The sequence below is a fragment of the Xenophilus azovorans DSM 13620 genome, from assembly GCF_000745855.1.
In the GTDB taxonomy this organism is placed as follows: Bacteria; Pseudomonadota; Gammaproteobacteria; order Burkholderiales; family Burkholderiaceae_C; genus Xenophilus; species Xenophilus azovorans.
The window spans coordinates 1-43363 of the sequence record NZ_JQKD01000043.1; the positions used below are offsets into that span (position 1 = coordinate 1).

Here is a 43363-nt window from a genome sequence, read left to right on the forward strand (position 1 = left end):
AAATACTGTTCAGATACGAAGCACCGGCACTGGCTGATGCCGCAAATGGAGCGCTGCGCCGCGATGCCGAACATTGAAGTTGCTCATCTTGCGCTTGACGCCGCGCGGGTTCAGGCGCCCACGACTGCTCACGCAGCGCCCGCGCGCGATCTCGGCCAGCAGGGCCTCGCGCCAGGCAGGCAAACGCTCAGGGGGAAACGGCCGCAGCTTGCGGCATCTTGCGCTTGATCACGCGCACGGCGTGCATGAAGCTCAGGCGATCCGGATCGAGTTCGCGCGCCCAGGCCGCCTGCGCCATCAACTGGCGAATCGCAAAGTGCGCCAGCAGCAGCCCCCACAGCTCCTGCTGCACCAGCTCGGGCGTCTTGCTGCGCAGCACCGTGCTGTTGGCGCGCAAATGCGTCTTGAACTCATCGAACACCCCCTCGATCTCCCAGCGCTCGTGGTACAGCGCGGCCAGCTCCAGGGCCGGCGCCGCATCGGGGTCCAGGAGGTTGGTCAGCAGCCGGTAGCTGCCCTGCGCCGGCGTGGCCGAGCCCTCGAGCGCGTAGTCGATCACACGCACCGTTTGCCCTGCGCGCCGCGCGCGGTCGTCGCTGTCGAACACGCGGCTCAGGTACGAGCCATCGGGCAACATCTGCTCTACCGGCAGCTTGAGGTTGGATTTGACCCGCCAGGCCAGCTTGGCGCCCGTAGCGCAGGCGGTCTGCCAGAGCTTGAAGCCGTAGAAGTTGCGGTCGGCCAGCACCAGCATCTCGGGCGTGAGCTTGGCGGGCAGCAACTGGGCGGCCATGACCTGCTCGCTGTGGCCGTAGGGTGCGATGCCGGCTGCCACCACCGCGTGCGTGCCGCATTCCACCAGGCCCAGAACGCGCGCCTGCGGGAAGGCGCTTTGGCCGCGCGAGGCGCCCGGGTAGCCGAAGAACTTGGCGTTGGCCGCCTCGTCGGCCACGTCCATGCAGCTGCCGTCCAGGGCCATCACGCGCAATCCCCGGTACCACGCCCCTGGCGCCCCCGGCGCGGCCAGCGGGCGCAGCACCCGATCGGCCAATTGGCGCATGACCTCGGGGCCCAGCCGGCTGCGCGCCTGCGAGATCGCGGACTTGCTGGCCTGCACCGCCTCAGTGTGGCCGCCGCCGAGCCATTGCAGGCCTTCGCACACCACGCGCAGCACTTCCTCCAGCGGCGCTTCGCGCCACAGCGCCAGCGCCATCACGTAATACACCACTGCCGGCGCGGGCAGCAGCCGCTCCCGCTGGCTGGCCTTGCCGGTCTCGGCCAACACTTCTTCGATCAACGTCCGTGGACACACGCTGGCCAGCACCCCGGCGCTGATCAAATGCGCAACGTCAACTCTCGACGGCAGCGTCTTGCGTGTTCTGGCCATCACCCTCATCCATTGAAGCTTCGATGGATGAGGATTATGGCTTTAAAAATACTATCTGAACAGTATTGGGGCAAGGAGTCGATCGCGTTGGAGATACGCACGCCGGCCGGGCGCGCGGTGCTGGAGCGGCTGATTTCAAAAGCCCAGGTGCTGGTGCACAATTTTCGCCCCGACTTTGCCGAGGCCCATGCGCTGAACTACGACGCGGTGCGGCGCATCAACCCGACGCTGGTGTATTACATGGTCAGCGCCTTCGGTGAGCAGAGCGACTACCGGCTCAGGCCCTCGGTCGACAGCGTGGTGCAGGGCATGACGGGGGCCTTTTATGCCAGTGGCGAGGCCGGGGACCCACCGGTCCGCATCGGCTTGCCGATCATCGATGTGGCGTCCGGCATGTGCGGCGCTTTGGGCGTGCTGGCCGCGGTGATGCACCGGCAGCAGACCGGCCTGGGGCAGCGCGTGGAGCTGTCGCTGGTGGACACCATGTTCAATTTCATGGCGAGCAAGGTGGGTGAATATGCGATTGAGCAGCGCGAGCCGATTCGCTCGGTGAACCTGCCGATTGCCGTGCCGAGCCGGCACTTTCGCGGCACCGACGGTGCCTGGTTCAGCGTGTCGGTGGTCAATGAAGCGGCGTTCAAGCGGTTTTGTGGCGTCATCGAGCGGCCCGAGTGGCTCACCGATCCGCGTTACCAGCGCAACGCCGCGCGCATTGCCAACCGGCCGGCGCTGCTGGCCGAACTGGAGTCGATTTTCATCACCCGTCCGGCGGCCACCTGGTTGGCCGCCTTCGCGACGGCCGACGTTCCCTGTGGCCCGGTGAACACGGTGTCCCAGGCCATGGCCGACCCGGTGCTGGCCGCCCGCTTTGTCGAGCATCCGGCGCTGCCGGGCCTGCCGCTGATCCCCTTTCCAGCGCAGCTCGCCGCGGGCATGCGCCGACCCGACGCCATGGCGCCACCGCCCAAGCTGGGCGAGCACAGCCGGAACATTCTCGGCGAGCTGGGTTACAGCCCGGCCGAGGTGGATCAATTCGTGAAAGACGGCGTGGTGGCACCCGAATTGAACCATCGTCATCAGTAGATCCCCCAACTTTTACAGGAGCGCCAGGCATGTCGGACCAGGAAGTCATTTACGAAGTCAAGAACTTCGTCGCCACCATCACCATCAACCGGCCCAAGACGCTCAATGCCTTCACCGGTGACACGATCAAGGACATGGAGCGGCTGCTGGCCCAGGCCGGCAACGACCCGAAGGTCGGCGTGATCGTGCTGACCGGCACCGGCGAGCGCGCCTTTTGCGTCGGCGGCGATGTCAACTGGGAAAAGGGCGAAGGCGGCAAGAGCGGCCTGCAGGACCTGGAGTTCAACTTCAACCGCCAGATCGCCGAATGCCCCAAGCCGGTGATCGCGCGGGTCAACGGCTATGCCATTGGCGCCGGCCACCACATCGCCTACTTTTGTGACTTCACGATTGCCGCCGAGCACGCGATCTTCGGTCAGAACGGGCCCCGCGTCGGCTCGCCGGCGGGTGGCTACATCGTCGCGCACGCGGCCAACGTGCTGGGCCACAAGCGGGCGCGCGAGCTGTGGATGCTGTGCCGCCGCTACAGCGCGCAGCAAGCCTTTGACTGGGGTCTGGCCAACGCGGTGGTGCCGATGGCTCAGCTCGACGCGGAGGTGCGGAAGTATTGCGACGAACTGCTGTCGCTCTCCCCCACCTGCCTGAAGATTGTCAAGCGTTCGTTCTACCACCACATGGCCCCGATCATGGGCCGGGACATGAACGACCTGATCCAGGAAGTGGCGCCCAACTATTTCAACACCGGCGAGCAACAGGAAGGGGCCAGCGCTTTTCTGGAAAAACGCAAGCCCGATTTCAGCAAATTCCGTTGAAGGATATGCGCACTCCAGCCGGCGCTGCCCGGCTGGATCTCTAGAGATTGAACATGACGAACCAAGAACGCCATCCCGAGTTGCGCCAGGCACTGCGCGATCTCTTCAAACGCTTCCCCGATGAGTATTTTCGCAAGATAGACGACGCCCGTGCCTACCCCGAGGCGTGTGTCGACGCGCTGACCCGGGCCGGCTGGCTGGCGGTGATGATTCCGCAGGAATACGGCGGCGCCGGCCTGGGTCTGGCCGAAGCCTCGGTGGTGATGGAAGAGGTCAACCGCTGCGGCGGCAACGCCGGCGCCTGCCACGGCCAGATGTACAACATGGGCACCTTGCTGCGCCACGGCTCGGAAGCACAAAAGCGCCTCTACCTGCCCAGAATCGCCAGCGGCGATCTGCGGCTGCAGTCCATGGGCGTGACCGAGCCGACCACGGGCACCGACACCACCAAGATCAAGACCACCGCCGTCAAGCGGGGCGACCGCTATGTGGTCAATGGCCAGAAAGTCTGGATCTCGCGCATCCAGCACTCCGACCTGATGATTTTGCTGGCGCGCACCACCCCGCTGGCCGAGGTCAAGCGCAAATCCGAAGGCATGTCGATCTTCATCGTTGACCTGCACCAGGCGATTGGCAAAGGCATGACGGTGAACCCAATCCGCAATATGGTCAACCACGAGACCAATGAGCTGTTTTTCGACAACCTCGAAATCCCGGCCGAGAACCTGATCGGCGAGGAGGGCAAAGGTTTCAAGTACATCCTGGACGGCCTCAACGCCGAGCGCACCCTGATCGCCGCCGAGTGCATCGGCGACGCCCGCTGGTTCGTCGAGCGCAGTGCCCGCTATGCCCGCGAGCGCCGCGTGTTTGACCGCCCGATCGGGCAGAACCAGGGCGTGCAGTTCCCGCTGGCCGAAGCCCACATCGAGACCGAAGCCGCCGACCTGATGCGCTGGCGTGCCTGCGAACTGTTCGACGCCCACCAACCCTGCGGGGCCGAGGCCAATATGGCCAAGTACCTGGCAGCCAAAGCCTCCTGGGAGGCGGCCAACACCGCCATTCAGACACACGGCGGTTTTGGCTTTGCCTGCGAATTTGACGTCGAGCGCAAGTTCCGCGAAACCCGGCTGTACCAGGTGGCGCCGATCTCCACCAACCTGATCCTGAGCTACGTGGCCGAGCACGTGCTCGGGCTGCCACGTTCATTCTGAAAGCCATGACCATGCGCCCATTGGAAGGAATGTTGATCGTCACGCTGGAGCACGCGATTGCCGCGCCGTTCTGCACCCGTCAGCTCGCGGACCTCGGCGCGCGGGTCATCAAGGTCGAGCGCCCGGGTGAAGGCGACTTCGCCCGCGCCTACGACACCCGGGCCCACGGCCTGGCCTCGCACTTCGTCTGGTGCAACCGCTCCAAGGAAAGCCTGACACTCGACCTCAAGCATCCCGGCGCCCGTGCCGTGTTGCAAAAGCTGGTCGAGCGGGCCGACGTGCTGGTGCAGAACCTGGCGCCCGGCGCCGCCACGCGCATGGGACTGGACCACGCCAGCCTGGCGCCGGTCCATCCGCGCATCGTGGTGTGCGACATTTCGGGCTACGGCGACGGCGGGCCCTACACCGAGAAAAAAGCCTACGACCTGCTGATCCAGAGCGAAGCCGGTTTCGTGTCGGTGACCGGCACGCCGGAGCAGCCGTCCAAGGCCGGCCTGTCGATTGCCGACATCGCCGCCGGCATGTACGCCTACAGCAGTGTTCTGGCCGCCCTGCTGGAGCGCGGCCGCACCGGTCGTGGCCAACGGCTCGAAATCTCCATGCTCGAAGCCATGTCCGAATGGATGGGCTTCCCGCTCTACTACACGCTGGACGGCCAGCCGCCGCCGCCGCGCGCTGGCGCCTCGCACGCCGCCATTTACCCCTACGGCCCCTTTACCTGCGGCGACGGCAAGCAGGTGGTGCTGGCGGTGCAGCACGACCGCGAATGGGCCACTTTCTGCAACCAGGTGCTGCAACTGCCCGATCTGGCCACCCGGTACCTGGGCAACGCCAAGCGACTGGCCCAACGCGAGACATTGCGCGGCATCATCGAAGGCGTGTGCACCACCTTGACGGCGGCGCAATTGGTCGAACGGCTCGATGCGGCGCAAATCGCCAATGGCCAGCTCAATGAGCTGGCTGACCTGTGGAAGCACCCGCAATTGGCGGCGCGCGGGCGCTGGACCGGGATTGACTCGCCCGGCGGCCCATTGCCGGCGCTGTACCCGCCACACCATCTCAGCCACGGCGAGCCACCGCCCATGGGGCCGGTGCCCGCCCTGGGAGAACACACCGAAGCCATCCTCACCGAACTCGGCTACGGCGCGCCCGACATCGCCCGGCTGCGAGCGGACAAGGCCATCTGAGAAGAGGTGTGAACGAATCATGACCCAAGACAAAACCCCGAGCGCGACGCTGGCCGCCTTTGCCGCCGGTCTGCAATTTGACGCGATCCCGACGCCGGTGCTGCGCCGCGCCGAAGACCTGTTCCTCGACTGGTACGCCTCGGCACTGGCCGGCAAGGGCGCGCGGCCGGTCGAGGCCATCGAGGCTTACGCCCGCGCCATGGGACCGGACTCGGGCCGCGCCGAAGTGTTGATCTCGCGCCGCGCCACCTCGCCCCATTTCGCCGCGATGGTCAACGCGGCCGCCTCGCACTTCGCCGAGCAGGACGACGTGCACAACGGCTCGGTGTTCCATCCCGCGGCCGTCGTGTTCCCGGCGGCGCTGGCCATGGCGCAAGACATCGGCGCGAGTGGCCGTGAGTTTCTGGCCGCCGTGGTGGCGGGCTATGAGGTCGGCATCCGCGTGGGCGAGTTCCTCGGCCGCTCGCACTACCGCATCTTTCACACCACCGCCACCGCAGGCACCCTGGCCGCCGCTGCGGCCGCCGGGCGGCTGCTCAGACTGGACGCGCCGACCATGCTGCATGCCTTCGGCAGCGCCGGCACACAAGCCGCCGGCCTGTGGGAGTTCCTGCGCGACGCGGCCGACTCCAAGCCACTGCACACCGCGCATGCGGCGTCCAGCGGTTTGGCCTGCGCCTGCCTGGCACGAAGTGGCTTGACCGGCGCGCGCCAGATTCTGGAAGGGCCGCAAGGCATGGCCGCGGGCATGTCCAGCGATGCCGATCCGGCGCGGCTCACCGACCGGCTGGGGCAGCGCTGGGCCACGGCGGATACCTCGTTCAAGTACCACGCCTCGTGCCGTCATACCCACCCCAGCGCCGACGCGCTGCTCGCGCTGATGCAAACGCATGGGCTCAAGGCCGACGATATCGCCGCGGTGACCACCCATGTGCATCAGGGCGCCATCGACGTGCTGGGCCGCGTCACCGTGCCCGCCACCGTGCACCAGGCCAAGTTTTCGATGGGCACGGTGCTTGCGCTGGCGGTCGAGTACGGCCACGCCGGGCTGAACGAATTCGAGCAGCATTTCCTCGCGCCGCGCGTGGCGGCCCTGCGCGATAGGGTCACGATGCAGCTGGACGCCGAGGTGGACCGGGCCTATCCGCAGCGCTGGATTGGCAAGGTGAGCGTGGCGACGCGCGATGGCCGCACGCTGAGCGCGCGCGTCGACGAGCCCAAGGGCGATCCCGGCAACACCCTGACACGCGGCGAACTGGAAGACAAGGCACAGCGCCTGGCGGCCTACGGCAAGGGCGCCACGCCGCAAGAAATGGAGGCGCTGATCGCGCGCGTCTGGACCGTGGCCGAGGCGCCGCGCATGGGCCGCTGGCTGGAAGCGCGCGCATGACAGCCAACACCGCCGCCCCGCGCGCCGTGCCACGCGCCTACCTCTTCGTGCCCGCCGATCGACCCGAGCGCCATGCCAAAGCCCGTGCCAGCGGAGCGGACGTGGTCATCGTCGATCTGGAAGACGCCGTGCCCCCCGAGGCCAAGGTGCGCGCGCGCGAGGCGCTGGCGGCGCAACTGGACGAAGCCACGCCGCTGGTGGTTCGCATCAATGCCGCTGGCACCCCCTGGTTTGAGGACGACCTCGAACTGTGTCGTCATCCTGGCGTGGCGGCGGTGATGCTGCCCAAGGCCGAGGGCATCGACGCCGCCTGCACCGTGGTCGAGGCCACCTACAAGGACGTGTTGCCGATCATCGAGTCGGCGCGCGGTCTGCAGGACATGCACAGCATTGCGCGCGTGCCGGGCGTGATTCGCCTGACTTTTGGAAGCGTCGATCTGGCGCTCGATCTGGGCATCGACTGCGCGCCCGATGGCGGGGAGACCGAGCTGCTGGCTTTCCGCTCCCAAATGGTGCTGGCTTCGCGGCTGGCCGGGCTGGCCGCGCCGGTCGATGGCGTCAGCACCGCGATCGACGACCTGCACCGCTTGCAGGCCGACACCGAACGCGCGCGGCGACTCGGCTTTGGCGCCAAGCTGTGCATCCACCCGAAGCAGGTGCTTGCCGTTCAGGCGGTGTTCACGCCCACCCCCGAGCGGCTGGACTGGGCGCGCCGCGTCTGCGAAGCATTTGCATCGGCTGGCGGCGCCGCCGTGGCCGTGGACGGCCAGATGGTGGACCTGCCGGTGGTCCAGCGCGCGCGCGCCGTGCTGCGCAGCGCCGGCTTGAAAGCCTGATTTTCATTGACCCGACTGGAGCCCCTCATGGCCCGCAAAAACAAGCCCATCCGCTCCGACATCGCCTGGAGCACCCCCGACCGCATCGAAGTGCACGGCAAGAGCCTGCCCGACGAGATCCTCGGCCATCTCAACCTGGGTGACATGGCCTTCCTGCAGATCCTCGGGCGCATGCCGACGCCGCAGGAATCAAACGTGTTCAACGCCATTGCGGTGACGCTGGTCGAGCACGGCATCACGCCGAGCGCATTGGCCGCGCGTCTGACCTACGCCGGTGCGCCCGAATCGCTGCAGGCGGCGGTGGCGGCCGGCTTGTGCGGCCTGGGCAGCGTGTTCGTCGGCAGCACCGAAGGCACCGCCAAAATGCTGTACGAGGCACTTCCGCCGGGCACCCAGGGCGCCGATCTGGAACGCATCGCCCGCGACACCGTGGCCGCCTTTCGTGCCCGCGGCCAGATCATTCCCGGGCTCGGCCATCCCTTGCACAAGCCGGTCGATCCGCGTGCCCCGCGCCTGTTCCAGATCGCCGCCGACAACGGCTTTTCTGGGGACTACATCCGGCTCGAACAACTGATCTGCGCCGAGGCCGAACGCGTCGCTGGCAAGTCGCTTCCCGTCAATGCGACCGGCGCCATCGGCGCCATCAGCTGCGAACTCGGGCTGCCATGGAAAATCGTGCGCGGCATCGGCGTCTTCGCGCGCGCCATCGGGCTGGTGGGCCATATCCTCGAAGAGAGCCACAACCCGATCGCGGTCGAGATCTGGCAACGTGTCGAAGACGAGGCCACCCAGCACATCAGGCCACAAGGCGCCTGAAGCGCCGCGGCTAGCGGCCGCGCTTGCCCTGCGTGGGGCGTACCACTGCATGCCACGGTCCAGCAAGATGGTCAGTGACTCTCGGGATTTGAATGCGGCGTTGTACTCGCTCCAGTTGGTGGTCTTGTCGTGGGGCTGGACTCGATTGGGCTGAAGTGACACTCAACCACAGATCAAGCGGATTCAACGTGGACGGTGTACCTGCCTTGGGCTGGGGATTTGTTCAACAAAACCCTTTCACAAAAAAAAGTTAGATCCCGGCCCGAACAGCGCGGCGATTCTGTCTCTGAACCAACGATGACGGGGGTCCTTGTCATAGCGACGGTGCCAATGTTGCTGGATCGGAAATTGAGGGATGTCGTAGGGCGGAGGGACGAGTTCAACCTGACCAAGCTTTGCAAAGTGTGCGCCGACTGCGGTCGGGACTGTCGCGACAAGATCCGTGGCGGCAACAATTGCTGGAAGTGTGAGATAGTGCGTGGTGCGCATGCGAATTCTCCGGACAACGCCGCGACGATCCAGAAAATTGTCCACGAGTTCCTGACTCCTGATCGGTGTATCGACCAGCACGTGGTCGAGTTCCGAGTACCTGGACTTGCTCATTTGTTGAGCCGCAGGATGTCCTTTGCGCAGCATGCATGAGAAGCCGTGCATCCTCAGCCGCTGCTTGAAAAAGCGGTTGCTTTTGAGGTCAGGAAAATAGCCGAGCGCAATGTCCACCTGCCCCGACTCCATAGCCTGTTCCAGACTTTGCGGATCGTACGAAGAGGTGCGCATTGAGGCATGAGGTGTTAGCTGCTGCAAGGCTTGGATGAGCCCTGGCGCAAAGATCATTTCGGCCACGTCTGGCATCGCTAGGCAAAACTCCGTGGTCGTCTCGGCCGGCGTGAATCGCGGGGCGTCCAGTACGTTCTCATAGACGCGCTGCAGGATGTGGCGAGCCTCCTTTGCTGCTGCCACACCGCGTGGAGTCGGCTGCATACCTTCCGGAGTGCGAACGAACATCGGGTCGTCGAAGTGCTTACGAAGGCGCCCGAGCGCCGTACTGAGGCCCGGCTGACTCATGCCTAAACGCAGCGCGGCGCGGGTAACGCTGCGGCAGTCGTCCAAAGCGACCAAAAGAGACAGCAGATTCAAGTCGAAGGTCTTGGTCATAAGCCCAGCAAAAGCATCCTCATCTGTAGAAACAATACTTGAAATTCTTCGTATTGTATTGGCGGATAAAGCAACGAATCCTACACTGCTTCCAATCAGCATGCGACAGACGCTGCAGATGCCAGGAGACTACGATGAGTACAACTGAAATGATGGCCAGACCCACTGCGCCCGGTAGCAGGTTCGACCTATTCAACCTGCCGGACGCGTATTACCGCGACCCGGCCCCGTTCTATAAAGCCTTGCGTGATAACGAACCGCTTCTCTGGAACAGCGATGGCTCGGTATTGCTGACGCGCTACGACGACGTCAAGGCGGTGTGGCGCGACCTGAGCGGTCGGGTGAACCGCGCCGAAGCCTATGCGAAGAAGTTCGGCGAGGGGCCGCTTCTTGAGCATCACACCTCGTCGATGCTGTTCCGCGACCCGCCCGATCACGACCGGTTGCGCGACATCGTCAATCCGTTCTTCACGCCGTCATCGATAGAGCGGCTGCGCACGGCGGTTCGAGAGATCGTCGAACGGCTCATCGAGGAGGTGCGCGAGAAGCGCGAGATCGACTTCGTCGCCGAGTTCTCGTCACGTATCCCGATCCAAGTGATCTGCGACATCTTCGGTGTGCCGCGCAGCGACGGCCCATTGATCCGGGACCTCGGCGCGCAGGTACTGTTTCCCCTCAATCCAGCCGTCAGCGCCGAAGCGATCGCCGCCGGCCACGAAGCGACTCGCAAGTTCAAAGACTACCTGTCCGAGCACTTTAACTATTGGCGCCGACAGCCAGTGGAAGACATGCCGACGAACATTATCAGTGCACTGGTCGCCGCCGAGAAGCGCGGCAACCCGCCAATCAGTGAAGTGGAAATGGCACACATGTGCATCCTCGTTCTCAATGGAGGGCACGAGACCACGACCAACCTGATCGGGCTTTCTACTCTGGCATTGATGAAGCATCCCGACCAAATGGCCCTGCTGGCCAAGGAGCCGTCCGTCATTGGCCCGGGGGTGGAGGAGTGCCTGCGCTACACCACGCCGCTGCAGTTGCAGGGGCGGCGCACGACGCAAGAGGTACAGGTGCCTTCTGGGACGATCCCTGCCGACACTGAAGTCATCTTCGCGCAAGTGTCCGCCAATCGCGACGAGCGTGTGTTCGCCGATCCGGACCGCCTGCAACTCACGCGGCAACCCAACGCCCACTTGGCCTTCGGTGCGGGTATCCATGTGTGCCTCGGCCGACCGCTCGCCCGCATGGAGGCGGCCGAGGCATTGCCGGCGCTCGCACGGCACTTCCCGAGCATGCAGCTCATCGATGAGCCCGTCTTCGCCCGAAGCGCGCGGTTCCGCGGCATCCAGTCGATGCGCGTGCGACTCTATTGACTGCGCCATGAGTGCCGGGATAGTGGTGGTGGGCGCAGGGCAGGCAGCCTGCCAGTTGATCGCATCGCTGCGGCAGCTGGGCCATGCCGAGCCGCTGACCCTCGTGGGGGCCGAGCCTTATTTGCCGTACCAGCGGCCGCCTTTGAGCAAGGACTGTTTGCGCCGCGGAGCGACCTTGGCGGATCTGTTGCTGCGGCCCACGTCCTTCTACGATTCGCAGCGGTGCCGGCAGATTCTCGGCCGCCGCGCTATCGAACTGGACCGCGCCGCGCGCGTTCTGCGACTCGACGATGGTCAGGCTATCGAATATGAGCACTTGGTGCTGGCGACGGGTGCGCGCGCGCGTCGCTGGCCGGGCTTGGCCGACGTTTCGCCACACGTGTTCACACTGAGGAGTTGGGACGATGCGCAGGCCCTCGGCGAGCGGCTCACGAACGTGCGGCGACTTGCCGTGCTCGGTGCGGGTTATGTTGGACTGGAGGTGGCGGCATCAGCGGCGCAGCGGGGCATTGAGGTAGCTGTCTTCGAAGCCGCTCCACGCGTGCTCCAGCGGTCGGTCGGGACAGCCATGTCTGTGGCCGTGCAGCGGCTGCACGCGCAGCATGGCGTGCGGCTGTGCCTGGGGGCCACCGTGCGGGCCGTCGAGGTCTCCGCTGCGACCAATGCCAGGAACCCTGTCCGTTTGACGACCACCGACGAAAGCTTCACCGCCGATGCGCTCGTGGTGGGTATAGGCGCCGCGCCGCGCATTGAACTGGCGCAGCAGGCAGGAATTGCATGTGGGCAAGGAATACGCATCGACGCTGCGTGCCGTACGAGTGATCCGCATGTCTGGGCCATCGGTGACTGCACCGAGCAGGTTCTTGGTGATGGCGAGCCTCCGATAAGGCTGGAATCCGTGCAAAACGCGACGGATCAGGCCAAGTGCGCTGCCGCTGTATTGGCCGGCAAGCCGATTCCCCCAGCCCCGGTGCCATGGTTCTGGTCGGATCAGTTCGGCTGCCGGATCCAAGTAGCAGGCCGCTCGGCTGCCGGCGACGAGATCATTCTTCGATCCGTCGCAGAAAAGCGGTTGGCGTTTGCGGCTTGGCACCTTCGGGATGGGCGCGTCACCGCGGTCGAGACACTTGACGCGCCGGAAGACTTCATGGCCGCTCGACAGCTCATCCGCAGCGGCCGTTTCATCGAACGCGCGACCCTGTGCGACGACCGTGTGTCGCTGCGCGAGCTCGTTACTCAAACTTGACAAGGATCATCCACTCACATGACGACTCTTTACTTTCAAACGGCCGAGGGCGAGACCATTGAGTTGCAGGCCAAGGACGGCGCTTCGGTGATGGAGGCTGCCGTAGCCGCGAATGTGCCGGGCATCGACGCCGAGTGCGGCGGCGCCTGCGCCTGCGCCACCTGCCATGTCTACGTTGACGAAGCGTGGACCGAACGTCTGCCGGCCAAAACAGAACTTGAAATCAAGATGCTTGATTTCGCGGTCATGGTCAAGCCCACCAGCCGTCTGAGCTGTCGTCTCATCGTTGGCCCCGAGATCGACGGCCTTTCGATGTCTATTCCTGAATCGCAACATTGACACACATCCCATGAAGATTTGCCGCTTCGATAACGACCGCCTGGGCTTGGTAGACGGGGACACAGTGCGCGACGTCACTGCCGCGCTCGACGTTCTGCCAAATCACCGCTATCCGCTGCCCATTTTCGATCCCCTGATCGCGCACCTGCCCGAGGTACTCCAAGCAATTCGCCGAATCGCCCCGTCGTCGCCCACGCTGCCGCTCGCGGGGCGCCGGCTGCTGGCTCCGGTTGCGAATCCCGGGAAAGTCATCGCGGCGCCCGTCAACTACAAAAAGCATCTCGAAGAAGCCCGCGAGCAGGCCGAGATCCACCACAACGGCCAGGTCGCCGAAATCCAGAAGATCGGACTCTTCCTCAAGGCGACAAGCTCCGTTGTGGGGCCGGGTCACGGCATCGAGATCCAGCATCCTGACCGCCGAAACGACCACGAGGCCGAACTCGTCGCTGTCATTGGCAAGGCCGGACGCAACATTCCGCGCGAGCACGCGTTCGATCACATTGCGGCCTACATGATCGGCCTGGACATGACAGTTCGCGGCCCGCAGGAGCGCAGTCTGCGCAAGTCCATCGACACGTATTCCGTGGTGGGGCCCTGGCTCGTCACTGCTGACGAGATTGACGACCCGCAGGCGCTCGATTTCTGGCTCACTGTCCAAGGCGAGCCGCGCCAAAAGGCCAACACGCGCGATCTCGTGCTGGACATCCCAGCGTTGATCGAAATGGCCTCGTCCTATTACACGTTGCAACCAGGTGATCTGCTGTTCACCGGCACGCCCGAAGGCGTTGGGCCGGTGGTGCACGGTGACGTGATCACGGTCGATATCGAAGGCATCGGTCGCATGACGGTCGACGTCCGCAACGCCAGGAGAGACACGTGAACACACTAAACCTCCCGACGTCTGCTTATGCAGGCGGCGCAGCAACAGCCGACGTCGCTACCCAGCGCGAGGCCTTCTACGAACGCATCGGACGGGCCCATTGCACGCCGCTGTGGGAAGTTCTGCATGACATCGTCACCAAGGAGCCGATCACGCCGTGCTTGCCCCACCTGTGGCAATGGAAGCAAGTTTGGCCGTGGCTGCAGGAAAGCGGCCAGTTGATTTCAGCCCTGGAAGCGGAACGCCGCGTACTCGTGCTGGAAAACCCAGGCCTTCGCGGAAAAACGCGCATCACGCACAGCCTCTATGCCGGTCTGCAGTTCATCCTACCGGGCGAGATCGCACCGTCGCACCGTCACTCGCAATCGGCCCTGCGTTTTATCATGCACGGCGCGGGTGCCTACACGTCCGTGGATGGCGAGCGCGTCACGATGAACGTAGGCGATTTTGTGATCACGCCATCGTGGACATTCCACGAGCACGGCAACGACAGTGGCGAGCCGATGGTATGGATGGATGGACTCGATCTGCCTATTGTAGAGTTGCTTGATGCCCAGTTCCGTGAGGACGGCCCGCGCACCACCGTGCAGGCGGTTGACCGCGAGGCGGGCCTCACGCTGTCCCGCTTCGGCAACACGATGAAGCCTGTAGGCTATAAGAGCCGGACACGCACGTCACCGCTGTTCTGGTATCCCTACGAACGCACGCGAGGGGCGTTGGAGACGCTGCGCCGCAGCGAAGCACCGCACCCGTGCTGGGGTCACAAGTTGCAATACACCAACCCGGTGACGGGCGACTGGGCGATGCCCACCATTGGCACCTTTATGCAGCTGCTGCCCGCAGGCTTCGTGGGCGAATCCTATCGCGCCACGGACGCCACGGTCTATACCGTAGTGGAGGGCTCTGGCCGCTGTGTGGCCGGTGACAAGGTGCTGACGTTCGGACCGAAGGACGTGTTCGTCTGCCCCTCCTGGCTGCCTTACCGGCTGGAGGCATCGGCCGATACCGTGCTCTTTAGTTTCTCGGATCGTCCCGTCCAGGAGGCGCTGGACCTCTGGCGCGAGCGGTTTTGATTCTTGATCGAACCACCAACACAAACACACCAGGAGACACCAAATGACTTTCACGATGACTTCGGTCAAGACCGTGCTGCTATGCGCCAGCCTGGCCGTCGGCCCCTCCCTGCAAGCACAAACTCCCATCAAGATCGGCTTCCTGGCCGAACTGTCGGGCCCACAAAGTGCGCTGGGGCAAGACCAATATGACGGATTCATGATGGTCGTGCAGCGCAACGGCGGGAAGCTTGGCGGCGTGCCGGTGGAGTTGTTCAAGGAGGATTCGCAACTCAAACCCGACGTGGCGGTGCAGGCCACGCGCAAGCTGATCGATAAAGACAAGGTGTCGATCATCACCGGCATCACCTTCTCGAACATCATGATGGCCGTCCACAAACCCATCACCGAAAAGGGCGTCTTCTTGGTCGGCTCCAATGCGGGACCAGCGCCCATCGCTGGCGCGCAGTGTTCGCCCTATCAATTCATAGTCTCGTGGCAGAACGATATGTTGTCGGAGGTGGTGGGCAAATATGCCGCCGACAAGGGCTACAAGCGGGTCGTCGCGCTGGCACCTAACTACCAGGCCGGCAAGGACTACATCGCCGGCTTCAAGCGCTTTTACAAATCTGAACTTGCCGACGAAGTCTATACGCCGCTGAACCAGCTGGACTTCTCGGCCGAACTCACGAAGCTTGAAGCTATTCGGCCCGATGCCGTGTTCGTGTTCTACCCAGGCGGACTCGGCGTCAACTTCGTACGCCAGTACCAACAGGCGGGCCTCATGGGCAAGATACCTTTGCTGTCCACGGGCACCACCGACGGGGCAACTCTGCCAGCGCTGCGCGACACTGCGCTCGGCGCGATCTCCGGCTCGTTCTGGGGGCCCGATTTCGACAACGCCGAAAGCCGGCGCTTTGTCGAGGAGTTCGAGGCCAGCTACAAGCGCATCCCATCGCAGTACGCGGCGCAAAGCTACGACGCCGCCATGCTGCTCGACGCGGCAATCGCCAAGGTGCGAGGCGACGTAGCCGATAAACCGGCATTCATGGCGGCCCTCAAGAACGCGGATTTCAAATCAGTACGAGGAGCGTTTCGGTTCAACAACAACAACTTCCCGATCCAGGACATACCCGTTTTCGAGATCGCGAAGGATGCAAAAGGCCGCGTCAGCATGCGGACGCTGACGTTTCCCTTGCGCAATCACAAGGATGCGTACCACCAGCAGTGCCCACTGAAGTAGGAGTGATGCGATGAGTGTAAACCTGCTGCTCGCGCAGTTGCTCAATGGGTTGCAGTACGGCGTCCTGCTCTTCCTGCTGGCTGCCGGACTCACGCTCGTGTTCGGAATCATGAGTTTCGTTAATTTGGCCCACGGTTCGCTTTACATGTTGGGCGCCTACTTCTCTGCGACCGTATACAACGCGACGGGCTCGTTCGCGCTGGGTCTGATCGCAGGGTTGGCCGGCACACTTCTCCTGGGCCTTGTGCTCGAGTGGGTGGCCGTCTCGCGGCTCTATCTGCGTGACCACCTAGACCATGTTCTGGCCACCTTCGGCCTGGTACTCTTCTTCAACGAAATCGTGCAGATCATCTGGGGCGCACAACCCTATTTCACGCAGGTCCCCGAAACACTCGACCGTACGATCAACCTGTTCGGTTTTTCCTATCCGGCCTATCGCTTCGCAATCATTGTGGTTGGCGTTTCGGTTGCGGTCGGCGCCTACCTTCTGATCCACAAGACGCGAATCGGCATGTTGATCCGCGCCGGCACAGTGAACCCCAAAATGGTCGCGGCGCTCGGCGTGAACATCAAGCTGCTCAACGCCATGCTGTTCGGACTCGGCGCCATGCTCGCGGGTCTAGCGGGTGTGATGGCCGGCCCGATCCTGTCCGTGCAGTCCGGCATGGGCGAGCCGGTGCTGATAACGACACTTGTCGTGATCGTCATCGGGGGGATTGGATCGGTCGGCGGCGCATTCTATTCGGCACTCATCGTGGGCACAGTCGACACACTCGGGCGCGCGTTCCTGCCAAGCGTTTTGCGCCTCGTGACCGAGCGCTCTTTCGCTGACGCCGCAGGGCCAGCACTTGCATCGATGCTCATTTACGTGCTCATGGCCGCAGTGCTCGCCTGGCGCCCGCAAGGCCTCTTCCCTTCCAAGGGGGGCTGACCATGTTGCAACATCCTCTGGCTCGACCGAGCGCACTGGTGCCGCTCGTCCTTTTCGCAGTGCTGGCCCTGGTGCCCTTCATCGCGCAGGCGATCGGCGAGCCCTTCTATATTGCGCTGTTCGCGCGGATCATCATCTATGCAATCGCGGCAAGCGCGCTGAACCTCGTGCTGGGCTATGGCGGGCTGGTCAGCTTCGGCCATGCGCTCTTCTTTGGCATAGGCGCATACGGCGTCGCGCTGCCGGTCTTTCACGGAATCGACAACGGCTGGGTCCACTTGATCCTCGTGTTTGGAGTATGCGGTGTTGCCGCGGCGGTGACCGGCGCGATAAGCTTGCGCACCTCCGGCATAGCGTTCATCATGATCACGCTTGCCTTTGCTCAGATGGGCTTCTTCCTCTTCGTGAGCCTGAAACGCTACGGCGGTGATGACGGCCTCTCGATAGCCCAAGCCAGTCGATTTGGGCCGCTGAACCTTGGCGACACCGGCGCTGTATACGCTTGCGCCTTCTTGGTGCTGGCACTTGCGACCTGGTGCCTCGCTCAATTGCGCGCAGCACCCTTCGGAATGGTGCTGCGCGCCGCGCGACAAAACCCTCGTCGCGTCGCCACTGTCGGACTGCCGGTCTCGCAGTATCGGCTCACGGCTTACGTGATGTCCGGGATGCTGTGCGGCTTGGCAGGTTTCCTGCTTGCCAACCTGAACGCCTTCGCTTCGCCGAGCACGATGGCATGGACCGTGTCGGGCGAACTCATAGTCATCGTCGTGCTGGGCGGCATGGGCACCGTCTTCGGCCCTTTGCTCGGTGCTTTCGTGCTGCTAGGGCTTGAGGAGATCATCAAGGGGTACACCGACCACTCCATGGTCGTCCTGGGCCCCATGATCCTGTTGATTGCCCTGGCAGGCAAATCCGGCATCATCGGCCTGCTGCAGAAGCTCGACCACGCCGCCGCGCGGCCAGCCCCCGTACCTGCGAAACCCACAAGGGCGACGCACGCAAACGGCGGGGAGGGTTGACATGGCCACCATGCTTCAGACCGAGTCTCTGGTCAAGCGCTACGGCGGCCTGCTGGTGACAGACGCCGTCTCTCTGGACGTCGAGGAGGGCGAGATCCACGCGGTGATCGGCCCCAACGGCGCGGGCAAGACCACCCTGATCAACCAACTCTCTGGCGAACTGGCCTCGAACAGCGGACGCATCGTGTTTGGAGGCTTCGACATCACCAACCTGCCCTGCCACGAGCGAGCCCGCGCGGGACTGGTGCGCTCCTATCAGATCACTTCGGTCTTCGAGGAGTTCACCGTGCTCGAGAACACGGTGCTTTCCGCCCTCGGCGCGCGCGAGCACGCGTTCCGGTTGTGGCGACCCATGCTGTCGCGCACCGAGGCGTGCGGCGCTGCGGAAGAAGCGCTCGAATCCGCTGGTCTCGGTGACCGCGCCAATGTCTGTGCAGGCGACCTGGGCTACGGCGAGCGCCGTCAGCTCGAGCTGGCGATGAGCCTCGCAGCCCGTCCAAAGCTGTTGTTGCTCGACGAACCGATGGCGGGCATGAGCCCGCAGGAATCGTCTTCAGTGATTGCGTTGCTGAAGCGGTTCAAGCGACGCTACTCGATTCTTCTCATCGAGCACGACATGGACGCGGTCTTCGTACTCGCGGATCGCATCACCGTGCTCGTCTACGGCAAGGTCATGTTCACTGGGAGCCCTGCCGAGATTCGCTGCCATCCCGAGGTGCGCGCGGTGTATCTCGGCGAGGAAGCGGTTTGACGGCGCGGGACAACGATATGAGCACTTTCTTCTCCGTCCTTGGGCTGCAGGCCTCCTACGGCCACGCCCAAGCCCTCTTTGACATCTCTTTTGACGTACGAAAGGGGCAGGTAGTCACGCTGCTCGGCCGCAACGGCATGGGTCGGTCGACGACAGTCAAGTGCATCTTCGGGCTGTTGCCCGTCTCGGCCGGCACGGTGTCGATTGACGGCATTCGACTCGACCGACTGCCCATCCACCGCGTGGCGCGCAAAGGTCTCGCATTGGTGCCCGAAGGCCGGCAGGTCTTCCCGAACCTCACTGTAGAGGAGAACCTCGTCGCGACAGCCCGAGTCGGTGAGTCGGCGCCCTTGCCACATTGGACGCTCAGCCGCGTCTACGACCTCTTTCCCCGGCTCCGGGAGCGCCGGCGGAACCTTGCCTCGCAGCTATCGGGCGGCGAACAGCAGATGCTCGCGATTGGCCGCGCGCTGATGACCAACCCACGCCTGCTCGTGCTTGACGAGGCCACCGAGGGCCTGGCACCTCTCATCCGCCAAGAGATCTGGCGTGCGCTCGGCGAATTGAAGGCCAATGGACTCTCGCAGATCGTTATCGATAAGAACGTCGGTGCACTGCTTGATCTGGCAGATCACCACTACGTGATTCAAAAAGGTTGCGTTGTTTGGCAGGGCGGGTCCGAGGCACTTCGCCGCACGCCTGATGTCATCCATCAATACCTGGGAGTGAGCTGATGAGTGCGACCATGAAGACTGCGCTCCCCGCTTGCACATCCACGGAGTTTCGACTCGGGATGGGTTCTAAGGAGCAATCATGAATACACACCGTAAAGACAGCGCACGGTCAAACCTTTCGAAGGATGCTGAGCGAACTGACGGTTCGGATGACACAACCATGAAGAAAAAATCGACCTCTCAGGAGAACGATGAGAGCAAACCTACGTCGGATGTAATGCCGCTTGCGGGCGTCAAGGTACTTGAACTCGGCTCGCTGGTAGCGGGGCCTTACGCCAGCGCGCTGCTGGCTCAGTTCGGCGCGGAAGTGATCAAGATCGAGCCGCCGAAGGACGGGGATCCGTTGCGCAAATGGCGCAAGCTCCACGAGGGTACCTCGCTGTGGTGGTACACGCAAAGTCGCAACAAGAAGTCGGTCACGCTCGACCTCAAGCGCGACGAGGCGCGCGAGATCGTACGTCGCCTGGCCGGCGAAGTCGACATCGTGATCGAGAATTTCCGTCCCGGGACGCTGGAGAAGTGGGGGCTGGGCTGGGAGCAATTGTCGGCCCTCAATCCGCAACTTGTCATGGTCCGCATCTCCGGCTACGGGCAATCGGGCCCGTACAGCCAGCGACCGGGCTTTGCGGCCATCGCCGAGTGCATGGGCGGGCTGCGTCACGTGACCGGATTTGCCGATCGTCCGCCCGTACGGGTGGGTGTAAGCTTGGGCGACACGCTGGCCTCGCTGTACGGCACGATTGGTGCCCTGGTGGCGATGCACCATCTCAAGGCCAACGCGGGCAAGGGTCAGTTCATCGATGTCGCGTTGTACGAGTCGGTATTCGCGGTGATGGAAAGCCTGATTCCAGAGTACGCGGAGTTCGGCTTCGTGCGGGAGCGGTCCGGCGCCAGTCTCCCGGGCATTTCACCATCGAATACCTACCGTTGCGGCGATGGCCACTACGTGGTTATCGCAGGCAACGGCGACGCCATCTTTAAGCGGTTGATGCACGCGATCGGGCGCGACGATCTCGGCGCTGACCCCGCGTTGGTGCGTAATGACGGCCGTGTCAGACACAATGATCGGCTGGATGCCGCTATATCCGATTGGACCGGACTGCACCCGCTTGACGAGGTCTTGAAGGTCCTGGAGGCGGCCGAAGTGCCCAGCGGGCGCATCTACACCGCAGCCGACATCGCGGAAGACCCGCACTTCCACGCGCGCGACATGATCGAGCGCCACGCGCTACCCGACAGCACACCAATCGACTTTCCGGGCATCGTGCCCAAGTTGAGCGCGACTCCCGGGCGCACGAAATGGGTCGGCCCCGAGCTCGGCGCGCACACGCAGGAAGTGCTGGCCTCCCTGGGCATTGATGCCGACGAGCTCGCCCGACTGCGCGCCGATGGCGTGGTTTGAGGGGCAACTCATGCAAAAGGCTAACGGCCAGCGGCTGTACATCCAGGAAGTTTCTGTGCGCGACGGATTCCAGATCGAGTCTCGCTTCGTGCCCACCGAACAGAAAATTGACCTGATCAATGGCTTGAGCCGCACAGGACTGGCCAAGATAGAGGTCACATCGTTCACCTCGCCCAAGGCCATCCCGGCGCTGGCGGATGCCGAAGCCGTGATGCGAGGGATCGAACGGATTCCCGGCGTTGAATACGCCGCACTGGTGCCCAACATTCGCGGCGCTGAGCGCGCGCTCGACTGCGGCGTCGACGAACTGAATCTCGTAATGTCTGCGAGTGAGACACACAACGCCGCCAACCTGCGGATGACCCCTGCGCAGTCGTTGGCGCAGTTTGCCGAAATCGTGAGGCTGGTGGACGGCCGTAAGCAGGTCAACGCCTCGTTGTCCACGGCCTTCGGCTGTCCGTTCGAAGGTGACGTGCCGGACGCGGTCCTGCTGGCGCTCGTAGAGCGCATCGCAGGGCTGGGCATCGCGCGCGTGACGCTGTGCGATACGACCGGCATGGCCCATCCGGGGCAGGTGGAGCGCCTCTGCCGGGCGGTGAAGACTGGTTGGCCGCAACTGACCTTGACGGCGCATTTTCATGACACCCGTGCCATGGGACTGGCGAATGCGTTGGCGGCGCTCGAGGCCGGCATCGACCGCTTCGATGCCTCCCTCGGCGGGCTGGGGGGCTGTCCCTTCGCGCCGGGCGCCAGCGGGAACGTCTGCACCGAAGACTTGGTTCACATGTTCGAGGCCATGGGCTATCGCACCGGCGTCAATCTGGAAGCGCTGCTGGCGCAGGCGCGCCGCATGCCTGAGATCGTCGGCCACGATGTGCCCGGGCAGGTCATGAAGGCGGGTCCATCGAGTCGGCGGTATCCCGTACCGGATGGCGTGCACTCACGCGAACCGCAGCAGCGCCTGGCCGGCGTGGGTTGCCTTGCCGGAAGCCCGGCCAGTCCGGTCCTGAGGGGAACGTAATGGCCGCCGCGACACTTTTCGAAAAGCTGTGGCAACGGCATGTGGTGCACGAGCCCGAGGCCGGCCCTCCGCTGCTGTACATGGACCGCCATCTGGTCTACGAGGTCACCAGCCCGCAGGCGTTTGAGGGGTTGCGCATGGGCAAGCGCAGGCTGTGGCGTCCGCAAACGGTACTGGCGACCGCGGACCACAACGTGCCGACGACATCGCGCTCCGTGGGCATCATAGATCCCTTGTCGCGTATCCAGGTCGAACAGCTCAGCCGCAACTGCAAGGAGTTCGGTGTCACCGAGTTCGGACTCTCGGACCCCCGTCAGGGCATCATCCATGTCGTCGGTCCGGAACAGGGCGCAACCTTGCCGGGAATGACCGTTGTCGCCGGCGACTCGCATACCAGCACGCATGGCGCCTTCGCCGCCCTGGCCTTTGGTGTCGGTACTTCCGAGGTCGAGCATGTGCTCGCGACGCAGTGCCTGTCCGTCAACCCGATGAAGCCCATGCTCGTGCGCATTGAGGGAGCACTGGCGCCTGGCGTAACGGCCAAGGACTTGATCTTGGACGTGATCGGCCGCATCGGCACGGCAGGCGGAACCGGCTACGCCATCGAGTTTGGCGGTGGCGCGGTTCGCGCCTTGTCCATGGAAGGCCGAATGACTTTGTGCAACATGGCGATCGAAGCAGGCGCTCGCGTTGGATTGGTCGCGGTCGATCAAAAAACGATCGACTACCTGAAAGGGCGTCCGTACGCGCCGCGCGGCGAGCGATGGGAGCAGGCGGTGGCGTACTGGCGCACACTGGTCAGCGACGAGGGTGCGCACTTCGACAGAACGCTTGAGATCGATGCGGCTCTTGTGCAACCCATGGTGACTTGGGGCACATCGCCCGAAATGGTGCAGCCGATCGGCGGCCAGGTGCCCGATCCTGCGCGTGAACCGGACCCTGTCAAGCGCTCCGGAATGGCCAATGCGCTGGCGTACATGGCAATCGAGCCGGGCATGCCAATCAAGGCCATTCAGCCGGACAAGGTGTTCATCGGATCGTGCACCAATGCCCGCATCGAGGATCTGCGCGCTGCGGCCGCCGTGCTGAAGGGCGGACATATTGCTCCCACGATCAAGCTAGCCCTCGCGGTCCCGGGCTCGGGGTTGGTCAAGGCGCAGGCCGAAGCCGAAGGCCTTGACCGCGTGTTCACCGACGCGGGTTTCGAATGGCGTGAACCGGGCTGTTCGATGTGCTTGGGTATGAACGAAGACCGGCTGGCGCCCGGAGAGCGCTGTGCCTCCACCTCGAACCGCAATTTCGAGGGCCGTCAGGGGGCGGGAGGGCGTAGCCATCTCGTGAGTCCGGCAATGGCGGCGGCGGCCGCAGTTGCGGGCCACTTCGTTGATGTCCGTAAGGAGTTCAGCTGATGGAACCTTTTACGTTTCTCGACGGCATCGTGGTGCCGCTGAATCGCGCCAACGTCGACACGGACGCCATCATCCCGAAGCAGTTCATGAAGTCGATACGACGCACAGGCTTCGGGGGCAATCTGTTCGACGAATGGCGCTATTTGGACAAGGGCGAGCCCGGGCAGGATTGCGCCGCGCGGCCGACGAACCCGGCTTTCGTGCTGAACCAGCCCCGCTACCAAGGTTCCTCCATCCTGTTGGCGCGAGCGAACTTCGGCTGCGGCTCCAGCCGCGAACACGCGCCGTGGGCGCTGCACGACTATGGCATTCGTGCGCTCATCGCCCCCAGCTTTGCCGACATCTTCTACGGCAACTGCTTGAAGAACGGCATGTTGCCCATCGTGCTGCCCGAGGTTGAGGTGCAGTATCTGTTCGAACAGGTAAAGAGCCAGCCTGGTTACCGCCTGCGCATCAACCTCGAGAGACAGTCTATCGAAGCACCGATCGGCCCTGCTCTCGGCTTCGAGTTCGATCCGTTTCGCAAACGCTGTCTGCTCAACGGCATCGACGACATCAGCCTGACGCTGGAGCATGACGCGGAGATTCGCCGCTACGAGGCTAGGCGGCAATTGGCGGAGCCATGGGTATTTGGAGGGGCTTGAAAAAGCTGGCAATTTCATTCATCAAGCCCAAGAGGATCAACCGTGACCATCGTTCTTCAAATTCAGAGCTCGTTCAGAGCTCGTGCGCAATGTGCTGCGGCACCTTACCAGCATAACCGTCTTACTGGCGACAGTCGTCATCACGGTGCCTGCGGACTCGGCAGAACAGTTTCCCACCAAACCGATCAAGATCCTGGTCGGCAGCCCGGCAGGCAACCTTTCTGACGTGCCTGCTCGTTTCATCGTGCAGAAGGTACCCTTTCCACTGAAGGAACACAACCCATGCCCCAATTCACCCTGCGCCAGAAATTCTTGTTCGGCATAGTCGCCGTGCTCACGGTGTCGCTGCTGGTGATGCTGGGGGGGCGATTCCTCGGCAAGGCCGCGCGCTTCCACCACCTGGAGCGAGACCATCTCAACGTGGTCATGCAGATAGAGCTCGCCATGCAGCGGGCGAGTTCGGGTGACACGGCCCCGGCGGTTGGCAAGGACCTGCTGCTCAAGCCGATCGAGCACGGGCAGTGGCTTGCCGCGCAGGTCGATGTGGAGTTGTTCAAGGTCGAACAGGGGCTGTTCCGCCTGCTCGGCTTCAATGACGTCATTGACTTGCCGCGCAAGGGCATTGACGATCTGGAGCGCATGAAGAAAATCATCGAGCTCGAGCCTGGCAGCACCGTGAGCCCGGCGCTGGTCGAGCGGCTGCGGCCCGACATGGCGGTGGTACAGGAAAACGCCGACCGTTTCGCCCCGCTGGTGGCCGAGGCGGTCGGCTTCATCAAGGCGCTTGTCTTCAGCATCAACCTGCTGGGCGGTCTGGTGCTGCTGGCCTCCTTTTGGGCTATCCGCAAAGCGGTGCTCGGGCCGCTGGAGGAGGCGCTGCGGCTGGCGGGCCAGATTGCCCAGGGCGACCTCACGGGGCAGATCGTGACGCGTTCGAACGACGAAGTCGGCCAATTGATAACCGCCCTGGCGGACATGCAGGGCAGCCTGTCCAGCATGGTGGCCCATGTGCGCCAGAACGCCGAGAGCCTGGAGGCGGCCAGTTCCGAGATTGCCCAGGGCAACCACGACCTGTCGGCGCGCACCGAAAGCCAGGCCAGCTCCCTGGAAGAAACCGCCGCCAGCATGGAGGAGTTGGGCTCCACTGTGCGCCAGAACGCCGACAACGCGCGCCATGCGAACCAGCTCGCGCAAAGCGCCAGCACCGTGGCCGTCCAAGGCGGTGAAGCCGTGGCCCAGGTGGTCAACACCATGACAGGCATCAACGAAAGCTCCCGCAAGATCGCCGACATCATCAGCGTCATTGACGGCATCGCCTTCCAGACCAACATTCTGGCCCTGAATGCCGCCGTCGAGGCCGCCCGAGCGGGCGAACACGGTCGCGGCTTTGCCGTGGTGGCCACCGAAGTGCGCAGCCTGGCCCAGCGCAGCGCCGAGGCCGCCAAGGAAATCAAGACCCTGATCAACGACAGCGTGGGCCGGGTCGAGCAAGGCAGCGCCTTGGTGGACCAGGCCGGCACCACTATGAGAGAGGTCGTGGACAGCATTCGGCGCGTGACCGACATCATGGGCGAGATCAGCGCGGCCAGCACCGAGCAGAGCCAGGGAGTAGCGCAGGTGGGCGAGGCCGTCACCAATATGGACCAGGCAACGCAACAGAACGCGGCGCTGGTCGAGCAGATGGCCGCCGCGGCCTCCAGACTGAAGGGTCAGTCCGAAGAGCTGGTGCAGACGGTGGCGGTGTTCAAACTGGCGGACGATGGCAGTTCCGACCCGGCTGCCTACGCACAAGACCAGTCGCATGGGAGAACTGCGCCGCACCGGTTGGCAGACCACCGACATCCTGATCCTCAGCTATGGCCGCCCGCGGCAGTCAATATGGGCTTGCTGGACGCTTATGCTTCAGAGAAAAGCTCGACGAACAACTGACGTAGCCACATGTTGCCCGGATCCCGGTTGTACTTGGCATGCCAAAACAGGTTGATGGCGATGTCAGGCAGCTTGGCCGGGTGCGGGGATGTCGTCAGACCAAAAGGCACTTCGCAGCGAACGGCAAAACGTTGCGGCACGGTCGCGATAAGGTCGGTGCTGTGCAGAATGGGGCCGACCGCAATGAAATGCGGCACCACCAGTCGCATGCGCCTTTTGATGCCTGCGCGTTCAAGCAGGCCATCGACCTCACCGTGTCCGGTGTTGAGTGCGACCACGCCGACATGCTCCAATTCACTGAACTGCCTCAGGCTCATGGGGGATTTGGCGCTTGGATGGTCCTTGCGGAACATGCATACGTAGCGGTGGCGAAAGAGGCGCCGCTGAAAGAATCCGGTCTGTAGCTCTGGCAGAAGACCCAAGGCAAGATCGACCGCACCCGACTCCATATCCTCCTTCAGATTGCCTGCATTCGGGCGCAGCGTGCTGATCTGGATATGAGGAGCTCGTTGCGCAAGCGCTTCCATCAGTGGAGGCATGAAGTACATCTCGCCGATGTCGGTCATGGCCAAGTTGAAGGTGCGCGTGCTGATAAGCGGGTCGAACGAGTCACGGGTCGTCAGCGCCGTCTGCAGCGTGTTGAGCGCATAGACCACGGGCTCCGCAAGATGCAGTGCATACGGTGTCGGCTCCATGCCTTTTGACGTGCGCAAGAACAAATCGTCCTTTAGCGCCGCACGCAGCCGTTTAAGTGAATTACTGACGGCAGGCTGCGTCAGCCCCAGTTTTTCGCCGACCGTCGATACGCTCCGGTCGAGCAGTAGCTGTTTGAAGACCACCAGCAGATTCAAGTCGATGTCGCGCAGATCCATGATGTCTCACCATTATTCATGCTGGTGATTTTAACTATCAGATTTGATCTATGGCGCTATACCGCTCGACGGGCCAGAATCGCAGCCATTCGGAGACAACTGAAAAAGAGCTTGCATGGAACTGGTAGTAGAACCCCTCAATTTGCATCTGAACGCGGAGACCGGCAGCACCCTGCTTGACGTGCTCAGGTCCAACGAGGTCCCCATTTCTTATAGCTGCATGTCGGGCCGCTGCGGCACTTGCCGTTGCCGTGTGATTGCCGGCCATCTTCGCGATAACGGCCCCGAGACAGGGCGCCCGCAGGCAGGAAAGGGAACCTACGTTCTGGCCTGTCAGGCGGTACTGATCGAAAACTGCACGATTGAGATCCCTGAATCTGACGAGATCGTGGTTCACCCGGCGCGCATCGTCAAGGGGACGGTCACAGCGATAGACGAGGCCACCCATGACATCCGGCGCCTGCGCATCAAACTGGCCAAGCCGCTTGAGTTCAGCCCCGGCCAGTACGCAACGGTGCAGTTTACGCCCGAATGCGTCCGCCCCTATTCGATGGCCGGGCTGCCTGGCGATGCAGAAATGGAGTTTCAGATTCGCGAGGTTCCGGGCGGGCACGTCAGCAACTACGTTTTCAATGAACTGTCCGTAGGCGCTTCGGTGCGGATCAGCGGCCCCCTCGGAACGGCCTATCTGCGGCGCACGCACACGGGCCCCATGCTTTGTGTGGGGGGTGGAACCGGTCTGGCGCCCGTCCTTTCGATCATTCGAGGCGCACTGGAGGGAGGGATGAGCAACCCCATCCATCTGTACTTCGGTGTGCGGAGCGAGCAGGACATCTATGACGAGGAACGCCTTCACGCATTGGCTGCAAGGTTTCCGAATCTCAAGGTGAATGTCGTTGTTGCAACAGGCCCTGCCGGCCCTGGTCATCGATCCGGCCTGGTCACCGATCTGATCGAACGTGACCTGCCCAATTTGGCGGGATGGCGCGCCTACCTGTGTGGCGCTCCGGCCATGGTAGAGGCCCTGAACCTGCTCGTTGCTCGCCTGGGCATAGCACCCGGGCATATCCATGCCGATGCGTTCTATCCCAGCGGTGTCTGAGCGAAGGCGCCATGCGAGCCCAATTTAATCCAAGGAAACCATGCCATGAATGAACCCCAACCCGTGTTTCCCCAAGATCCGAAGTGGCCGGGCGACGGCAGCAGCCGCGTTCCCTTCTGGGCCTACACCCGCGAAGACCTGTACAAGCGCGAATTGGAGCGCCTGTTCTATGCAAACCACTGGTGCTATGTAGGCCTGGAAGCCGAGATTCCGAATCCAGGCGACTTCAAGCGAACGGTGATCGGTGAGCGCTCGGTCATCATGGTGCGTGATCCGGATGGCGGCATCAACGTGGTGGAGAACGTCTGCGCCCACCGTGGCATGCGCTTTTGCCGCGAGCGCCACGGCAACGCCAAGGACTTCTTCTGCCCCTACCACCAGTGGAACTACAGCCTCAAGGGTGACCTGCAGGGCGTGCCCTTCCGCCGTGGCGTCAAGCAGGACGGCAAGGTCAACGGCGGCATGCCCAAGGACTTCAAACTCGAAGAACACGGCCTGACCAAGCTCAAGGTGGCCGCCCGAGGCGGTGCAGTGTTTGCCTCTTTCGACCACGATGTCGAGCCTTTCGAGGACTTCCTGGGCCCAACCATCCTGCACTACTTCGATCGCGTCTTCAATGGCCGCAAGCTCAAGATCCTGGGCTACCGCCGCCAGCGCATCCCGGGCAACTGGAAGCTGATGCAGGAGAACATCAAGGACCCCTACCACCCGGGCCTGCTGCACACCTGGTTCTCGACCTTCGGGCTCTGGCGCGCCGACAACAAGTCGGAACTGAAGATGGACGCCAAGTTCCGCCACGCCGCAATGATCTCCACGCGCGGTCAGGGCGGCAAGAACGAGGAGGTCGTGTCCGGCGTGGACAGCTTCAAGGAACAGATGAAGGTGAACGACCCGCGCCTGCTCGACATCGTGCCCGAGCCCTGGTGGGGCGGTCCGACTGCGGTGATGACCACGATCTTCCCCAGCGTGATCATCCAGCAGCAGGTCAACAGCGTATCGACCCGCCACATCCAGCCCAACGGTCACGGCTCCTTCGATTTCGTCTGGACCCACTTCGGCTTCGAGGACGACAACGAGGAGTGGACCCAGCGCCGCCTGATCCAGGCCAACCTGTTCGGGCCGGCGGGCTTCGTGTCGGCCGATGACGGCGAGGTGATCGAGTGGTCGCAGGAAGGCTTTGAGCAAAAACCGACGCACCGCACCGTGATCGAGATGGGCGGTCACGAAATCGGCGACACGGACCACATGGTCACCGAGACGCTGATCCGCGGCATGTACGACTACTGGCGCAAGGTGATGGGGGAATAAACATGGTCGACTTCAAAACCTATTTCGAACTGCTGAACCTGTACAGCGACTACGCCATGGTGTGCGACTCCGCCAATTGGGAGAAGTGGCCTGATTTCTTCATCGAGACCGGCACCTACCGCCTGCAGCCGCGCGAGAACTTTGAGCAGGGCCTGCCGCTGTGCCTGCTGGCGCTGGAGAGCAAGGCAATGATCCGCGACCGGGTGTACGGCGTCAAGGAAACCATGTACCACGACCCCTACTACCAGCGCCACATCGTGGGCACGCCGCGCGTGCTGTCAGTGGAGCGTGACGCGGATGGCGAGCGCATCACCGCCGAAGCCAGCTATGCCGTGATTCGCACCAAGTACGACGGCGATTCCACGATTTTCAACGCCGGCTATTACCGAGACGTGATCGTGCGCACGCCCGAGGGCCTCAAGCTGAAGTCGCGCCTGTGCGTTTACGACAGCGAAATGATCCCCAACTCTGTGATCTATCCAATCTGAGAACGAATCCAATGAGCGAGAACTGGATCGACGCCGCCGCCCGCGACGAGGTGCCCGAGGGCGACGTGATCGGCATCAATATCGTCGGCAAGGAGATTGCCCTCTACGAGGTGGCGGGCGAGATCTACGCCACCGACAACACCTGCACTCACGGCGCCGCCCGCATGAGCGATGGCTTTCTCGAAGGCCGGGAAATTGAATGTCCTTTGCATCAAGGCCGATTCGATGTTTGCACGGGTAAAGCCTTGTGCACACCCCTGACACAGGACATCAAAACCTACCCCGTAAAAATCGAAAACATGCGCGTGATGCTCAAGCTGGACTAAAACTCTTTGCAGGAGGAAAGCCAAATCCGGAAATCACCCCACCCAACCCAATCACTACCCGTTTTCAAACAAGAGGAGACAAGCAATTATGAGTTACCAAAACTTAGTGAGTGAAGCAGGGCTGACGCAAAAGCACCTGATTCATGGTGACAAAGAACTTTTCCAGCATGAGATGAAGACCATCTTCGCGCGGAACTGGCTTTTTTTGACCCATGACAGTCTGATTCCCTCCCCCGGCGACTATGTCACAGCAAAAATGGGCGTCGATGAAGTCATCGTCTCCCGTCAGAACGATGGCTCCGTGCGAGCCTTTTTGAATGTTTGCCGCCACCGGGGCAAGACACTGGTGAACGCAGAAGCCGGAAATGCGAAAGGCTTTGTGTGCAGTTACCACGGCTGGGGTTTCGGCTCCAACGGTGAACTTCAAAGCGTTCCCTTTGAAAAAGAATTGTACGGAGATGCGATCAAAAAGAAGTGCTTGGGCTTGAAAGAAGTCCCGCGCGTCGAGAGCTTTCATGGCTTTATTTACGGCTGTTTTGATGCAGAGGCTCCCCCGCTCATGGATTATCTGGGTGATGCAGCCTGGTACCTGGAGCCCATCTTCAAGCACTCAGGCGGTCTGGAACTTGTAGGCCCCCCGGGCAAAGTGGTGATCAAGGCCAACTGGAAGGCGCCCTCGGAAAACTTTGTGGGTGACGCATACCACGTGGGCTGGACGCACGCATCGTCTTTGCGCTCAGGTCAGTCGATATTTACCCCTCTCGCGGGCAACGCCATGCTGCCGCCCGAAGGCGCGGGCTTGCAAATGACCAGCAAATACGGCAGCGGCATGGGGGTGTTGTGGGACGCTTATTCCGGCGTTCACAGCGCCGACCTGGTGCCGGACATGATGGCATTCGGCGGCGCAAAACAGGAAAAGCTCGCCAAAGAAATCGGTGATGTTCGGGCGCGGATTTACCGCAGCCATCTGAACTGCACGGTTTTCCCGAACAACAGCATTTTGACCTGCTCCGGCGTTTTCAAGGTCTGGAACCCGATCGACGAGAACACGACCGAAGTTTGGACGTATGCGATCGTGGAAAAAGACATGCCGGAGGAATTGAAAATCCGCTTAGCCGACGCGGTTCAGCGCACGTTCGGACCTGCAGGCTTCTGGGAAAGCGACGACAACGACAACATGGAAACCGAGTCGCAAAATGCCAAGAAATACCAATCCAGCAACAGCGATCTGCTTGCCAACCTGGGTTTCGGCAAGGACGTCTACGGTGATGAAGTATATCCCGGCGTCGTTGGCAAGTCGTCCATCGGTGAAACCAGCTATCGCGGCTTCTACCGCGCCTACCAAGCGCACATCAGCAGCTCCAATTGGGCCGAGTTCGAAAACAGCTCACGCAGTTGGCATGCCGAACTCACCAAGACGACTGATCGCTAATCCAGGAGTCAACCATGATGATCAACACCCAGGAAGACAAGCTGGTCTCCGCGCACGACGCTGAAGAATTTCATCGCTACTTCATCGGACACGATAGCGCTTTGCTGCAAGAAGTCAACACGCTCCTAGCCAGGGAAGCACATCTGTTGGACATTCAGGCCTACAACGCCTGGCTTGAACACTGCGTTGCCCCCGAGATCAAATACCAGGTGATCTCGAGAGAACTGCGTTCCACCTCTGAACGCCGGTACAAGCTGAATGACGCAGTGAACATCTACAACGAGAACTATCAGCAACTGAAAGTTCGAGTTGAGCATCAGCTCGACCCGCAGAATTGGGCCAACAGCCCGAAGATGCGTTTCACTCGCTTCGTCACCAATGTCATGGCAGCCAAGGACACGGGTGCACCGGATCTGCTGCATGTCCGCTCCAACCTCATTCTCCACCGCGCCAGGCGCGGAAACCAGGTTGACGTGTTCTATGCAACGCGAGAAGACAAATGGAAACGTAACGAAGGTGGTGGCATCAAATTGGTCGAACGCTTTGTGGACTACCCTGAGCGCATTCTCCAAACCCACAACCTGATGATCTTCCTGTGAGCCCTGGGGATGCCTGCCTGGATGGCGGGCATTCGTGATTATTTTTAACAGAAATTTATTGCCATGAACACACAGCAAGTTGTTGCCATCACTGGCGCCGGCACGGGCATTGGTTTCGAGTTGGTTCGCTCTTTTAAGGCAGCCGGTTATCGCGTATCTGCACTCGTTCGCAACGAGGAGCAAGAGGCGGGTCTTCGCAGTGAATTCAAAGACGACATTGAGATCGTGGCGGGCGATGTCCGTGATCACGCCACCAATGAGAAGCTGGTTAAACAGACGGTTGCCAAGTTCGGGCGCCTGGATTGCTTCATCGGAAATGCCGGGATATGGGATTACATGCTGAGCATCGATGAGCCTTGGGAGAAATTCTCGGGCAGTTTCGACGAGATATTTGACATCAACGTCAAAAGCTATTTCAGCGGCATCAGCGCGGCCTTGCCGGAGCTCAAAAAGACGAACGGATCGGTGGTGGTGACGGCTTCCGTTTCTTCCTATGCGGTCGGTGGCGGCGGTTCTTGCTACATTGCCAGCAAACATGCGGTGCTGGGCATGGTCAAGGCTTTGGCCTACGAATTGGCTCCGCACATCCGGGTCAATGGCGTTGCGCCAGGTGGCACGGTCACTTCTTTGGCTGGCCCGGCAAGCGCTGGCTTCGACAAAACCAAAATGAAAGACATGCCCGGCATCGATGACATGATCAAAGGCCTGACTCCCCTGGGGTTCGCGGCAAGGCCCGAGGACGTGGTGGCACCGTACCTTTTGCTGGCCTCCCGAGAACAAGGGAAGTTCATCACTGGCACGGTGATCAGCATTGATGGCGGCATGGCGCTCGGCCGAAAGTGAATTTTCAATCAAATCAGATTTTTCAACCCCATTCCCAGGAGACAACCCATGAAGACGAAATTGTTCATCAACAACACCTGGAGCGCTTCGAGTGACAAAAAGTCATTCGATCGCAAGCACCCTGTCAGTGGCGAGGTCGTGACCCAATGCGCGAACGCCACGGTGGACGATGCGGTCAATGCGGCTCGAGCCGCTCAAGAGGCGTTCAAGTCCTGGAAGGCCGTCGGACCCTCGGAGCGGCGGCGCCTTCTTTTGAAGGTGGCAGACGTCATGGAGAGCAAAACGCCCGAGTTCATCGAAGTGATGGCCAAGGAAGTGGGCGCCTCCGCGCTATGGGCGGGGTTCAACGTGCACCTGTCGGCCAATGTGTTCCGGGAAGCCGCCTCACTGGCCACGCAAATACAAGGTGAAACCATTCCGACGGACAAGGCTGACACCCTGTCGATGACGCTGCGTCAACCGGTCGGCCCCATCTTGAGTATCGCGCCATGGAACGGCACCGCAGTGCTCGCGGCGCGGGCCATCGCGTATCCGTTGGTCTGCGGCAATACCGTGGTGTTCAAAGGCTCCGAGTTCAGCCCCGGCACGCACGCGTTGATCGCGAAGTGCGTACAGGAGGCCGGCCTGCCCGCTGGCGTGCTCAATTATCTGAACTCGTCCCCGGACCGCTCGCCCGATATCGCCGATGCGCTGATTTCGTCTAAAGAGATTCGTCGCATCAACTTTACGGGCTCCACTCGCGTGGGGCGCATCATCGCCCAGAAAGCGGCCCAACATCTCAAGCGCTGCTTGCTGGAGTTGGGTGGCAAGTCCCCGCTGATCGTTCTGGACGACGCGGACATCGACGCGGCGGTCAAGGCAGCGGTGTTTGGCAGTTTCCTGTTCCAAGGCCAGATCTGCATGTCCACCGAACGCCTGGTGGTCGACGAGAAGATCGCGGACGAATTTGTCGCGAAGTTCGTCGAGAAAACCAAGAAGTTGAGTGCAGGCGATCCGTGCGTGACCGGGGACTGCGTCATTGGTCCGATGGTGTCGTCCAACTCGGGGGACCGGATCAATGGCCTGTTGAAAGATGCCATCGACAAGGGTGCCAAGGTCGTGTGCGGTGGTATGGCCGAGGGTGCGGTCATGCCCGCCACGATCCTGGACCACGTGACAGCCGACATGCAGATCTACGATGAGGAAACCTTTGGTCCCATCACTGTGGTTGTTCGTTGCAAGGGCGAAGCCGATGCCATCCGTATTGCCAACGACAGTGCATATGGCCTGTCATCGGGCGTGTTTGGCCGGGACGTGAACCGGGCCCTGCGCGTGGGCATGGCGATCGAATACGGCTCGGTCCATATCAACGGGTCCACCGTACAGACCGAGGCGCAGGCGCCTTATGGCGGCACAAAGGCCACCGGTTATGGTCGCTTCGACGGACGCGCGGTGATTGACGAGTTCACGGAGATCAAATGGCTAACCATTGAACCGTTCGAGCAGCAGTATCCCTTCTAAGCCGAAGCAACAAAGGAGTTAAACCATGAACAAGCCGGCAGCAGTCATTGAATTGGGGTACATGGGCATTTCGGTCAAGGATCCTGCAGCGTGGAAATCCTTTGCCGCAAACATGCTGGGACTTCAAGTCCTCGATGAGGGTGACAAGGATCGCTTCTATCTGCGAATGGACAATTGGCACCATCGGATCGTGGTTCATCACAACGGTCAAGATGACCTTGAATACCTGGGCTGGCGTGTCGCCGGTCAACCGGAATTCGAGGCATTGGGTCAAAAGCTCGTGGACGCAGGCTACAAAGTCCGCGTGTGCGACAAAGCCGAAGCACAAGAACGGATGGTACTGGGCCTGATGAAGACAGAAGATCCGGGGGGCAACCCGACCGAGATTTTCTGGGGACCTCGGATTGACCTGAACAATCCCTTCCACCCCGGTCGTCCCTTGCACGGAAAATTTCTAACCGGCGATCAGGGCCTAGGCCACTGCATCGTGCGTCAGAATGATGTTGAAGCGGCGCGTAAGTTCTATAGCTTGCTGGGATTTCGTGGAGATGTCGAGTACCGCCTTCCTTTGCCCAACGGCATGACGGCTGAGTTGACGTTCATGCATTGCAATGCTCGCGATCATTCCATCGGTTTCGGTTCAATGCCTGCGGCCAAGCGCCTCAATCATCTGATGATTGAATACACTCATATCGAAGATTTGGGTTACACACACCAGCTTTTCACGAAGGAAAAGATTGACATTGCCTTGCAATTGGGCATCCATTCCAACGATAAGGCGCTGACGTTCTACGGGGCAACACCTTCCGGCTGGCTGATCGAACCTGGGTGGCGAGGCGCCCCCGCCATTGCTGAATCGGAATATTACGTCGGCGACATTTTCGGTCACGCCATCGAGGCCACCGGTTATGGATTGGACGTCAAACTGAGCTAGCCATGCAAAAGATGCGAAATCGATCGCATCTGTTTTTCCCATTCTGTTCCATATAACAAAAGGAGACAATGATGATCAAAGAAGCCATTTCCCTCGCAGGACTTGGGATGCTGATGCTCAGCACCGCATATGCCGAGGATTCCCGTTGGTCATATCGCATCGGCGCCACCAACGTAGCCTTCGATGCGAGCGCCAAAGTTTCGATTGACGGAACAAGGGTTCCGGGTGGAAGCGCTGACGCTAGTGACAACAACGCTTTGACATTTGACTTCGGCTACATCATTAACGATAACTGGAACGCGCGATTAATTTTTGGCATTCCACCCACCACAAAAGTGACAGGCGCAGGCACGCTGCCTCCGATTTTGCTCGGTCGTGTTCAATATGCTCCTGCGGTTTTGTCGGCGACCTACAACCTGCCGCAGATGGGATTGATTCGCCCGTACGTGGGGGCGGGGATCAACTACACCCGAATTCTGAAAAGCAAAGATGCCAATCTGACCTCATTCGATGCAGATCATGCGTGGGCACCTGTGCTCCACATCGGCGCGGAAGCCGACATCAACCGCGACTGGTTTGTCAGCTTTGATCTCCGCAAACTTTATTTGAAAACAGATGCATCTGGGTTTCTTGGCCCGCAAGTCGCCACGGCCCGCGTAACATTGAATCCGTTGTTGACCTCGATTGCGATTGGTCGGAGATTTTGATCGGCCCACTTTGATTCCCAAGTTCTATTTACACCACCATTTTTAAAGGATATTTGAATGACAAGAAAGACCAGCAAAGCGACGCGCCTGACTGCAGAGGATATTCAAGGCGCATGGGTCATTATGCCGACCCCGTCCACGCCGGATGCCTCGGACTGGCGCAGCACGCACACGGTTGATCTCGACGAGACGGCCCGGATTGTCGAGGAGTTGATTGCGGCCGGCGTCAATGGCATTCTGAGCCACGGCACCTTTGGCGAATGCGCGACGCTGACGTGGGAGGAGAAGCGGGATTTTGTTTCAACGGTCGTCGAAACCGCCCGTGGTCGAGTGCCCTACTTCTGCGGCACAACAGCCTTGAATACCCGTGAAGTTATACGCCAGACCCGCGAAGTGATGGACATTGGTGCCCAAGGAACCATGCTCGGCGTGCCGATGTGGGTGAAGATGGATCTGCCCACCGCCGTGCAGTTTTATCGCGATGTGGCGGAAGCGGTGCCAGATGCTGCCATCGCTGTTTATGCCAACCCGGAGGCTTTCAAATTTGATTTTCCTCGCCCGTTTTGGGCCGAAATGTCCAAAATCCCGCAAGTTGTTACAGCCAAGTACTTGGGCATCGGAATGCTGGACTTGGATCTGAAATTGGCTCCAAATATTCGCTTCCTTCCGCATGAGGATGACTATTACGCTGCGGCCCGAATCAATCCTGAGCGCATGACCGCCTTCTGGTCCAGCGGCTCCATGTGCGGTCCAGCGACTGCCCTCATGCTTCGTGATGCGGTGACACAGGCCAAGACGACCGGTGACTGGACCAAGGCCAAGGCCATTTCAGATGACATGCGCGCTGCCGACGCCACACTGTTTCCACGCGGCGATTTCTCGGAATTCTCGAAATACAACATTGGTCTCGAAAAAGCACGAATGGACGAGGCGGGTTGGCTCAAAGCGGGGCCGTGCCGGCCACCCTATACGCTGGTACCAGATGAATACCTTGCAGGTGCTCGAAAATCAGGCAACGCCTGGGCCGCACTGCATACCAAGTACGCCGAGGAATTGAAGAAAACCAAAACGGCAACCGGCTCGAAAAAGAAGTGAGGCGAGGCCAGGTCCTGAGTCAGATATCTCCGATCAGCAAAGCTGGCTGATCTGGGCGTCCTCTGGATTGGAGGAATCGGCGAGTATCAAATATGCGAGTACGCCGTAAAAGCGCCAAGAGCGCGGGATGTGGCGCTTGCCCTGAAGCAGCTCCACATTTCTGCCGTCTTTTTTTGGGAGAGCCTGAGCATGATGGTTGATTTTTATTTCGATTTTTTGAGCCCCTTTTCGTACCTGGCAAACCACCGTTTGTCGGTGCTAGCGGGGCGTTATGGATTCCCCATCCAGTATCACGCCATTGATTTGGCGCGAGCAAAGACGGCCATTGGCAACATCGGGCCGTCCAATCGGGATCTCAAGGTCAAGCTTGACTACTTAAAGGTGGATTTGCAGCGATGGGCCGATCTCTATAGGATTCCGTTGGTTTTCCCCCCTAACTTCAACAGCCGCCGGGTGAATGCCGGACTGTATTACCCGGCAGCCAGGGAGCGAGCCGCTGAATATGTTCGCCTTGTTTTCGATTCGGCTTGGGGGAAAGGGTGGGCACTGGATGCTGATAGCTTGCTGGCTGAGGTATGCGACAAGCTAAACTGGGATCTCGGTGAATTTGAAGATTTTTTGAACAGCGAAAATGCCGCCAAGGCATACGACGAAGAGACGCAGGCGGCCATTGACCGAAAGGTTTTCGGGGTTCCCACCGTGTTTTGGGATGATCAAATGTGGTGGGGAAATGACCGCCTTTTCATGCTTGAGAGCAGGTTGCAAAAGGAAACGCAACCATAAATTCTCAGTGCATCGATTTTTCTGATTTTTCAACCACGCCTTGATTTTAAGGAGTCTCATGAAGCTTTATTACAGCCCCGGCGCATGTTCATTGTCGCCTCACATCATCCTTCGTGAAGGTGGATTTGACTTTCAGCTAGAAAAGGTTGATCTCGGCACCAAGGTGACTGAGACTGGTGTTGATTACAAGACCGTCAATCCCGTGGGCAGTGTCCCCGCTTTGCAAATGGATGATGGGCAGGTGCTCACCGAAGGGCCGGCCATCGTTCAATACCTCGCTGACCGTGTGCCAGAAAAATGCCTGGCACCGGCAGCTGGCTCGCTGGAGCGTTACCGACTGATGGAATGGCTGAATTTCATCTCCACCGAATTGCATAAAAGCTTCGGAGCGCTGTTCAGCCCGGTGTTTCCACAGGATGCCAAGCCAGTCATCAAGGCCCAATTGGAAAGCCGTCTTGCCCATACCGAGCAGATGCTCGGTGACAAGGTTTGGGCCATGGGGAACGACTTTTCCGTGGTGGACGCCTACTTGTTTACTGTGCTTGGCTGGGGGGCTTACGTGAATGTGGACCTTTCGCCTTGGCCCGGCCTGCAAGGCTACCTCAACCGCGTGGCTGAACGTCCAGCAGTCCGGGCCACATTGTCGGCTGAAGGTTTGATCTGATTTTTTTAGAGAAATAAATAAAGCATGGCCAGCCTCCATGAGCGGCCAGCCATGCCGCGGGGCAGCCGTGGGCAGCGGCCTCGATCAAATTTCGATGCACACAGATTACGAGCCCCTTTTTCCGACTGCGGTCGGATTCAGAAATTGCCGATACTTGCTTTGGTCTGATCGAAGCGTGAGGGATATCGGCTTCCCCTATCCACATGCTTGATGAAGAGGAGCGTATCACCATGAGTCACGAACTTGGCCGACTGGAAGACCTGCCGCAGGACTACCGAGACGAACTCAAACAACTTAACCTGGTGCCGCTATGGCCCAGCCTACGCGCGGTGCTGCCGCCCAATGTCCCGACCCGCCAGACGCAGCCGACTTACTGGTCCTACCAGACGCTCAAGCCGCTGCTGCTCAAGGCCGGTGAGCTGACCCCCATTGAGAAGGCCGAGCGCCGCGTGCTGGTGCTGGCCAACCCCGGCCACGGCCTGGAGAAGATGCAAGCCAGCGCCGCCATATACCTGGGCATGCAGTTGCTGCTGCCCGGCGAGTGGGCGCCCAGCCACCGCCACACCCCCAACGCGGTGCGCATGATCGTGGAGGGCGAGGGCGCCTACACCACCGTGGATGGCGAGAAGTGCCCCATGAGCCGGGGTGACCTCATCCTCACGCCCACCGGCCTGTGGCACGAGCACGGCCACGACGGCAACGAGCCCGTGGTGTGGCTCGATGTGCTGGACCTGCCGCTGGTGTACTACATGGAGGCCAGCTACCACATCGACGGCGAGCGCCAGCAGGTCGACCCCGGCCGGGGCGACTGCGCCTGGACCCGTGCGGGCGTGGTGCCAACCCCCGTGTTCCAGCGCAGCGACAAGCGCTATCCTCTCTTGCGCTACCCTTGGGCCGACACCCGTGCCGCCCTGCTGTCGCTGGCGGCCGACCAGCCTGAGCAGGAATGCGTGCAGGTCACCTACGTCAACCCCGAAACGGGTGACGACGCCGAGAACATCCTGGGCTTCTACGCCCTGATGCTCAAGCCCGGCCAGACCCTGCGCCTGCCCGTGCGTTCGCCCGCCGTGGTGTTCCACCAGATCGAAGGCCGCAGCGAGGCGCGCATCGCCGAGTCCACCTTCGCCCTGAGGGAAGCCGATACCTGCTGCGCCCCCGGCTACACCGAGGTGACGCTGAAAAACCTCTCAGCCGACCAGCCGTCCTTCATCTTCATGGCCGACGAATCGCCCCTGCACCGCAAGCTGGGCGTCTTTGAAAACCGCGGCTGAGCCGCCGCGAAGCACCACACAACAGGAAAGCAAGTGAGCAACTACCTCTGGAACCCGCCTCCCGTCCAGTCTCTGCCCGTTCGTGGCAAGACCGAGCGCTTCCCCATCAACCGCATCTTCTGCGTCGGCCGCAACTACCACGCCCACGCGGTGGAAATGGGCCGTCCGGTCGACAAAAGCGTCGAACAAGCGTTCTACTTCACCAAATCGCCACAAACCCTGGTGGAAAGTGGTGCGACCGTGGCCTACCCGCCGCGCACCAGCAACTACCACTACGAGATGGAGCTGGTGCTGGCGATCGGCAAGCCCGGCTTCCGCGTCAGCGAAGACCAGGCGCACGAGTTGATTTACGGCTACGCCGCCGGCCTGGACATGACCCGGCGCGACCTGCAACTGGTGGCACGCGACAAGGGCCGCCCCTGGGACACCGGCAAGGACATCGAGGAAGGCTCGGTCTGCTCCGAGATCGTGCCGATGCAAGGCGTGGTGGTGGAGCAGGGCGCGATCGCCCTGGAAGTCAACGGCCAGACCAAACAGTCGTCCAACGTGGACAAGCTGATCTGGAACGTCCGCGAGATCATTGCCGACCTCTCCACCTACTACCACTTGCAACCCGGCGACCTGATTTACACCGGCACGCCCGAAGGCGTGGGCGCCGTGGTGGCGGGTGACAAGATCATCGGCCGTGTGGAAGGCATTGCCGAGATCAGCCTGACCGTCGGCCCGGCCGAGTGAGCCTGCACGCGATGAAGCTGTACAACTTCTGGCGCAGCGGCACGTCACACCGGCTGCGCATCGCGCTCAACCTCAAGGGCGTGCCCTACGAGTACCTGGCCGTGCACCTGGGCAAGGAAGAGCACCTAAAGGACGCCTTCAAGGCGCTGAACCCACAGCAGTTGGTGCCCGCGCTGGACACGGGCGCGCAAGTGCTGATCCAGTCGCCGGCCATCATCGAATGGCTGGAGGAACAGTACCCCACGCCCGCGCTGCTGCCGGCCGACGCCGACGGCCGCCAACGGGTGCGCGCGCTGGCCGCCATCGTGGGCTGCGACATCCACCCCATCAACAACCGCCGCATTCTGGAGTACCTGCGCAAGACGTTCGGCGCCGACGAGGCCGCCATCAACGCCTGGTGTGGCACCTGGATCAGCGCCGGTTTCGATGCCTACGAAGCACTGCTGGCGGTCGACCCGAAGCGCGGCCGCTACAGCTTTGGCGACACACCCACGCTGGCCGACTGCTACCTGGTGCCGCAGGTGGAAAGCGCCCGCCGCTTCCAGGTGGACCTGACGCCCTACCCCCTGATCCGCGCAGTGGACGCGGCCTGCGGCGAGTTGGACGCATTTCGGCGCGCCGCGCCAGCTGCTCAACCTGATTCGGCTTGACGAAAAATACGCCGCCTTCGCCCTAATAAACAGTTCGTAGCCCTGCCCAGTGACAAGTATCAATGAGCAATAGTGAAAATGTAAGGGGAAAGATTATGAAACATATTCTGACCCGACGAGCAGCCCTGAGCACTTTGGGCTCCCTTGGAATCGGGGGCCTTCCGGGCATGAGCTTGGCGCAATCCGGCCCTGGCGTGGCCACGATCGTGATTGGACTCGCCGCAGGCGGAGCGACCGATATGGCTGCCCGCCGGTTGTCTGAGGGAATGCGCGGTGCCTATGCTTCCAGTGTGCTCGTCGACAACCGCACGGGGGCGGGTGGTCGAATTGCGATCCAGCATGTTAAGGCCGCGGCACCAAACGGCGCGACACTTCTGCTGACGCCTGCATCCATGATGACGCTATACCCTCACACGTACAAAGATCTGGGATATGACCCGGTCAAGGACTTTGTGCCGGTCGGTATGGTTTCGACAAGCGAGGTTGGGTTTGCGATCGGGCCCGCTGTCCCGGAATCGGTTGGTAGCCTCAACGACTACTTGGCCTGGATCAAGAGTAACCCTGATTCTGCCACGTTTGGCCATGGTGCCACCGGCTCTGGACCGCATTTCTTGGGCGAGCTGCTCGGGCGGCTTTTGGGCGTGAAAATGGTGCAGACAGGCTTCCGCGGTTCCCAGCCTGCGATTGTGGACCTGTTGGGGGGGCACATCCCGGCGGTGGCCGCGCCCTTGGGTGAGTTCCTCCCTCACATGAAGACCGGCAAGATCCGGGTGCTGGGCGTGACTGGCGCCAACCGCTCTCGTTTCCTGACCAACGTCCCGACCTTCAAGGAGCTCCACATCGCCTTGAGTGAGATGACCGAGTGGTTCGGGGTATTCATGCCCGCAGGCACGCCCGCGCAAGCGGTCCAGCAAGCCAGCGCTGCCATGAAGTCGGCTGTTGCAAACCCGGAACTGGTCAAGGCCTACGCCATGATGGGCATGGAGGCTGGTTGGAGTTCGCCTGAAGGCTTGTCCGATCGATTGAAAAACGACATCAAACGCTGGCAAGCAGTCGCTGAGAAAATTGGTTTTACCGCGCAGTCTTGAGCAGAGGGGGGGCACCATGATCAAACGCCGTGAGTGGATGAAAGCCGCGGGATTTGCCACCTTATCGCTCGGCACTGTAAGAAGCGTCAAAGCCCAACCGGTACCAAAATTACTCAAGATCATCAACGGCTTCCCACCCGGAGGAGTCGTCGATGCGGTTGCACGCCGGGTGGCAGAAGGATTGGCGGTGACGGAACCCGGGGTTAACGTGATCGTTGACAACCGTGTCGGAGCGGGTGGGCGGATAGCTGTGTCCGCCGTCAAGGCAGCCGTCGACGATGGCAGCACCTTGTTGTTCACACCAGACGCCGTGCTGTCCTTGTACCCTTTCGTCTACAGCAAGTTGGACTACGATCCGTTCGCGGATCTGGCTCCCGTAGCCACCGTAGCCACTACGACTGACGCCCTTGCGCTGGGTCCCTTGGTACCGCCTTCCGTGCGTGGGCTCCGGGATTTCCTGGCCTGGGCCAAGGAGCACCCTGAACACGCAAGTTTCGGATCTCCCGGTACCGGTACACCATTGCATCTCTTGGGGGCGCTGGTAGCCAAGGAGGCTGGCGTCTATCTCAGGCACGTGGCTTATCGTGGCGCCGCGCCTGGAGTTACCGATCTGATCGGTGGGCAGATTGCATGCATGGCTGCGCCTACGGGGACGTTCTTGTCTTTCCAAAAGGCGGGGAAATTGCGCATCATCGCAACCTCTGGGCCGCAGCGAACACCCTTCACGCCCGACACTCCCACATTTGCAGAGCAAAAGTTCGGTGCAGACTACTGAGGTTACCCCTGAAAAGTGGAGTTCTTAACCCTTGTTGAAAATACCGACGAGGAGTTGAGCAATGAGTGACAAGCAGGTGCGTGCGCAGTACACGCGTGAATTCAAGCTGGAGGCGGTTCGACAGGTCCGCTCGGGTCGGGCGATTGCGGTAGTGGCCAAGGTGCTGGGCATTCCCAAGGCCAGTCTGGGGAACTGGGTGAGGCTGGCGGCCAAGGGCGAGCTCGGCGGCGCTGATGGCGGTGACAAGGTCGCCAAGGTGTCTGCCGAGCAGATGGAGATAGCGCGGCTGCGCGCTGAGAATGCTCGCCTTCGCATGGAGCGCGACATCGCAAAAAAAGCCG

General features: G+C 61.6%; 44 protein-coding genes and 1 pseudogene. 41 read left to right on the forward strand and 4 right to left on the reverse strand.

Annotated elements, in window-relative coordinates:
- Nucleotides 1-187: 187 nt before the first annotated feature.
- Nucleotides 188-1396, reverse strand: a complete 1209-nt coding sequence (locus tag Q392_RS20290; RefSeq protein WP_011517431.1) for an IS4-like element ISBvi1 family transposase — start codon at nt 1394-1396, stop codon at nt 188-190.
- Nucleotides 1397-1414: 18 nt separating this feature from the next.
- On the opposite strand from Q392_RS20290, the gene Q392_RS20295 reads away from it, so the two are divergent.
- Genes Q392_RS20295 through Q392_RS20325 form a run of 7 tightly spaced genes read left to right on the forward strand, consistent with a single transcriptional unit; the run spans nt 1415 to nt 8722 of the window.
- Nucleotides 1415-2470 carry a CaiB/BaiF CoA transferase family protein gene (locus tag Q392_RS20295; protein WP_048805395.1) on the forward strand — a complete coding sequence of 352 codons (1056 nt, stop codon included), beginning with the start codon at nt 1415-1417 and terminating at the stop codon, nt 2468-2470.
- Nucleotides 2471-2499: 29 nt separating this feature from the next.
- Complete coding sequence (locus Q392_RS20300) at nt 2500-3282, forward strand: enoyl-CoA hydratase-related protein (protein ID WP_026437475.1); 783 nt, start codon at nt 2500-2502, stop codon at nt 3280-3282.
- A 53-nt stretch (nt 3283-3335) separates the two neighbouring features.
- The gene (locus Q392_RS20305; RefSeq protein ID WP_122172629.1) at nt 3336-4493 is read left to right on the forward strand and encodes an acyl-CoA dehydrogenase family protein; all 1158 of its coding nucleotides are present in this window, start codon (nt 3336-3338) and stop codon (nt 4491-4493) included.
- A 29-nt stretch (nt 4494-4522) separates the two neighbouring features.
- The gene (locus Q392_RS20310) at nt 4523-5680 is read left to right on the forward strand and encodes a CaiB/BaiF CoA transferase family protein (RefSeq protein ID WP_080746171.1); all 1158 of its coding nucleotides are present in this window, start codon (nt 4523-4525) and stop codon (nt 5678-5680) included.
- A gap of 19 nt (nt 5681-5699) precedes the next feature.
- On the forward strand, nt 5700-7070 hold the full coding sequence (locus tag Q392_RS20315) for an MmgE/PrpD family protein (RefSeq protein ID WP_026437478.1): 1371 nt from the start codon (nt 5700-5702) through the stop codon (nt 7068-7070).
- Nucleotides 7067-7906, forward strand: coding sequence for an HpcH/HpaI aldolase/citrate lyase family protein (locus Q392_RS20320; RefSeq protein ID WP_026437479.1), 840 nt, complete (start codon nt 7067-7069; stop codon nt 7904-7906). Before Q392_RS20315 ends, Q392_RS20320 begins: the two co-directional genes overlap by 4 nt.
- A 27-nt stretch (nt 7907-7933) precedes the next feature.
- A complete protein-coding gene (locus Q392_RS20325; RefSeq protein ID WP_026437480.1) occupies nt 7934-8722 on the forward strand; it encodes a citryl-CoA lyase in 789 nt (262 codons plus the stop codon).
- Between the two features lie 13 nt (nt 8723-8735).
- Here Q392_RS20325 and Q392_RS32925 read toward each other — a convergent pair.
- Nucleotides 8736-8884: pseudogene (locus Q392_RS32925) on the reverse strand (IS5/IS1182 family transposase); the annotation flags it as partial.
- Between the two features lie 75 nt (nt 8885-8959).
- Nucleotides 8960-9877 (reverse strand): LysR family transcriptional regulator, encoded by a 918-nt coding sequence (locus Q392_RS20330; protein WP_026437481.1) that lies wholly within the window; start codon nt 9875-9877, stop codon nt 8960-8962.
- A gap of 134 nt (nt 9878-10011) precedes the next feature.
- Between Q392_RS20330 and Q392_RS20335 the strand changes: the two genes are divergently transcribed.
- The 15 genes from Q392_RS20335 to Q392_RS34075 all read left to right on the forward strand — a co-directional run bounded on the left by Q392_RS20335 (nt 10012) and on the right by Q392_RS34075 (nt 25850).
- Entirely contained in the window at nt 10012-11250 is a 1239-nt protein-coding gene (locus tag Q392_RS20335) for a cytochrome P450 (RefSeq protein WP_197719214.1), read from the forward strand.
- Nucleotides 11251-11257: 7 nt separating this feature from the next.
- Nucleotides 11258-12496: an NAD(P)/FAD-dependent oxidoreductase gene (locus Q392_RS20340; protein WP_026437483.1), complete on the forward strand. Its 1239-nt coding sequence runs from the start codon at nt 11258-11260 to the stop codon at nt 12494-12496.
- Between the two features lie 18 nt (nt 12497-12514).
- Nucleotides 12515-12835: a 2Fe-2S iron-sulfur cluster-binding protein gene (locus Q392_RS20345; protein WP_026437484.1), complete on the forward strand. Its 321-nt coding sequence runs from the start codon at nt 12515-12517 to the stop codon at nt 12833-12835.
- A gap of 10 nt (nt 12836-12845) precedes the next feature.
- Complete coding sequence (locus Q392_RS20350; RefSeq protein WP_026437485.1) at nt 12846-13715, forward strand: fumarylacetoacetate hydrolase family protein; 870 nt, start codon at nt 12846-12848, stop codon at nt 13713-13715.
- Nucleotides 13712-14788 (forward strand): gentisate 1,2-dioxygenase, encoded by a 1077-nt coding sequence (gene gtdA, locus Q392_RS20355; protein ID WP_048805396.1) that lies wholly within the window; start codon nt 13712-13714, stop codon nt 14786-14788. Before Q392_RS20350 ends, gtdA begins: the two co-directional genes overlap by 4 nt.
- Nucleotides 14789-14831: 43 nt before the next feature.
- Nucleotides 14832-16010: an ABC transporter substrate-binding protein gene (locus Q392_RS20360; protein ID WP_026437486.1), complete on the forward strand. Its 1179-nt coding sequence runs from the start codon at nt 14832-14834 to the stop codon at nt 16008-16010.
- A 10-nt stretch (nt 16011-16020) separates the two neighbouring features.
- Complete coding sequence (locus tag Q392_RS20365; RefSeq protein WP_026437487.1) at nt 16021-16941, forward strand: branched-chain amino acid ABC transporter permease; 921 nt, start codon at nt 16021-16023, stop codon at nt 16939-16941.
- A 2-nt stretch (nt 16942-16943) separates the two neighbouring features.
- Nucleotides 16944-17960, forward strand: a complete 1017-nt coding sequence (locus Q392_RS20370) for a branched-chain amino acid ABC transporter permease (protein ID WP_084217244.1) — start codon at nt 16944-16946, stop codon at nt 17958-17960.
- Nucleotide 17961: 1 nt separating this feature from the next.
- Nucleotides 17962-18711: an ABC transporter ATP-binding protein gene (locus Q392_RS20375; protein WP_038211654.1), complete on the forward strand. Its 750-nt coding sequence runs from the start codon at nt 17962-17964 to the stop codon at nt 18709-18711.
- A gap of 17 nt (nt 18712-18728) precedes the next feature.
- Nucleotides 18729-19445 (forward strand): ABC transporter ATP-binding protein, encoded by a 717-nt coding sequence (locus Q392_RS20380; protein WP_026437489.1) that lies wholly within the window; start codon nt 18729-18731, stop codon nt 19443-19445.
- A 217-nt stretch (nt 19446-19662) separates the two neighbouring features.
- Nucleotides 19663-20847 carry a CaiB/BaiF CoA transferase family protein gene (locus Q392_RS20385; RefSeq protein ID WP_026437490.1) on the forward strand — a complete coding sequence of 395 codons (1185 nt, stop codon included), beginning with the start codon at nt 19663-19665 and terminating at the stop codon, nt 20845-20847.
- A gap of 10 nt (nt 20848-20857) precedes the next feature.
- The gene (locus Q392_RS20390; protein ID WP_048806242.1) at nt 20858-21868 is read left to right on the forward strand and encodes a hydroxymethylglutaryl-CoA lyase; all 1011 of its coding nucleotides are present in this window, start codon (nt 20858-20860) and stop codon (nt 21866-21868) included.
- Entirely contained in the window at nt 21868-23277 is a 1410-nt protein-coding gene (leuC, locus tag Q392_RS20395) for a 3-isopropylmalate dehydratase large subunit (protein ID WP_026437491.1), read from the forward strand. Before Q392_RS20390 ends, leuC begins: the two co-directional genes overlap by 1 nt.
- Nucleotides 23277-23921: a 3-isopropylmalate dehydratase small subunit gene (leuD, locus tag Q392_RS20400; RefSeq protein WP_026437492.1), complete on the forward strand. Its 645-nt coding sequence runs from the start codon at nt 23277-23279 to the stop codon at nt 23919-23921. Before leuC ends, leuD begins: the two co-directional genes overlap by 1 nt.
- Nucleotides 23922-24203: 282 nt before the next feature.
- Nucleotides 24204-25850 (forward strand): methyl-accepting chemotaxis protein, encoded by a 1647-nt coding sequence (locus tag Q392_RS34075; protein ID WP_084217246.1) that lies wholly within the window; start codon nt 24204-24206, stop codon nt 25848-25850.
- Here the strand turns inward: Q392_RS34075 and nagR are convergent.
- A complete protein-coding gene (gene nagR / locus Q392_RS20410) occupies nt 25817-26722 on the reverse strand; it encodes a naphthalene degradation transcriptional regulator NagR (protein WP_034303858.1) in 906 nt (301 codons plus the stop codon). The two genes, Q392_RS34075 and nagR, sit on opposite strands and share 34 nt — an antisense overlap.
- A gap of 115 nt (nt 26723-26837) precedes the next feature.
- Between nagR and nagAa the strand changes: the two genes are divergently transcribed.
- From nagAa to Q392_RS20485, 19 genes are all read left to right on the forward strand, one after another.
- Nucleotides 26838-27824: a naphthalene 1,2-dioxygenase/salicylate 5-hydroxylase systems ferredoxin--NAD(P)(+) reductase NagAa gene (gene nagAa, locus Q392_RS20415; RefSeq protein WP_038211661.1), complete on the forward strand. Its 987-nt coding sequence runs from the start codon at nt 26838-26840 to the stop codon at nt 27822-27824.
- Between the two features lie 45 nt (nt 27825-27869).
- Nucleotides 27870-29132: a salicylate 5-hydroxylase large oxygenase NagG gene (gene nagG, locus Q392_RS20420; protein WP_038211663.1), complete on the forward strand. Its 1263-nt coding sequence runs from the start codon at nt 27870-27872 to the stop codon at nt 29130-29132.
- A 2-nt stretch (nt 29133-29134) separates the two neighbouring features.
- On the forward strand, nt 29135-29620 hold the full coding sequence (gene nagH, locus Q392_RS20425) for a dalicylate 5-hydroxylase small oxygenase NagH (RefSeq protein WP_026437496.1): 486 nt from the start codon (nt 29135-29137) through the stop codon (nt 29618-29620).
- Nucleotides 29621-29631: 11 nt separating this feature from the next.
- The gene (nagAb, locus tag Q392_RS20430) at nt 29632-29946 is read left to right on the forward strand and encodes a naphthalene 1,2-dioxygenase/salicylate 5-hydroxylase systems ferredoxin NagAb (RefSeq protein ID WP_034303853.1); all 315 of its coding nucleotides are present in this window, start codon (nt 29632-29634) and stop codon (nt 29944-29946) included.
- Between the two features lie 88 nt (nt 29947-30034).
- Nucleotides 30035-31378 (forward strand): naphthalene 1,2-dioxygenase system large oxygenase NagAc, encoded by a 1344-nt coding sequence (gene nagAc / locus Q392_RS32105; RefSeq protein WP_084217248.1) that lies wholly within the window; start codon nt 30035-30037, stop codon nt 31376-31378.
- A 14-nt stretch (nt 31379-31392) separates the two neighbouring features.
- A complete protein-coding gene (gene nagAd, locus Q392_RS20440; protein ID WP_038211667.1) occupies nt 31393-31977 on the forward strand; it encodes a naphthalene 1,2-dioxygenase system small oxygenase NagAd in 585 nt (194 codons plus the stop codon).
- Between the two features lie 63 nt (nt 31978-32040).
- Nucleotides 32041-32820 carry a 1,2-dihydroxy-1,2-dihydronaphthalene dehydrogenase NagB gene (gene nagB, locus Q392_RS20445; RefSeq protein WP_038211668.1) on the forward strand — a complete coding sequence of 260 codons (780 nt, stop codon included), beginning with the start codon at nt 32041-32043 and terminating at the stop codon, nt 32818-32820.
- A 48-nt stretch (nt 32821-32868) separates the two neighbouring features.
- Complete coding sequence (locus Q392_RS20450) at nt 32869-34320, forward strand: aldehyde dehydrogenase (RefSeq protein ID WP_038211669.1); 1452 nt, start codon at nt 32869-32871, stop codon at nt 34318-34320.
- 25 nt (nt 34321-34345) lie between these two features.
- Nucleotides 34346-35254 carry a 1,2-dihydroxynaphthalene dioxygenase gene (gene nahC / locus Q392_RS20455; RefSeq protein ID WP_038211671.1) on the forward strand — a complete coding sequence of 303 codons (909 nt, stop codon included), beginning with the start codon at nt 34346-34348 and terminating at the stop codon, nt 35252-35254.
- Nucleotides 35255-35325: 71 nt separating this feature from the next.
- Nucleotides 35326-35961 carry an OmpW/AlkL family protein gene (locus Q392_RS32110; protein WP_080746661.1) on the forward strand — a complete coding sequence of 212 codons (636 nt, stop codon included), beginning with the start codon at nt 35326-35328 and terminating at the stop codon, nt 35959-35961.
- A 57-nt stretch (nt 35962-36018) separates the two neighbouring features.
- Complete coding sequence (locus Q392_RS32115) at nt 36019-37056, forward strand: dihydrodipicolinate synthase family protein (protein WP_011801861.1); 1038 nt, start codon at nt 36019-36021, stop codon at nt 37054-37056.
- Between the two features lie 129 nt (nt 37057-37185).
- Entirely contained in the window at nt 37186-37839 is a 654-nt protein-coding gene (locus tag Q392_RS32120) for a 2-hydroxychromene-2-carboxylate isomerase (RefSeq protein WP_217998759.1), read from the forward strand.
- Between the two features lie 58 nt (nt 37840-37897).
- Nucleotides 37898-38503 carry a glutathione transferase GstA gene (gene gstA / locus Q392_RS20460; protein ID WP_026437506.1) on the forward strand — a complete coding sequence of 202 codons (606 nt, stop codon included), beginning with the start codon at nt 37898-37900 and terminating at the stop codon, nt 38501-38503.
- Nucleotides 38504-38733: 230 nt separating this feature from the next.
- On the forward strand, nt 38734-39774 hold the full coding sequence (locus Q392_RS20465; RefSeq protein WP_228771123.1) for a cupin domain-containing protein: 1041 nt from the start codon (nt 38734-38736) through the stop codon (nt 39772-39774).
- Nucleotides 39775-39807: 33 nt separating this feature from the next.
- Complete coding sequence (locus Q392_RS20470; protein ID WP_026437508.1) at nt 39808-40509, forward strand: fumarylacetoacetate hydrolase family protein; 702 nt, start codon at nt 39808-39810, stop codon at nt 40507-40509.
- 11 nt (nt 40510-40520) lie between these two features.
- Nucleotides 40521-41159: a maleylacetoacetate isomerase gene (maiA, locus tag Q392_RS20475; RefSeq protein ID WP_026437509.1), complete on the forward strand. Its 639-nt coding sequence runs from the start codon at nt 40521-40523 to the stop codon at nt 41157-41159.
- Between the two features lie 194 nt (nt 41160-41353).
- Nucleotides 41354-42247 (forward strand): Bug family tripartite tricarboxylate transporter substrate binding protein, encoded by an 894-nt coding sequence (locus tag Q392_RS20480; RefSeq protein ID WP_161125183.1) that lies wholly within the window; start codon nt 41354-41356, stop codon nt 42245-42247.
- A 16-nt stretch (nt 42248-42263) separates the two neighbouring features.
- Complete coding sequence (locus tag Q392_RS32125; protein ID WP_084217250.1) at nt 42264-43022, forward strand: tripartite tricarboxylate transporter substrate-binding protein; 759 nt, start codon at nt 42264-42266, stop codon at nt 43020-43022.
- 61 nt (nt 43023-43083) lie between these two features.
- A partial coding sequence (locus tag Q392_RS20485; protein ID WP_038211674.1) for a transposase occupies nt 43084-43363 on the forward strand: 280 nt, incomplete at its 3' end.

Bases quoted from the DNA above. Each gene is read 5' to 3' on its own strand.
- Q392_RS20290 (WP_011517431.1), bottom strand. From the start codon at position 1,396: ATGAGGGTGATGGCCAGAACACGCAAGACGCTGCCGTCGAGAGTTGAC.
- Q392_RS20295 (WP_048805395.1), top strand. From the start codon at position 1,415: ATGAGGATTATGGCTTTAAAAATACTATCTGAACAGTATTGGGGCAAG.
- Q392_RS20300 (WP_026437475.1), top strand. From the start codon at position 2,500: ATGTCGGACCAGGAAGTCATTTACGAAGTCAAGAACTTCGTCGCCACC.
- Q392_RS20305 (WP_122172629.1), top strand. From the start codon at position 3,336: ATGACGAACCAAGAACGCCATCCCGAGTTGCGCCAGGCACTGCGCGAT.
- Q392_RS20310 (WP_080746171.1), top strand. From the start codon at position 4,523: ATGTTGATCGTCACGCTGGAGCACGCGATTGCCGCGCCGTTCTGCACC.
- Q392_RS20315 (WP_026437478.1), top strand. From the start codon at position 5,700: ATGACCCAAGACAAAACCCCGAGCGCGACGCTGGCCGCCTTTGCCGCC.
- Q392_RS20320 (WP_026437479.1), top strand. From the start codon at position 7,067: ATGACAGCCAACACCGCCGCCCCGCGCGCCGTGCCACGCGCCTACCTC.
- Q392_RS20325 (WP_026437480.1), top strand. From the start codon at position 7,934: ATGGCCCGCAAAAACAAGCCCATCCGCTCCGACATCGCCTGGAGCACC.
- Q392_RS20330 (WP_026437481.1), bottom strand. From the start codon at position 9,877: ATGACCAAGACCTTCGACTTGAATCTGCTGTCTCTTTTGGTCGCTTTG.
- Q392_RS20335 (WP_197719214.1), top strand. From the start codon at position 10,012: ATGAGTACAACTGAAATGATGGCCAGACCCACTGCGCCCGGTAGCAGG.
- Q392_RS20340 (WP_026437483.1), top strand. From the start codon at position 11,258: ATGAGTGCCGGGATAGTGGTGGTGGGCGCAGGGCAGGCAGCCTGCCAG.
- Q392_RS20345 (WP_026437484.1), top strand. From the start codon at position 12,515: ATGACGACTCTTTACTTTCAAACGGCCGAGGGCGAGACCATTGAGTTG.
- Q392_RS20350 (WP_026437485.1), top strand. From the start codon at position 12,846: ATGAAGATTTGCCGCTTCGATAACGACCGCCTGGGCTTGGTAGACGGG.
- Q392_RS20360 (WP_026437486.1), top strand. From the start codon at position 14,832: ATGACTTTCACGATGACTTCGGTCAAGACCGTGCTGCTATGCGCCAGC.
- Q392_RS20365 (WP_026437487.1), top strand. From the start codon at position 16,021: ATGAGTGTAAACCTGCTGCTCGCGCAGTTGCTCAATGGGTTGCAGTAC.
- Q392_RS20370 (WP_084217244.1), top strand. From the start codon at position 16,944: ATGTTGCAACATCCTCTGGCTCGACCGAGCGCACTGGTGCCGCTCGTC.
- Q392_RS20375 (WP_038211654.1), top strand. From the start codon at position 17,962: ATGGCCACCATGCTTCAGACCGAGTCTCTGGTCAAGCGCTACGGCGGC.
- Q392_RS20380 (WP_026437489.1), top strand. From the start codon at position 18,729: ATGAGCACTTTCTTCTCCGTCCTTGGGCTGCAGGCCTCCTACGGCCAC.
- Q392_RS20385 (WP_026437490.1), top strand. From the start codon at position 19,663: ATGCCGCTTGCGGGCGTCAAGGTACTTGAACTCGGCTCGCTGGTAGCG.
- Q392_RS20390 (WP_048806242.1), top strand. From the start codon at position 20,858: ATGCAAAAGGCTAACGGCCAGCGGCTGTACATCCAGGAAGTTTCTGTG.
- leuC (WP_026437491.1), top strand. From the start codon at position 21,868: ATGGCCGCCGCGACACTTTTCGAAAAGCTGTGGCAACGGCATGTGGTG.
- leuD (WP_026437492.1), top strand. From the start codon at position 23,277: ATGGAACCTTTTACGTTTCTCGACGGCATCGTGGTGCCGCTGAATCGC.
- Q392_RS34075 (WP_084217246.1), top strand. From the start codon at position 24,204: ATGCCCCAATTCACCCTGCGCCAGAAATTCTTGTTCGGCATAGTCGCC.
- nagR (WP_034303858.1), bottom strand. From the start codon at position 26,722: ATGGATCTGCGCGACATCGACTTGAATCTGCTGGTGGTCTTCAAACAG.
- nagAa (WP_038211661.1), top strand. From the start codon at position 26,838: ATGGAACTGGTAGTAGAACCCCTCAATTTGCATCTGAACGCGGAGACC.
- nagG (WP_038211663.1), top strand. From the start codon at position 27,870: ATGAATGAACCCCAACCCGTGTTTCCCCAAGATCCGAAGTGGCCGGGC.
- nagH (WP_026437496.1), top strand. From the start codon at position 29,135: ATGGTCGACTTCAAAACCTATTTCGAACTGCTGAACCTGTACAGCGAC.
- nagAb (WP_034303853.1), top strand. From the start codon at position 29,632: ATGAGCGAGAACTGGATCGACGCCGCCGCCCGCGACGAGGTGCCCGAG.
- nagAc (WP_084217248.1), top strand. From the start codon at position 30,035: ATGAGTTACCAAAACTTAGTGAGTGAAGCAGGGCTGACGCAAAAGCAC.
- nagAd (WP_038211667.1), top strand. From the start codon at position 31,393: ATGATGATCAACACCCAGGAAGACAAGCTGGTCTCCGCGCACGACGCT.
- nagB (WP_038211668.1), top strand. From the start codon at position 32,041: ATGAACACACAGCAAGTTGTTGCCATCACTGGCGCCGGCACGGGCATT.
- Q392_RS20450 (WP_038211669.1), top strand. From the start codon at position 32,869: ATGAAGACGAAATTGTTCATCAACAACACCTGGAGCGCTTCGAGTGAC.
- nahC (WP_038211671.1), top strand. From the start codon at position 34,346: ATGAACAAGCCGGCAGCAGTCATTGAATTGGGGTACATGGGCATTTCG.
- Q392_RS32110 (WP_080746661.1), top strand. From the start codon at position 35,326: ATGATCAAAGAAGCCATTTCCCTCGCAGGACTTGGGATGCTGATGCTC.
- Q392_RS32115 (WP_011801861.1), top strand. From the start codon at position 36,019: ATGACAAGAAAGACCAGCAAAGCGACGCGCCTGACTGCAGAGGATATT.
- gstA (WP_026437506.1), top strand. From the start codon at position 37,898: ATGAAGCTTTATTACAGCCCCGGCGCATGTTCATTGTCGCCTCACATC.
- Q392_RS20465 (WP_228771123.1), top strand. From the start codon at position 38,734: ATGAGTCACGAACTTGGCCGACTGGAAGACCTGCCGCAGGACTACCGA.
- maiA (WP_026437509.1), top strand. From the start codon at position 40,521: ATGAAGCTGTACAACTTCTGGCGCAGCGGCACGTCACACCGGCTGCGC.
- Q392_RS32125 (WP_084217250.1), top strand. From the start codon at position 42,264: ATGATCAAACGCCGTGAGTGGATGAAAGCCGCGGGATTTGCCACCTTA.